Origin of the sequence: Rossellomorea sp. LjRoot5, from assembly GCF_964253455.1 — a bacterium.
GTDB lineage: Bacteria > Bacillota > Bacilli > Bacillales > Bacillaceae_B > Rossellomorea.
Genome location: NZ_CAXUQN020000001.1, coordinates 2870770 through 2928110 on the forward strand (window position 1 = coordinate 2870770; position 57341 = coordinate 2928110).

58 protein-coding genes and 4 riboswitches (2 of these 62 only partly in view) are annotated in these 57341 nt (G+C 41.2%); of the genes, 14 read left to right on the plus strand and 44 right to left on the minus strand.

Annotated features, from left to right (window positions below; all coding sequences use genetic code 11):
• The 4 genes from ACSQ2E_RS14665 to ACSQ2E_RS14680 form a co-directional block, all read right to left on the minus strand.
• On the minus strand, positions 1-372 hold the beginning of the coding sequence (locus ACSQ2E_RS14665) for an EAL-associated domain-containing protein (RefSeq protein WP_435991656.1). The gene continues 852 nt to the left of window position 1, outside the view; the window shows 372 of its 1224 coding nt (coding positions 1-372); its start codon is at positions 370-372; the stop codon falls past the left edge of the window.
• A 161-nt stretch (positions 373-533) separates the two neighbouring features.
• Positions 534-1301, minus strand: coding sequence for a 2,4-dienoyl-CoA reductase (gene fadH, locus ACSQ2E_RS14670; RefSeq protein WP_435991658.1), 768 nt, complete (start codon positions 1299-1301; stop codon positions 534-536).
• A gap of 133 nt (positions 1302-1434) precedes the next feature.
• The gene (locus ACSQ2E_RS14675) at positions 1435-1653 is read right to left on the minus strand and encodes a hypothetical protein (protein ID WP_060670046.1); all 219 of its coding nucleotides are present in this window, start codon (positions 1651-1653) and stop codon (positions 1435-1437) included.
• A gap of 172 nt (positions 1654-1825) precedes the next feature.
• Positions 1826-3919, minus strand: a complete 2094-nt coding sequence (locus ACSQ2E_RS14680; RefSeq protein WP_435991660.1) for a sensor domain-containing protein — start codon at positions 3917-3919, stop codon at positions 1826-1828.
• A gap of 232 nt (positions 3920-4151) precedes the next feature.
• On the opposite strand from ACSQ2E_RS14680, the gene ACSQ2E_RS14685 reads away from it, so the two are divergent.
• Complete coding sequence (locus tag ACSQ2E_RS14685; protein WP_435991662.1) at positions 4152-4439, plus strand: hypothetical protein; 288 nt, start codon at positions 4152-4154, stop codon at positions 4437-4439.
• A gap of 183 nt (positions 4440-4622) precedes the next feature.
• Positions 4623-5090, plus strand: coding sequence for a YkyB family protein (locus ACSQ2E_RS14690; protein WP_435991664.1), 468 nt, complete (start codon positions 4623-4625; stop codon positions 5088-5090).
• Positions 5091-5168: 78 nt separating this feature from the next.
• Here the strand turns inward: ACSQ2E_RS14690 and ACSQ2E_RS14695 are convergent, their stop codons facing one another.
• Positions 5169-6089: a chemotaxis protein gene (locus tag ACSQ2E_RS14695; RefSeq protein ID WP_435991666.1), complete on the minus strand. Its 921-nt coding sequence runs from the start codon at positions 6087-6089 to the stop codon at positions 5169-5171.
• A gap of 334 nt (positions 6090-6423) precedes the next feature.
• Between ACSQ2E_RS14695 and ACSQ2E_RS14700 the strand changes: the two genes are divergently transcribed.
• On the plus strand, positions 6424-6621 hold the full coding sequence (locus ACSQ2E_RS14700) for a hypothetical protein (protein WP_435991668.1): 198 nt from the start codon (positions 6424-6426) through the stop codon (positions 6619-6621).
• A gap of 58 nt (positions 6622-6679) precedes the next feature.
• Here ACSQ2E_RS14700 and queE read toward each other — a convergent pair whose 3' ends face one another.
• From queE to corA, 4 genes are all read right to left on the minus strand, one after another.
• Positions 6680-7402 (minus strand): 7-carboxy-7-deazaguanine synthase QueE, encoded by a 723-nt coding sequence (queE, locus tag ACSQ2E_RS14705; RefSeq protein WP_435991670.1) that lies wholly within the window; start codon positions 7400-7402, stop codon positions 6680-6682.
• Positions 7399-7833, minus strand: a complete 435-nt coding sequence (gene queD, locus ACSQ2E_RS14710) for a 6-carboxytetrahydropterin synthase QueD (protein ID WP_435991672.1) — start codon at positions 7831-7833, stop codon at positions 7399-7401. Before queD ends, queE begins: the two co-directional genes overlap by 4 nt.
• A complete protein-coding gene (gene queC, locus ACSQ2E_RS14715; RefSeq protein ID WP_435991674.1) occupies positions 7830-8495 on the minus strand; it encodes a 7-cyano-7-deazaguanine synthase QueC in 666 nt (221 codons plus the stop codon). The genes queD and queC overlap by 4 nt, the downstream gene beginning before the upstream one ends.
• A 123-nt stretch (positions 8496-8618) precedes the next feature.
• Positions 8619-8663, minus strand: a riboswitch (PreQ1 riboswitch).
• Positions 8664-8792: 129 nt separating this feature from the next.
• Positions 8793-9788, minus strand: a complete 996-nt coding sequence (gene corA, locus ACSQ2E_RS14720) for a magnesium/cobalt transporter CorA (protein WP_435991676.1) — start codon at positions 9786-9788, stop codon at positions 8793-8795.
• A gap of 131 nt (positions 9789-9919) precedes the next feature.
• Here corA and ACSQ2E_RS14725 point away from each other — a divergent pair, with 131 nt between their 5' ends.
• A complete protein-coding gene (locus tag ACSQ2E_RS14725; protein WP_435991678.1) occupies positions 9920-11071 on the plus strand; it encodes an aminotransferase A in 1152 nt (383 codons plus the stop codon).
• Between the two features lie 604 nt (positions 11072-11675).
• On the opposite strand, the gene ptsP is transcribed toward ACSQ2E_RS14725, so the two are convergent.
• The 12 genes from ptsP to ACSQ2E_RS14785 form a co-directional block, all read right to left on the minus strand.
• Positions 11676-13397 (minus strand): phosphoenolpyruvate--protein phosphotransferase, encoded by a 1722-nt coding sequence (gene ptsP, locus ACSQ2E_RS14730; protein WP_435991680.1) that lies wholly within the window; start codon positions 13395-13397, stop codon positions 11676-11678.
• Positions 13397-13663: a phosphocarrier protein HPr gene (locus tag ACSQ2E_RS14735; RefSeq protein WP_034756145.1), complete on the minus strand. Its 267-nt coding sequence runs from the start codon at positions 13661-13663 to the stop codon at positions 13397-13399. Before ACSQ2E_RS14735 ends, ptsP begins: the two co-directional genes overlap by 1 nt.
• Positions 13664-13979: 316 nt before the next feature.
• Positions 13980-14237: a hypothetical protein gene (locus ACSQ2E_RS14740; protein ID WP_435991683.1), complete on the minus strand. Its 258-nt coding sequence runs from the start codon at positions 14235-14237 to the stop codon at positions 13980-13982.
• Positions 14238-14309: 72 nt separating this feature from the next.
• The gene (locus ACSQ2E_RS14745) at positions 14310-15092 is read right to left on the minus strand and encodes an ABC transporter permease (protein ID WP_435991685.1); all 783 of its coding nucleotides are present in this window, start codon (positions 15090-15092) and stop codon (positions 14310-14312) included.
• Positions 15093-15110: 18 nt separating this feature from the next.
• Positions 15111-15725, minus strand: a complete 615-nt coding sequence (locus ACSQ2E_RS14750) for an ABC transporter ATP-binding protein (protein ID WP_435991687.1) — start codon at positions 15723-15725, stop codon at positions 15111-15113.
• Positions 15726-15820: 95 nt separating this feature from the next.
• On the minus strand, positions 15821-17077 hold the full coding sequence (locus ACSQ2E_RS14755) for a hypothetical protein (RefSeq protein ID WP_435991689.1): 1257 nt from the start codon (positions 17075-17077) through the stop codon (positions 15821-15823).
• Positions 17047-18240, minus strand: coding sequence for a DUF58 domain-containing protein (locus ACSQ2E_RS14760; RefSeq protein WP_435991691.1), 1194 nt, complete (start codon positions 18238-18240; stop codon positions 17047-17049). Before ACSQ2E_RS14760 ends, ACSQ2E_RS14755 begins: the two co-directional genes overlap by 31 nt.
• Positions 18240-19178 carry an AAA family ATPase gene (locus ACSQ2E_RS14765; RefSeq protein WP_435991693.1) on the minus strand — a complete coding sequence of 313 codons (939 nt, stop codon included), beginning with the start codon at positions 19176-19178 and terminating at the stop codon, positions 18240-18242. The genes ACSQ2E_RS14760 and ACSQ2E_RS14765 overlap by 1 nt, the downstream gene beginning before the upstream one ends.
• Positions 19179-19324: 146 nt before the next feature.
• On the minus strand, positions 19325-20062 hold the full coding sequence (locus ACSQ2E_RS14770; RefSeq protein WP_435991695.1) for an SDR family NAD(P)-dependent oxidoreductase: 738 nt from the start codon (positions 20060-20062) through the stop codon (positions 19325-19327).
• Positions 20063-20204: 142 nt separating this feature from the next.
• The gene (locus ACSQ2E_RS14775; protein WP_435991697.1) at positions 20205-20384 is read right to left on the minus strand and encodes a Spo0E family sporulation regulatory protein-aspartic acid phosphatase; all 180 of its coding nucleotides are present in this window, start codon (positions 20382-20384) and stop codon (positions 20205-20207) included.
• Positions 20385-20482: 98 nt separating this feature from the next.
• Entirely contained in the window at positions 20483-21073 is a 591-nt protein-coding gene (locus ACSQ2E_RS14780; RefSeq protein ID WP_435991699.1) for a cell wall hydrolase, read from the minus strand.
• 194 nt (positions 21074-21267) lie between these two features.
• A complete protein-coding gene (locus ACSQ2E_RS14785) occupies positions 21268-21462 on the minus strand; it encodes a hypothetical protein (RefSeq protein ID WP_435991701.1) in 195 nt (64 codons plus the stop codon).
• 165 nt (positions 21463-21627) lie between these two features.
• Here ACSQ2E_RS14785 and ACSQ2E_RS14790 point away from each other — a divergent pair, with 165 nt between their 5' ends.
• Both ACSQ2E_RS14790 and ACSQ2E_RS14795 read left to right on the plus strand, forming a co-directional pair.
• A complete protein-coding gene (locus ACSQ2E_RS14790; RefSeq protein WP_435991702.1) occupies positions 21628-21807 on the plus strand; it encodes a YkvS family protein in 180 nt (59 codons plus the stop codon).
• A 135-nt stretch (positions 21808-21942) separates the two neighbouring features.
• Positions 21943-23328 carry a DUF2254 domain-containing protein gene (locus ACSQ2E_RS14795; protein WP_435991704.1) on the plus strand — a complete coding sequence of 462 codons (1386 nt, stop codon included), beginning with the start codon at positions 21943-21945 and terminating at the stop codon, positions 23326-23328.
• Positions 23329-23368: 40 nt separating this feature from the next.
• Here ACSQ2E_RS14795 and ACSQ2E_RS14800 read toward each other — a convergent pair whose 3' ends face one another.
• From ACSQ2E_RS14800 to ACSQ2E_RS14845, 10 genes are all read right to left on the minus strand, one after another.
• Entirely contained in the window at positions 23369-23488 is a 120-nt protein-coding gene (locus ACSQ2E_RS14800) for a DUF6254 family protein (protein ID WP_219169248.1), read from the minus strand.
• A 70-nt stretch (positions 23489-23558) separates the two neighbouring features.
• A complete protein-coding gene (locus ACSQ2E_RS14805; RefSeq protein WP_435991707.1) occupies positions 23559-24590 on the minus strand; it encodes a YkvI family membrane protein in 1032 nt (343 codons plus the stop codon).
• A gap of 124 nt (positions 24591-24714) precedes the next feature.
• Positions 24715-26409 carry a M3 family oligoendopeptidase gene (locus ACSQ2E_RS14810; RefSeq protein WP_435991709.1) on the minus strand — a complete coding sequence of 565 codons (1695 nt, stop codon included), beginning with the start codon at positions 26407-26409 and terminating at the stop codon, positions 24715-24717.
• Between the two features lie 143 nt (positions 26410-26552).
• Complete coding sequence (locus tag ACSQ2E_RS14815; RefSeq protein ID WP_435991711.1) at positions 26553-27011, minus strand: MarR family winged helix-turn-helix transcriptional regulator; 459 nt, start codon at positions 27009-27011, stop codon at positions 26553-26555.
• Positions 27012-27244: 233 nt separating this feature from the next.
• A complete protein-coding gene (locus ACSQ2E_RS14820) occupies positions 27245-27490 on the minus strand; it encodes an aspartyl-phosphate phosphatase Spo0E family protein (protein WP_435991713.1) in 246 nt (81 codons plus the stop codon).
• Positions 27491-27695: 205 nt separating this feature from the next.
• Complete coding sequence (locus ACSQ2E_RS14825; protein ID WP_435991715.1) at positions 27696-28208, minus strand: 1,2-dihydroxy-3-keto-5-methylthiopentene dioxygenase; 513 nt, start codon at positions 28206-28208, stop codon at positions 27696-27698.
• Positions 28205-28852 carry a methylthioribulose 1-phosphate dehydratase gene (locus tag ACSQ2E_RS14830; protein ID WP_435991717.1) on the minus strand — a complete coding sequence of 216 codons (648 nt, stop codon included), beginning with the start codon at positions 28850-28852 and terminating at the stop codon, positions 28205-28207. Before ACSQ2E_RS14830 ends, ACSQ2E_RS14825 begins: the two co-directional genes overlap by 4 nt.
• Positions 28849-29508: a 2-hydroxy-3-keto-5-methylthiopentenyl-1-phosphate phosphatase gene (locus tag ACSQ2E_RS14835; protein ID WP_435991720.1), complete on the minus strand. Its 660-nt coding sequence runs from the start codon at positions 29506-29508 to the stop codon at positions 28849-28851. The genes ACSQ2E_RS14830 and ACSQ2E_RS14835 overlap by 4 nt, the downstream gene beginning before the upstream one ends.
• Positions 29508-30719, minus strand: coding sequence for a 2,3-diketo-5-methylthiopentyl-1-phosphate enolase (locus ACSQ2E_RS14840; RefSeq protein ID WP_435991722.1), 1212 nt, complete (start codon positions 30717-30719; stop codon positions 29508-29510). The genes ACSQ2E_RS14835 and ACSQ2E_RS14840 overlap by 1 nt, the downstream gene beginning before the upstream one ends.
• Positions 30720-30825: 106 nt before the next feature.
• A riboswitch (SAM riboswitch) is annotated at positions 30826-30928 on the minus strand.
• 48 nt (positions 30929-30976) lie between these two features.
• Complete coding sequence (locus tag ACSQ2E_RS14845; RefSeq protein ID WP_435991724.1) at positions 30977-32161, minus strand: pyridoxal phosphate-dependent aminotransferase; 1185 nt, start codon at positions 32159-32161, stop codon at positions 30977-30979.
• A gap of 121 nt (positions 32162-32282) precedes the next feature.
• Between ACSQ2E_RS14845 and ACSQ2E_RS14850 the strand changes: the two genes are divergently transcribed.
• The 4 genes from ACSQ2E_RS14850 to ACSQ2E_RS14865 all read left to right on the plus strand — a co-directional run bounded on the left by ACSQ2E_RS14850 (position 32283) and on the right by ACSQ2E_RS14865 (position 37634).
• Positions 32283-33065, plus strand: a complete 783-nt coding sequence (locus ACSQ2E_RS14850; protein WP_435991726.1) for a carbon-nitrogen family hydrolase — start codon at positions 32283-32285, stop codon at positions 33063-33065.
• 93 nt (positions 33066-33158) lie between these two features.
• Positions 33159-33314: riboswitch (SAM riboswitch) on the plus strand.
• A 117-nt stretch (positions 33315-33431) separates the two neighbouring features.
• On the plus strand, positions 33432-34616 hold the full coding sequence (gene mtnK, locus ACSQ2E_RS14855) for an S-methyl-5-thioribose kinase (RefSeq protein ID WP_435991728.1): 1185 nt from the start codon (positions 33432-33434) through the stop codon (positions 34614-34616).
• Positions 34617-34631: 15 nt separating this feature from the next.
• A complete protein-coding gene (gene mtnA, locus ACSQ2E_RS14860; RefSeq protein WP_435991730.1) occupies positions 34632-35684 on the plus strand; it encodes an S-methyl-5-thioribose-1-phosphate isomerase in 1053 nt (350 codons plus the stop codon).
• 492 nt (positions 35685-36176) lie between these two features.
• Positions 36177-37634 (plus strand): IS1182 family transposase, encoded by a 1458-nt coding sequence (locus tag ACSQ2E_RS14865; protein WP_435991732.1) that lies wholly within the window; start codon positions 36177-36179, stop codon positions 37632-37634.
• Between the two features lie 269 nt (positions 37635-37903).
• Here the strand turns inward: ACSQ2E_RS14865 and ACSQ2E_RS14870 are convergent, their stop codons facing one another.
• The 3 genes from ACSQ2E_RS14870 to ACSQ2E_RS14880 form a co-directional block, all read right to left on the minus strand.
• Positions 37904-38497, minus strand: a complete 594-nt coding sequence (locus tag ACSQ2E_RS14870) for a metalloregulator ArsR/SmtB family transcription factor (RefSeq protein ID WP_435994560.1) — start codon at positions 38495-38497, stop codon at positions 37904-37906.
• Positions 38498-39296: 799 nt separating this feature from the next.
• Positions 39297-39752, minus strand: coding sequence for a methylated-DNA--[protein]-cysteine S-methyltransferase (locus tag ACSQ2E_RS14875; RefSeq protein WP_435991734.1), 456 nt, complete (start codon positions 39750-39752; stop codon positions 39297-39299).
• A gap of 14 nt (positions 39753-39766) precedes the next feature.
• Complete coding sequence (locus tag ACSQ2E_RS14880) at positions 39767-41920, minus strand: PAS domain S-box protein (protein ID WP_435991736.1); 2154 nt, start codon at positions 41918-41920, stop codon at positions 39767-39769.
• A 169-nt stretch (positions 41921-42089) separates the two neighbouring features.
• Here ACSQ2E_RS14880 and ACSQ2E_RS14885 point away from each other — a divergent pair, with 169 nt between their 5' ends.
• A complete protein-coding gene (locus tag ACSQ2E_RS14885) occupies positions 42090-43115 on the plus strand; it encodes an acyltransferase family protein (protein ID WP_435991738.1) in 1026 nt (341 codons plus the stop codon).
• A gap of 347 nt (positions 43116-43462) precedes the next feature.
• A complete protein-coding gene (locus ACSQ2E_RS14890; RefSeq protein ID WP_435991740.1) occupies positions 43463-45190 on the plus strand; it encodes a B12-binding domain-containing radical SAM protein in 1728 nt (575 codons plus the stop codon).
• A 29-nt stretch (positions 45191-45219) separates the two neighbouring features.
• On the opposite strand, the gene ACSQ2E_RS14895 is transcribed toward ACSQ2E_RS14890, so the two are convergent.
• The 3 genes from ACSQ2E_RS14895 to ACSQ2E_RS14905 all read right to left on the minus strand — a co-directional run bounded on the left by ACSQ2E_RS14895 (position 45220) and on the right by ACSQ2E_RS14905 (position 47164).
• Positions 45220-45345: a hypothetical protein gene (locus ACSQ2E_RS14895; protein WP_261751324.1), complete on the minus strand. Its 126-nt coding sequence runs from the start codon at positions 45343-45345 to the stop codon at positions 45220-45222.
• Positions 45345-45503 carry a hypothetical protein gene (locus ACSQ2E_RS14900; protein WP_435991742.1) on the minus strand — a complete coding sequence of 53 codons (159 nt, stop codon included), beginning with the start codon at positions 45501-45503 and terminating at the stop codon, positions 45345-45347. The genes ACSQ2E_RS14895 and ACSQ2E_RS14900 overlap by 1 nt, the downstream gene beginning before the upstream one ends.
• 308 nt (positions 45504-45811) lie before the next feature.
• Positions 45812-47164, minus strand: a complete 1353-nt coding sequence (locus tag ACSQ2E_RS14905) for a TrkH family potassium uptake protein (RefSeq protein WP_435991744.1) — start codon at positions 47162-47164, stop codon at positions 45812-45814.
• A 268-nt stretch (positions 47165-47432) separates the two neighbouring features.
• Between ACSQ2E_RS14905 and ACSQ2E_RS14910 the strand changes: the two genes are divergently transcribed.
• Positions 47433-47633, plus strand: coding sequence for an alpha/beta-type small acid-soluble spore protein (locus ACSQ2E_RS14910; RefSeq protein WP_034763616.1), 201 nt, complete (start codon positions 47433-47435; stop codon positions 47631-47633).
• Positions 47634-47725: 92 nt separating this feature from the next.
• Here ACSQ2E_RS14910 and ACSQ2E_RS14915 read toward each other — a convergent pair whose 3' ends face one another.
• The 6 genes from ACSQ2E_RS14915 to ACSQ2E_RS14940 form a co-directional block, all read right to left on the minus strand.
• A complete protein-coding gene (locus ACSQ2E_RS14915; protein ID WP_435991746.1) occupies positions 47726-48835 on the minus strand; it encodes an anti-sigma factor domain-containing protein in 1110 nt (369 codons plus the stop codon).
• Entirely contained in the window at positions 48832-49587 is a 756-nt protein-coding gene (sigI, locus tag ACSQ2E_RS14920; RefSeq protein ID WP_435991748.1) for an RNA polymerase sigma factor SigI, read from the minus strand. The genes ACSQ2E_RS14915 and sigI overlap by 4 nt, the downstream gene beginning before the upstream one ends.
• Before the next feature lie 309 nt (positions 49588-49896).
• Positions 49897-50682, minus strand: coding sequence for a TerC family protein (locus ACSQ2E_RS14925; RefSeq protein ID WP_435991750.1), 786 nt, complete (start codon positions 50680-50682; stop codon positions 49897-49899).
• 100 nt (positions 50683-50782) lie between these two features.
• Positions 50783-50878, minus strand: a riboswitch (yybP-ykoY riboswitch).
• A 62-nt stretch (positions 50879-50940) separates the two neighbouring features.
• Positions 50941-51402, minus strand: coding sequence for a hypothetical protein (locus ACSQ2E_RS14930; RefSeq protein WP_435991752.1), 462 nt, complete (start codon positions 51400-51402; stop codon positions 50941-50943).
• 203 nt (positions 51403-51605) lie between these two features.
• Positions 51606-52694 (minus strand): SDR family oxidoreductase, encoded by a 1089-nt coding sequence (locus tag ACSQ2E_RS14935; RefSeq protein ID WP_435991754.1) that lies wholly within the window; start codon positions 52692-52694, stop codon positions 51606-51608.
• A gap of 123 nt (positions 52695-52817) precedes the next feature.
• Complete coding sequence (locus tag ACSQ2E_RS14940; protein ID WP_435991756.1) at positions 52818-55907, minus strand: efflux RND transporter permease subunit; 3090 nt, start codon at positions 55905-55907, stop codon at positions 52818-52820.
• A 196-nt stretch (positions 55908-56103) separates the two neighbouring features.
• Here ACSQ2E_RS14940 and ACSQ2E_RS14945 point away from each other — a divergent pair, with 196 nt between their 5' ends.
• Positions 56104-56976 carry a hypothetical protein gene (locus tag ACSQ2E_RS14945; protein ID WP_435991758.1) on the plus strand — a complete coding sequence of 291 codons (873 nt, stop codon included), beginning with the start codon at positions 56104-56106 and terminating at the stop codon, positions 56974-56976.
• A gap of 62 nt (positions 56977-57038) precedes the next feature.
• Here the strand turns inward: ACSQ2E_RS14945 and nhaC are convergent, their stop codons facing one another.
• Positions 57039-57341, minus strand: partial view of a Na+/H+ antiporter NhaC gene (gene nhaC / locus ACSQ2E_RS14950; protein ID WP_435991760.1) — the final stretch only. The gene runs 1107 nt beyond the window's last position; only the last 303 of its 1410 coding nucleotides appear in the window; its start codon lies beyond the right edge, outside the window; it ends in the stop codon at positions 57039-57041.

Consider the following 57341-nt stretch of genomic DNA (forward strand, 5'->3'; position numbering starts at 1 on the left):
TGACAACTCGATTACTGTCCGGTTTAAGACCAAACCCTTCTTTTCATATTCCAGGAGAAGCTCAAGGAAGGACTGACCATGATCCAGCATAAGTAACCTGGCATCCCGGTTCAAGAATATGTACCCCTCTTGTTTCTCTTCTAAAAATTTTCCGAGTGCAAGACGTGTGATACGTTCATCCACTTCGATTTTGTATTCATCAGGTATCTCATCGTCACAGAAGAATGGGCCAAGACTTTCGACCCCTTTATTCCCCAAATCCATTCTTCCAAATACCTCGTAACCAATGATTTTATGTTCATCTGCACTGAAGATCGGTTGAAAGTACGGAATCACTTTTTCTATATTGGATAATATCTCTAATGCGTCCATTCGCATTCCCCCACTATCACTCATATTTTTTTGCATAATTATAACACAACTATTCTGATGAACTAAAAGAGAAAAACCCAAAAAGCTTTCCCTTTCCTGTCAGTTGAACAGGAATGTGGAAAGCTTTTTTTAGTATTAACGCCTTTTATGAACATGTCAGATCAAAATGGAAACGGGTTCAGCCATTGGCCTCCATCCATCGTGATGCATTCTCCATTAATATAGGCAGCTTTTTCAGAGGCGAGGAAAAAGGCAAGGCCTGCAATTTCTTCCGGTGTACCCAAACGTTTTAATGGTACACTGTCGATGGTCCTTTTAGCAGCTTCTTCCGAGATCCACAGCTTCTCTGCTCCTCCGGTACGTTCGATCGGTCCCGGAGCAATCGCATTCGTGCGGATACCATACTTATGTCCCCACTCAACTGCCAGGGTTCTTGTCAACGATAAAACCCCGGCTTTAGCCGCTGCTGAATGAGCGACACCAGCACCCGCATTCCAAGCATATGTTGCAACCATATTGATGATGGATCCCTTTTGATCATTTTCGATCCAATAGTTCCCAACTGCATGTGAACATAGGAAGGTTCCATTCAAAACGATGTCAATGACGGACTTCCACCCATTGGGAGTGAGCTTTTCTACAGGACATATAAAATTCCCGGCTGCATTATTGATTAGAACATCAATTTTGCCGAATTTTTCTGCCGTAAACCCGACCATGGCCTTAACATGTTCCTGCTCCCTTACGTCCATTTGGAATACTTCGATTTTCCCTTTGAGAGAAGAGAATTCCTCCTTCACCGATTGAAGCCTCTCCTCATTCCTTCCCGTGACAACGACGCTGGCACCTGTTTCAGCGAAGTGCTTTGCCATATATTTCCCCATTCCATTCGAACCGCCTGTTACGATGACAACTTGTTCTTCTCCCATATGTAACTCCCCCTAGTAATGAATGAATACTCACTCATATTTTACCATACAACCATACTCTACAACCACGATTACCGTAAAAAAAGACTGATTTTTAAGAAAATATCTTTTTCTTAAAAATCAGTCTTTAGTGCTAACCATCCGGATTATTCACGATGAGCTCATGTAATTGGGCAAGTGCCTTAATAATTGTTTTATTTCGCTTATATCCTTTTGCTTCAACTGAAACATCATTATAAGAAACAACTACCTGACCTAAAGATCGAGGAGATTTAAAGCCGTATACATACACTCTGATCGTTCCTCTTTCGGTAGGGAGAAAGAGGATTTCCATACGTTTTGTCTTTTTCATAATCCCTCTCCTTCATAAAGCATTAGGAACCGTGATTCAATTTTGTAAAGGGATCCTTCCCTTATCCTTCTATGAACCTATTACTCTCCTCACTTTAAAATAAGTCATAGGAATTACTCTGTCAAACATTTAAGGTGATACTCTGTATTACCTGCATATCCTTACCTTGCAATTACATAAGGACGAATTGCTGCTGCTCAATTTCTTTTGGCCCTATCGGTTTACTAAAAAAGTAACCTTGAGCCTTCTGACAATTTGCCTTCTTCAAGAAGTCGACTTGACCCTCGCGCTCCACTCCCTCTGCTATGACTTCAAGACCCAGACTGTGGGCAAGATGGATAATCGTTGTCGTGATGGCTGAGTCTTTATGATTCATCCCGATCTCCTTGACGAACGATTGATCAATCTTTAAGATGTCGATGGGAAATCGTTTTAAATAATGAAGGGAAGAGTAACCCGTACCGAAATCGTCCACAGATATGAACACTCCAAGATTTTTTAGTTTCCTCAGCATTTTCAAGGTTTGCTGAGTATCTTGCATAGCTCCCTCCGTAATTTCAATTTCTATGCAGCAAGCGGGGATCGTATACGTTGATAAATAGAAATCGATTGTTTCCACCAATTGCTCCTGCAGAAATTGCTTCGGGGAAATGTTGATAGCGACCCGCACTGACCTGTATCCCTTGATCCTCCACTTTTGCAACTGAATACAAACCTGCTCCAACACCCATTCACCAATCTGATGAATCAGACCTGTTTCTTCTGCAAGCGGAATGAATTGGGCAGGTGACACGAATCCGAATTTTCGATTATTCCAGCGAATCAAAGCTTCGAAACTGTCGATGGTTCCAGTCGATAAATTGACTTGTGGTTGATAATGAACATACAACTCGCCTTTTTCTATCGCTTTTCTCAAATGAGATTCCATAATGATATAGTTTGGAAAACTCGATTTCATATGGGTTTGGTAAAAACGATAATGTGCCCTTCCTTTTTCTTTCACCTCAAACAGAGCCTGGGCGGCCTTTTGAATGAGGGAATTGGAATCATAGCCGTCTGCAGGATAACGACTGATGCCGATGGAGGGGGATATATAAAATTCCTGATTGTCGATTGTAAAAGGGTCGATAAATAACGCCAGGATCTCTTCTGCTTTTGTCTTTGTAACTTCAAAGCTGCTATTTTTCAAGAGGAAGATAAATTCATCTCCACCTTGCCTGTACAGTAAGCAATCCTCATTGGTGAGAGTGATCAAGCGCTCTGTGATGCTTTTCAGAAAACGGTCGCCACCCTTTAGCCCCAATGTGTCATTCACAAATTTAAACCGGTCCAAATCCAGATATAAAAGGGAAAGTTCTACTCCCCTTTCTTCCATGTTGTGAATGATCAAAGGGATATGATCATCGAGAGCCTTTCTGTTCCATATTCCCGTCAATTGATCATGAAGGGCCATATAATGGATCATTTCACTTTGTTCATGATGCTTGGTGATATCTTTCACGATGATATAACATCCGTCACATTTTTGGTTTACCACGATGGGGACCATTTTCAATTGAGTTATTCTTTCTTTGCCTTTTTCATTCAAAAGAAGACAATAATCAATGGAAGACGGAGCTCCCGATAACGTTTGGAAAAGGGCATCACCCAATGCCTTATGGTTCTGAGCCTTAATTAAATCAAAGATATTCATGTTGACGAGTGCCTCTTTTGAATATCCTGATAGTAAACATCCTGCTCCATTAGAGTCCTTAATGACTCCTTGTGAGTCCAAAATAAAAATTGCATCCAGATTATGTTCTATGATGGACTTGTATCGTTCCTTGGCTTTTTTCAATTTCATTTTTTCTTCTATTGAAGGTGTAATATCCCTAGTAATGGAGACGACATACTCAACTTTTCCACCTTCATTCGTAATTGGTGTCAAAATGGACTCATTCACTACTTGATTTCCATTTATGGCTTCAAAAGCGTCCTGATAGGTAATGCTCTCACCCATCTCCACTAAATCCGTATATCTCTTCTGTAAGTCGACTGCCACATCCAAAGGCATCACATCCTCCAATAGGCGCCCCATATCCTCCTGTTGGATGGAAGTGTACCTCATAGCAGATTCATTGACATAGGCGTACCTGAAAATGTTTCCTTCTTCTACCTTCATAATGAAGATCATATCGTGTATATGGTCTAATATTAATTCTTTCAAGACTGTGTCGAGGCACTTCTGATCTTGACTGATGGTGGTGGTCAGGTCTTTCCATTTCATGGATTCGTCATCCTTTTATGCTTATGTTTTTATCTGTATCATGCATCCTGCTTCCATTTTACTCATTCACCTTTGATTTTCCTACATTCTTGTAAGAATATTCGTTGTATTTCCTGAGAGTCCATTTCTTTATGCCTGCTGCTTCCCCTTCATATGCCCAATATATTCGGGACAGGCGCACAGGTTGATCATAAACCATAGAATAATTAGAGAGAGGAGGTTTTCTTTAATTATGTACCAATATGCATATTACCCGCATCGAAGCTATCTGCCTTACAGGGGGGGCGATCAGCGTTTCTTCCCATTCTTTGGATTACCATTTTTAGCAGGAGGTTTAGCAGGATTGGCCATCAGTCCTTTGCTTTTCAATAGACCTTGCTACGGACCGGCATGCTACCCGCCTTATCCGCCTTATGGAGGGTATCCTTATCCTGCCTATCAACAACCCTATGGTGTCAACAGTTTTCAATCTTCACCGAATAACTTTACTGAGAATATTAATATATATCCCGGACGATAATCGCAAGGCTCTCCTGAAAAATGTACCCTTACATTGTTTAGGTAGAGCCTTTATTGTCCTTCCTCTCAATTCTCCCCATCGCACGGCCTGCGACCTTTACCATTAAACTCCCCTCGGTACCCTTTCCAATCTTAGGGAAAGGGGGTATAATAGAGATGAATACACTAGAAAGGAGCCAATAACTTGAGAAACACTAGTAAATCCACCCCTTCTTCCACATCTGTCATTACCCTCTCTCAAGCTATTTTCACTGTGAATCGTCATGCGAAAACAGCAGGTAACCCAAAATACTTATATTCATTAAAAAAACGAGCCTTAATGAAAATGATCAGGGAAGGCAAGGCCAAAAAAGTGGGACTTCACTTCTCTAAAAACCCAAAGAACAGCCAACAACAATCTGATGTCTTGATTGATTGCGGAGAATATACGTTCCATCTCCCTCCTGCAAAAGAAGATTTCAAAGAGCTTCCACATTTGGGATCACTCGATCAAAGCCTGCGAAACCCGAAATGTAAAATGGGGTTACAACAGGCAAAAGGAATTCTGGAACAGTATACAGGAATGTCAGATCATACCGATCAGATGCGAAAGACGGGAAAAAATCAATATCAAAAGCCTGTATTCAAAAAATTGGGCGATAGCTTCTTTTAATACCCACTGATTTTAGTACAGCAACGCATATATCCTCTAAAGGGTTTTGACAATGGTCAAAACCCTTTTTTAGTGGGATTACAGAATGTATTGATCGATTTTCAAAACAAGCTCAGCGATTTCGGGTTTGCTGATCTGATCTTCCGCCCCTACCTTCTCGCCTTTATGCTTTAAATCATTTGTAATAAGAGATGAAAAGATGATGACCGGAAGTCCATTAAGCTTTGGATGATTTTTGATTCTTTTTGTCAAATGATGCCCATCCATCTGTGGCATTTCAATGTCCGTCAGAACAAGTTGTACGCTTTCTTTCACGTCCTGATCCCCATCCACAATGGATTCTAAATATTGAAAGGCATCGGCTCCGTTTTCAAAGAACTCTACATCCTCATATCCAGCTTCTTTCAGAGTGTCGTTCAGCAGTTTCCGAAGTAATGGGGAATCCTCCGCTGCAATAATTCTCTTGTTCCTTCTCTCTCTTGGACCTAATTTTTTCACTTGATCTACGCGGATTCCTGTTTCAGGATTAATCTCTAGCATGATGCTCTCAAAATCCAAAAGTAGAATCATGGTTTCTTCCCTCTTGATCACCCCGATAATCCCCGAATGGATACCTGAATACATTTCAGAAGGTTTCTCGATTTGATTCCAGGAAATGCGATGGATTTGAGTGACGTTTTGGACATGAAAGATGACCTTCTGCTGATTGAATTCAGCTACAATATATTTTGACTTCGTTGTTTCCTCTTCTTCCGCCCCAAGTACCCTCGCCATATCCACGACCGGCAGTACTTCCCCTCTTAATTGAACTAGTCCCTTCACATGGGGGTGTGAGTGGGGAATCGGTGTCACCGCAGTAGGCTGGATGATTTCCTTCACTTTAATGACATTAATCCCAAATTTATTGTTTTGAACCTCGAATTCAACGATTTCGAGTTCATTTGTACCACTTTCGAGAAGTATTCCGTTTGATTGATTCAATGATTTTCGTCCTTCCATACATTATTGCCCTCCCTACTTATATCGAACAAACCAGGAACTTCTTTACATGCGGGCAAGAAAAAAGTCGGTTCGGGGATAACTGTTAGATGACAGTAGATAAAGATGTTTATAATTTGTTCTATCTAAGATGAGATAATAGTGAATACAAGGACCGTTCCTTTCCGCTCCAGGCACTTGCTTTCCGGCGGGGAGGAGGCTCAACTCACGCCCCGCGGAAAGCGAGCACCTGAAGCGGAAATCAACCAACCAGCACACGCATCGTTATAAGCAGTAAAGGTAAAGAAGACTAGAATTGAATTCCTAATCCATACTAAGGACAGGAGGTGTTGTTATGACGGATCGTAGAGGTTATGAAGGCATGGGCCTGCCTGATTTTGATGATATTAGTGACCATATTCTGCCTGCACAGAATAATCTTCCCTTGATTGCTCTCGGGAAGAATGCAGAGGGCAAGGATGAACCGGATGAACTTTCGTATATTGAAGGACAAAAGCGCAGGAATCAGTCGGATGAAGATACTAGGCCTTGATTGGGTCAAGCCAATAGAAAAAGCGATTGTATGGGAGCCCATCAATCGCTTTTTCATCCTACACCCCCCGCTTGTTCCCCCATACCAATGTATGGAGCTGCGGTAGCACACGAACATTATTTAATTCTTTTCTTTCACACACTTTATCTATGAGTGTTTCATAATCCAACAGTAAATCGGAAACCAGCTTGGCTGTGTCACCTTCTGCAACGGCAGGATTGCCCGTTTGGATATAAAATGGTACACCGGGGTAGCGATGATGGATGCGTGTGGCATATTCTAAATCGGAATCGTCAAACACCACCACTTTTAAACTGAACTGTGAAGAGTTCTCCCCTAATCGATGAACAATTTCATCAAGTTTCTCATAGTCCGTCACCATGCCTGAACTTGGCGGCTTGGGAGATATGGTCAGATCACTGATATCATAAAACCAGTCCTGCCACTTGCTTCCCTGTGTTTCAAGGGCTGAATCTATGCCATTCTTCTTGAAAATGTCAATAAGTTCCTTCAAGCTGGCAAGTAGAGCAGGATTCCCACCTGAAATCGTTACATGAGAAAATTTATCCCCCCCTATTTCCAGCAATCTATGCCAAATATCTTCTGCCGTCATGAGCATGATATCTTCTTTGGCAGACCCGTCCCATGTAAAGGCTGAGTCACACCATGCACAGCTGTAATCACATCCGGCAGTCCTGACAAACATTGTTTTTTGGCCGATGACCATCCCTTCCCCTTGAATGGTTGGACCGAATACTTCCAGTACGGGAATTTTCTTCATGAGCGTTTCCTCTTTGGTCTGTATATACAATAGCTGGTAGGGGTTTCCCTTAAGAACACTTGAAGACACTGTGGCCGGTGGGGAAGCGTGTCTAAATGTTCCTGGATGATTTCCCACATGACTTTCGCCACTACTTCTGTCGTTGGAAATTCCGTCCCTCTCTCTGAAGAAAATCGTTCATCCTCATTGATCATCGTATGATCAAATCGTTTATGGATCAGTTTTTTTATATGTTGGAAATTAATGAGGAATCCTGAATCATCGAGTTGATCTCCTCCAATCGTAATATTGGCAAAGTACGTATGACCATGAACCTCCTGGCAGCTTCCTGCTTCCACATGAGGAATATAATGTGCAGCAGCAAAATGCATATCTTTATTTAATTCAAATTCATATGGATGATCGGGAACAGGGTATATCTGTTGAATCATGATCCCTTTCCTCCTTTCTTGCCACTCATATATTCATCCAATCCCCTTTGTCTCAGTTCACAAGCAGGACATTCCCCACAACCGCTCCCTTTCAAACCGTTATAACATGTAAGGGTATTTTCCTGAATATAATGGAACGCTCCTAAATCGTCGGCCATTTCCCACGTTTGGGCTTTATTGATCCACATAAGGGGGGTATGAATGACAAACTGTTCATCCATAGATAGATTGAGGGATACATTCAATGATTTCACAAAGATATCCCTGCAGTCTGGATACCCGCTGAAATCCGTTTCACATACACCCGTCACAATATGTTTCGCACCGATTTGCTTGGCTAAAATGCCGGCAAATGATAAGAATAATAAATTTCTTCCAGGAACAAATGTGGAAGGTAATTCCCCCTCGTGATGGGTAATTTCTTCATCCGTTCTTGTAAGCGCACTTGGCGCCAGTTGATTTAACAAACTCATATCTAATATATGGTGAGGTACATTCAGATCCTCAGCGATTTCTTTAGCACAGTCAAGCTCTGCAACATGTCTCTGTCCATAGTTGAAAGTCACTGCTTCTACTTCATTAAATGCTTTCTTTGCCCAAAACAAACACGTTGTACTATCTTGACCTCCACTGAATACGACTAACGCTTTCTCTGTGTTCATATAAGGTTCTCCTTTCTCTTCTACAGGCTTTTGCCATAAAAAGAAGAAAGAGATTCTGTCAGACTCTATAATATAGGCTTTCGCTTGCCACTAACAAAAAAATAACGACACCTAAGGATGCCGTTTTCCTTAGTTTTTTATAGAGGGTTGTGCTAGAACCTCTCGGGTATCGTATATATAGACCCAATTCTTCTTCTATTGTCTTCAATGTCCTCAACCAATATAACGTTTTTTCACAAAAAAATCTACATTTCACTAGCATATTTTTCGAAAATAAGTGGAAGATCAGGTGCCTGACTATTTTAAACGAAGGAGCCTTCTCCTCTTCCTTCTCTTTTTCGACCCGAAACGCAGCCAGCCTATTTTCAAAAAGGCCCCAAACATGATCAGTGCTATGAGTCCCATCACTCCCAGGACGATGAAATAACCATTGGGCTCATCGAGTTCAGGCATGTTGACAAAGTTCATCCCATATAAACCTGCAATAAAGGTAAGGGGCATGAAAATCGTCGTGATGACCGTCAATGTCATCATGATGTTATTCATTTTATCTGAATTGATCGATAAATAATTATCACGTATATCCGATGAGAATTCCCGATAAGATTCAAGCATTTCTACAAGCTTTATTAAATGATCATATACGTCATTGAAGTATAGCTGCTCTTCCTTCAGTGCATTCAATCTGCCCGAATTACTGATGCGATACATTAGATCCCTCATCGGCACCAGGGTGCGACGGAGCTTTGACATGTCATGTCGGATATCAAATAACTCATCCATTAGATCACTGTCGGCTTCTTCATTCGTGTTATCTTCAATCCTATTGAGGCGGTCTTCTATCTTATACACAAGGGGAAAATAATCATCCACGAGCCGGTCAACGATTCTATGCATGACTTTAAACGGGCTGAGCTCGCCCCCTTCTTCTTTCATTTCTTCCCATATTTGTTTTAACTGACTGACAGGTTCTTTATGGAACGTAACGATAAATCTTGAATTCACAAACATATTCACCTCATGGGAATCAAGGGTTTTTGAATTGATTCCGTGCATGAGCACAAAGATGTATTGATCATAAAAATCAAGCTTGGGACGTTGACTGAAATCATCCAAACAATCCTCAATCGCAAGTGGATGAAATCGAAAATATAACTTAAGCAATCTGATGTCCTTACTTGAAGGCTCAGAGAAATCCACCCAGTACCATTTTACATCTTTTTCCTTTATTCTTGATAAGGGAACATCACTTTGGATTTCCCCGTTTTCCATGATTATACTTGTTCGAATCATATGGCTCTCCCTAACTATCTTTTTTCATTTTTTATCCTTTCCCTTTTTCTCCTCGATCCAAACAAAACCCCTGCGTAACCGTTCAATTTAATGGTAAAATATGAATCAAACAATCAAAGTAGGTGTACATATTGGAACAGCACATTAACCCAAGGGTCAGGGACATACAAATTTCTGGTATACGACGATTTTTCAACATGGTGTCAGACATCGACGATATGATTTCCCTTACAATCGGTCAACCTGACTTCCCTACCCCTCAACATATTAAAGACGCAGGAAAAGCGGCCATTGATGGAGATTTCACTTCTTATACCCACAATGCGGGATATATCGAATTACGTGAAGCGGCTGCTTCATTCGTAAAAGAAAAATATCATGTAGAATATGACCCTGCAACAGAAGTTATTGTCACAAATGGTGCATCACAGGGAATCGACGTGATTCTGCGGACGATTCTGTGCCAGGGTGACGACTGCCTCCTTCCAGGACCCGTATATCCTGGATATGAACCCATCATCAAACTATGTGGTGCCAATCCGGTCCATATCGATATTACCCAAAATGAGTTTAAATTAGATGCAGCATTGATCGAGGGCAGCCTGACCCCTTCAACCAAATGCATCATTCTTCCTTACCCCTCGAATCCAACAGGGGTAAGCTTATCAAAGGAAGAACTGAAAGAAATTGCTGAATTACTCAAGAGCCGGGACATTTTTGTATTGGCTGATGAAATATATAGTGAACTTACCTTTGATGGTTCTCATCATTCCATTGCAGAGTATTTAAGAGAGCAAACGATCATCGTGAATGGATTATCAAAGTCACATAGCATGACAGGTTGGCGGATTGGCCTGATTTTCGCTCCTGAGGCCATTTCGAAGCACCTTTTGAAGGTACACCAATATAATGTGTCCTGCGCTTCGTCAATCTCCCAAAAAGCAGCTTATGAAGCTCTGACAGCTGGAAAAGACGACGCTTGGGATATGAAGGAAGAGTATAAGAAACGAAGGGACTATGTATACGACAGACTTATTGATATGGGATTTGAGGGAATCGTCAAACCCCACGGTGCCTTTTACTTTTTCGTGAAAATACCGGATAACGTACTGTTAAGCTCATTTGATTTCTCCCTGGCCCTGGCTCAGGAGAAAAAAGTGGCTGTCGTTCCTGGTGATGCCTTTTCCCCACTAGGAGAAGGATATTTCCGACTATCTTACGCCTGTTCCATGGATCAACTCACAGAAGGACTCGACCGGCTTCAATCCTTCATCCAATCCTAATGAGAGGGACGGACCTTGCAACAAGGTCCGTCCCTCTTTGTCATTACCCTTTATTGTTCTTTTGATCCACTTAATTGATCAGCATATACTTATTATTCATCTTAAGTCCTATTTAATGGACAAACAACAAAAAAAAGAACCAACACAGTTACCTGAGTTAGTTCAATAAAAAAAGGAAAAGGGGGTGTTAGTGAGAAATTAATCTCCAATTTCATGCTTAGTAATAGAATACCCGCTTTTAAAGATGATAAACCGTCTTTCTACTTTTTTATAAAAAAATTTTTATTTATTACGAAACCCTCTACACTGAAGAAAATCGTCATCTAATGCAGGTTCAAACACAGCGGGTGTCCAAAAAAGTTATTTTAGTAAAACACTTTAAAAAAGCGCTTTCATACAGTATAATAAACAAGTGAATTCGGGTAATGAACTGAACGTGGTTTGTAAAATGAGAAATTCCCTTTGAAATAGAAAAAGGGATTGAAAGAACCAAGCGTTCCTTCAATCCACAAGAAAGGGGGAAATGAGAATAAAAAGGCCCAAAGGGTGTGTGCCTTATTCTTCTTAGATATATTACCCTCATTTCCACCATTTAAACCTACATTTATTCCATTGATGTCGCTTTTTTCACTGCAGAAATGACCGCATCATTGGTGTCTAATTGTAGTGCCTGTTCAGCCAAATCTTTCATTTCAGCACGGTTCAACTGACGGATCTGAGAACGTGCCTTCAAAATGGACGTTGCACTCATTGAGAACTCATCCAAACCTAATCCAAGCAGGATCGGTACGGCAATCTCATCTCCAGCCATTTCTCCACACATACCTGCCCATTTTCCTTCTTTATGAGCCGCATCGATCACCATTTTTACAAGACGTAAAATGGCAGGGTTATACGGTTGATATAAGTAGGAAACGCGCTCGTTCATGCGGTCGGCAGCCATTGTGTACTGAATCAGATCGTTTGTACCGATCGAGAAGAAATCAACTTCCTTGGCAAATACATCCGCCATGACAGCAGTTGAAGGAATTTCCACCATGATTCCCACTTCAATGTGATCAGCTACCGTTGTCCCATTTTCAAGAAGGGCTTTCTTCTCTTCTTCCAGGATCGCTTTCGCTTCTCTGAACTCTTGAAGATTTGAAATCATCGGGAACATGATTTTCAAGTTTCCGAATGGACTTGCCTTTAATAACGCTCTAAGCTGTGTACGGAAGATATCCTGTTCATCTAAACAAAGACGGATTGCACGATACCCAAGGAAAGGGTTCATTTCTTTCGGCAGATTTAAGTAAGGAAGCTCTTTATCCCCACCGATGTCAAGGGTACGGACCACCACAGGTTTACCTTCCATTCCTTCTAAGACAGCTTTATACGCTTCATATTGCTCATCTTCTGACGGTAATTCGTCACGACCCATGTATAGGAATTCTGTACGATACAGTCCTACACCTTCTCCTCCGTGATTCTTTACCCCTTCAAGATCCTTAGGTGTCCCGATATTGGCAGCAAGTTCAACATGCTCCCCATCTTTGGATACCGTCGGTTCGTTCACGAGCTTCGCCCATTCAGCCTTTTGTTCCTCATAACGGGCATGTTCTTTCTTGTACTCTTCGATGACTTCCGGAGTCGGATTAATATGTACTTCTCCATTTAATCCGTCAACGATGATCATATCACCATTTTCAACAGAGGAAGTAATGGATTTCGTCCCCACTACAGCCGGGATCTCCATTGAACGTGCCATAATGGCCGAGTGTGATGTCCTTCCACCGATATCCGTTGTGAATCCTTTAACGAATTCACGATTTAATTGTGCCGTGTCAGAAGGAGTTAAATCCTCTGCAATCACGATCACTTCTTCTGTTACCATGCTTGGGTTTGCAATCTGCACGCCCAAAAGGTGAGAAAGGACACGTTTCGTCACGTCACGGATATCCGCCGCACGTTCCTTCATATACTCGTTATCCATGGATTCAAACATGGATACGAACATATCCGCTGTTTCTTTAAGGGCGAATTCAGCGTTTACATTTTCTGATTTTACTTTGTCTTCGATAGGTGTCAGTAGTTCTGGATCGCTTAAGACAAGAAGATGCGCTTCAAAGATTTGAGCTTTGTCTTCGCCTAAATCAACTCTCGCTTTATCACGGATCGCTTCAAGCTCTGATTTAGATGTCGAAATGGCATCCTGGAAGCGTGAAACTTCCTGTTCAGCATTGTCTACGCTTTTCTTTTCGAAATTCAGATCAGGTTCGACCAAACGATACGCTTTCGCTATGGCAATACCATTTGATGCCGCAATTCCTTTTAAGAGACTGGACATTACTCAGCTAAACCTTCTTTGTTCAATGTTTCCTGTAAGCTGTTTAACGCTTCTTCCTCGTCACTACCTTCAGTAATGATTGTGATTTCTGCACCTTTACCAACACCTAAAGACATAACACCCATGATTGATTTTAAGTTTACTTTCTTTTCTTTGTATTCTAGATGTACATCGCTGTCGAATTTGCTTGCCGTTTGAACTAGAAGAGTTGCCGGACGAGCATGAATTCCTGTTTCAGCTGTAACTGTAAATGTTTTTTGTGCCATGTGAATCGACTCCTTCAATTATCTTGTTTTTAGTTGCTTCATAAAAGTAAAGGATTATAAAGAAAACGTCAACTATTTCTAGTGATTAATCCAATATTCCTATAAAGCTGTTCAATAAAAAAGAATAGCATGCTATGAGGATATACACAATTGTAAAGCTTGATTTTTTTAGTATTTCATAAATTTGCCACTGTTATGAACCTTATTATGTAAAATTTGATGATTTATTGTAAGCCTCATAGAATTAAACGTTCCGAAGACTCCATATCCATCCGATATGGAGTCTTTAGTATGAGCCAGTCCTTCCGTTGTCATACTATTCTTTTTCAACTGCTTCAGCCTTCATGAGGTTATAGCCGATCTTTGCTTTTATGACCGTTCCTTTCAATGTTATTTCATGATCTTCTGAGATATTTGAGTATACATTGACCAAGTCACAAATACATCGGGAGAATAATTCTGACAGCTGCTTTAGTTCTTGAACGCTATGCTTCCTGTCTTCTTTCATCAATTCTTCCATCACATCGATGGCAAGGCTTTTCACCCGCAGTGCCTGCTCTATTTCGTATTTCAAATGGAACCCTCCCCTTTCTATCATTCTTTCTCTAGCATATGCCGTGGAAACTAGATTAGAACGGGAGAGCTATCAAATATTCAATTGGGCATCCTTTGTAAATAGTCGCTTATACGCCATTATAATAAATAGGACGACAGTCAATGCAACGCTTCCGACAATTCCTAACAGAATGGCAATCTGATATTCAATGGCCACCAGGGGGCTTACTCCTGAAAGGATTTGACCTGTCATCATCCCAGGAAGAAAAATGATGCCCATCCCAAGCATATTATTCAGAGTGGGGAGAATGGCAGAATCAAATGCACTATCCAAATAAGTCTTAGAGGCTGCTTTAGGGGTTGCCCCGAGCATCAAAGCTCCTTCTACTTTTTCTCTCTGATCTATCAATCCTCCGAGGAGGGTATTGATTCCAAGTGTTATGCCCGTCATCGCGTTCCCCACTATCATCCCTGCAATCGGAATGAAATATCTTGGTTCATACCATGGGGAGAAATGGATGACGACCATATTGAAATAAAACAAGCTGATCAGTGTTCCTGCGCTTAATGAGATAGCTGTGATAAATTTCAGCTTTTGATCCATTTCATACTTGACCTGCTTGAATATATTCCTGATAGCAAATAATTCCATTACGACTATGATACTTAAGGTTAGCCAGGGGCTGGGATGATCAAAAATATACGTTAATATGTATCCCGCGATAATCAATTGTATGGTCATCCGGAAAGAAGCGAGTATGATTTGTTTTTCCCTTGAGATACCCCTCCATTTCACGATGAATAACAAGAGGAGGACAAAAAGATACGCTGCAATGAATCTCCATAATTCTATATCGATAATTCCTTTTTCCAATGTCGAACTCTCCTTCTGCTATTTTGAAATCCTAATGATTTCTTCGCCGTACTCGTCAGCTACATTGGTAGAATGGGTAACCATGATGATGGTCCCTCCATGCCCTTTTGCACACGTAATAAAACTCTTCATCACTTCAATCTCTGTTTCTTCGTCAAGAGCCGACGTAGGTTCATCCAATAAATAGACAGCAGGTTTCATTGCTAACACCCTGCCAAGGGATAATCGCTGGCGCTCACCGCCAGACAGCTGTTCTGCAGGAGTCTCCAATGGTTTATCCAGCTTGACAATGGTCAATATCTTCAATAGTTCCTCCCGGTTTGCCAGGGTCTTTTCTGAAAAGACCAGCCCTTTCTGAAGATTTTCTTCCACTGTTTCTCCAAACAGAAGAGGTGTTTGAGAAATCATGACAGCTTCCCTCCTATGCTTCACCGGATCCACCTTTTCCAAGGAATTCCCTTTATAACGGATATGTCCCCTATCTGGTATATTCATTTTATTCAACAATTTCAACAGAGTAGATTTCCCGGCACCACTTTCCCCTACAAGGCAGGTCGTCTGGTGCTCGGAAATGTCCATCCCCTTAATATGTAAAATATCTTTATAATGCACATCTCTTAATTCATACAACATATAACGATTCCTCCTCTTATTTATCATACCCTACCGAACAAAATATAAAGAAGCTAATGCTTACAATGAACGATGCATGTAAGCACTAGCTTCTTCTATTGATCTTTCCGTTCTTTCAATTCACCAATATGATGTTCAATTTGATTTGTGAAGTAATCGACTTCTTGCTGATTTGGAACGGATTGACCGTATCTAACGCGTTCATAAAGAGAGAAAAAACGTTCAGATTCACTGAGGCCGATTCGGTTGAACCATAATTGAACGTTCTCATTCTGGTTTCTTCCTGCCTCCCTCCTGTGAGCTTCCCCCTCGAACTTCTCCATCGATAGCCGGATTACGTCTCTTGCTTTTGAATAAGAAATTCGTCTTATATCAGCATCCTCGTCAGGGGTTACAATTTTTTGAGTCATCATGGTTGGAGAGTTTTGTTCTTCCTTCGACATGTCAAAGGAGGATTTTCGTTTCTTCACCAAATAGATGATGACTGCAATGACCAACAACCCCAGTAGAACCTCATTCACCCAGGAAAATGATAATCCCTGGCTAAGTTCATAATCCGGAGTCTCACCGAAATCCTGTTTTTGAACATCGTTTTCAGTTCCCTTTTCGGCACCATTCGAGCCCGTGAGCATGTTTTGTATATTTATTATCAGATTATAAATTGGATCCACCAAGAAAGAAAATACCCAAAACACCTTTTCTGCTCCCCAATAGATCCCTTTACTAGCCAGCGAGCTGAATACCGCCAGTAAACCGCCTGCCACTGTTACTAAGAACCAAAGTCCCATTGGTTTCAATAGCACTTTTTTATGTCCGTTTTTCACATCGCCAAGCATCCTTTGAATCGGCGTGAGCGTGATGATGATTGAAAGCAAAATAAATAACAGACTGTAGATGATATTCGTATTTTCCAGGTCTCTTATGGAACCTGTCAATAATGAACCCGACGCGATAAATAAAAAGATCAGGACCGACCCGCTGCTCACTTCTATGGATGCATCTTTACTTTTAGTATACGACGTGATCCTCCAATGTAAAAAAACCAATACAGCCAATATCACCCACCATGCGGCAGAGAAGAAGTAGATACTTAATACCAGAGAAATAGCAAGTGCCGCTAAAAATAGTTTAAATATCCATGGTCTCAACGTACTTACTATGAGAAATGTCATGACTATGATAAATACGATACAAAGGGACGGGACGTAGCTGCTAAATAGAACTTCTTTGGAAAAAAGGAATGTGATCATCAATAGGGCGAACAAAATATCGATGCCGACATAGAGCCCCATTTTCACCATGAGCATTTGTTTATGTTTGGTCAAGAAGGAACTTTCAGCGTACGATTCCATAATGTGACGACTCCTTGTTCTTGATCTGATTTCAACTTGTAAACTTGGATTTTCTGTTTCTCTATCTTTGTCAGTAAAGCTTCTTCACGAGCCCCCAGTGCCCCTGCAGCAATAAATACAGAAGGAACCAATTGCCTCATGTGTAAATGCTTCAGAACAATATGGAATGGAATCGTAAACTCATCTGTCGATAGAGTAGAAAGCATTTCCATTCCTCTCTGCCTGTGAACCCTACCTATTCCAGGTGGAAGATAATAGTAAGGAGTTCTCCCCTGGGATCTCACGTTTAAGACAAGGGAGAAAGTGATGTTCTGTTCTACCGCAAGCTTCATCATAAAGGAAGCATACCGGATGATTTCTTCGAGCTGGTTGGTGATGGCATAGCGATCAGATATATTGATGGCTATCATCCACTCTTTTTGAGTAGAAGGCGCATAGATCTTCGTTTGAAGGCTGCCGGTTCTGGCAGTTGCCTTCCAATGAACATCCTGGAAGCGGTCTCCTTGAATGTAATCCCTTGTCCCTACCTGGTGAAAGACATCATGAAATAATGAATGTTGGATGGGGACGTCCCCCTGTTTCCATGTAAGCTGTTGCTCGGCCATCTTCACGGGAGAATCTGCTGGGAATACGATAATGGTGGACGGGACATTATCGAGTAAATCCAACAGCACTTTCCCACTTCCGAATAAATGGGGGATTTCTAACTGCATACTAGTTATCTTGCATAATCCCCTCCTTTTTCCTTTAACGGGAATAGAGATGCTTCCTTCATCGTTTTTACGGATGGAGAAAGGAATGGACACTTCAATCTTGTCCTCCACGCCTGACGAGTAGGGATGCACAGTGGGGATGACGATATCTTTAAATGAGATTTTCAAAGTCGCACCCCAAATAGACATGCCTTTGTTCTGGATTTGAAATTCCCACTTTTGCTCCTCATCGCAATGCAGCCTCAATCTCTTCGTGGTCCTTCCAATGCTGATGCCTTCACCAACTTTCGATAAATACCATTGATGGACTCTGAAATAGAGGATCATCAATAGAAAAATACCTAGTCCTACATAGGAATGTACATAAAAACTTGCTGCCCCGATAATGACAAGCAGGACTAGAGTCAAGGATATATAGGGATCTTCGACAATGTCACGTTTCCACTTCACTAAGCTTGCCTCGCTTCAACAGGAGTAACGGCCATTTCTACAATTTCCTCGATCACTTCTTCGGCTGTTCTGGTTAAGGAAGACTCTATCGTTAATTGGATCCTGTGTTGCAGAACATACGGGGCAACGGCTACGATATCCTGAGGTCTCACAAAATCCCTGCCTTCGAGGAAAGCTTGTGCCTGGGAAGCTTTAAGAAGTGCGAGGCTGGCTCGGGGGCTTGCACCTACCTCTACCCATTCGTGTTCCCTTGTTCCCCTCGTGATTTGAAGAATATACGTTTCAATATCCTCGGATATATGTACTTCTTTAACTTGGCGGGTCAATAATTGTAACTCATCAAGACCTAACACTTTGTTGACTGTATTTAATGGTTCAGCTGATTTAAAGCGATTTAATATTCCTCTTTCTTCTTCAAAATCAGGATACGTAAACGGAATCTTCAATAAAAACCGGTCCAGCTGAGCAGCAGGCAGTGGGAATGTTCCCTGTTGGGATTCAATCGGATTCTGAGTGGCGACCACGATAAACGGTGGCTCTAATGGGACGGTTTCCCCGTCTATGGTGATTTGTTTTTCTTCCATTACTTCCAGTAAACTCGCCTGGGTTCTCGGAGTGGCCCTGTTGATCTCATCTGCGAGGAGGACGTTCGTGACTACGGGTCCTGTCCTTAATTCGAATTCCTGTGTTTTCGGATTAAAAAACTGTATACCTGTCACATCACTCGGTAACACATCCGGTGTGAATTGGATCCTTTTAAATGCACCATCGATACAGTGACTGAATGTTTTGGCGAGCAAAGTCTTTCCTGTACCCGGGACACTTTCCAATAGAACATGTCCTTCTTGAAGTAATGCAATTAGCAACAGGTCGATTTCTTTGTCCTTGCCCACTAGCACTTTATTCATCTCTCTCTTGATTGAATCCAATCGATTCATTCTTTTTCCCCCTCATTCACTATATTGATTAAATTTTCTAAATATATCTTTTTATCATTCTATCATAATTCATTGTTAAATTATCCCTTTTTCAAAAAAACCAACCACTTCGCCTGGATGGTTGAGTGGTTGGTTTTTTATTTCCATTAATGTTCATACATCATCTTCCTTGTCATCCCCCCGTCTATCACGATGTTTTCACCTGTAATGAAATCATTATCGGGGTGGGCAAGGAATAAGCATGCCCTCGCAATATCTTCAGGCTTCCCTACCCTGCCGGAAGGGTGCTGACTGTGATCGATGTCCCTCAAGGAATCATAGTCTTCCGTTTGAATCCATCCTGGACTGATGGAATTGACGCGGATCCCCATATCGCTCAAGGTAATGGCCAGTGAATGAGTGAGGCTTACAATGCCTCCCTTTGTCGCTGAATAGGCTTCAGTATCCGGTTCGGACATAGAAGCCCTTGTGGATGCCATATTTATGATGCATCCTCCGCGACCCTTCATTAATGGGGCCGCTTCCCGGCTGCAATAAAATACGCTGCTTAAGTTTGATGATAGAATGCTGTTCCAGTCGTCAGGTTCCATCTCCCAGAAGGATATGAATCTGGAGACACCTGCATTATTTATCAAAACGTCCAGCACCCCATGATCTTCTTTTATTTTATCGAATACGACCTTCACTTCCTCGGGGACACCCACATCTGCTTCATGGAATCGTGTGGTATATCCTTCTGCATTAAGCCTATTGGAATGTTTTCTTCCCTTTTCCACATCCTTATCCATGAATTCAACCATGGCTCCCTCTCTGGCAAATTCTTCAACCAGGGTCCTCCCTATACCGCTGGCTCCTCCTGTGATACATACAATTTTGCTCTTCATTCTCTTCATCTCCCATGAAATGTTTATATAGAAGGATACCCTTAGCCCTGAAGATTCAATCTACTTTAATAGAAAAGGGTTAACCCGGTTGGAATTCTCTTTATAAAATAAGAGGGAGTTCCAAGGGTTAACCCTTTACTAATTATTGAATCATTTTATTATGAGTTGTTTTTTTAGTATCATTTCGCAGATGAATATTGATCAAGGTATCCAGCTCTTTACTCAGTTGAATGGTAGTGGGACTGTCCAACCCTAAACGAAGGCCTGACTCTATCATTTTCCACCTTACCAACTCAATTCGAGCAACAATTGTTCCATTCATCAACATCACCTCTTTTTCTTTTCTCTATTTTACTATTAATCCCACATAGAGGAAAGAAAAAAGATATCCGAACACTCATATATTGTGCACGATCATTCTTATTTTGCGAAACGGTGTTTTCCGATTGTCAGCAAGGTGTCCCTGCTTGTGATCCAGTCACTTGTAGATGTCACTGGATTATAGAAAAAGAGTGAGCCCTTCCCCTGACCTCTGAACGCCAAGGCTTCCTGGACAGCGTCCCTCGCTTCCTGTGAAGGCTCCTGGTTAATTTGTCCATTTTGTACTGGTGAAAAAGCATAGTGTCCATTTGAAACCTGATAGATTACATTTTTGATAGTGTCAGGGAATTCAGCAGAATCCACTCTGTTTAATACGACGGTTGCAACTGCGACTTTACCTGCATATGGCTCACCTTTCGCTTCTGCATATACAAGCTTAGCAAGCAGCTCCCGATCTTCGGCTGTTACATTATTGTCCGGGATTTCGATTGTTTGACCCGGTTGGATTTCATTGGATTTCAAATTATTTGCTTCTTTTAATTGAATGACGGATACGGATTTCTCTTTACCGATATCCCAAAGGGACTCACCCTTTTCTACAGTGTGTTCTCCCCCTGCAGCAAATGTTTGAGTAGAGAATGTAACAAAAGAAAGTGCTGCAATTCCTAAAATAAAGCTCTTCTTAATCATATTTCAACCTCCTAAATAGCGTTCCCCCATAAGATAACAATGAATGGGGAGAATTTCAGCAGGTAATGGTTACCACCAATCGTTCATGCTTCAATACTACATGAAGAAACCCGTTCATATAATGTTTATACACAGCAAGAACCTGATGCCCTCATGCGAACAAAGAAAGCAGAGGATGACCTCCTTCACTTCGTTTAACTTCTCGGTGTATCAAGATATTGAAAAAGGATATTTCCACCTTGTTTAGCTATCCCACGGAACTGTTTAAAATCATCCTGCTTCACCAGCACAGATCGGAAAGCAAGAAAATCTTCCTTCAATACCATTATTTCTTCTACTTCTCTTGTACGCAATGATTGCAACTGTTCAAGAATTTCTGATTCACTCATATCCAAACCTCCATCTTCACTGTTTCTATTGTAGTTTCAAATGGCTAATGAGCTCAAGTCATAAATTTTATATGGAATTTTTAGAAAACTCTTTACCTTTTCGTGACTTTGCGTCAAAATATTAGTAATTGTTTGTAGAAATTTGCCAAAAAGGAGCGGCTTTTGATGAAAAAAGCGGAAATTGGGAATGTAATTGAATTTAGAGAAGGATTAAAAGGAATCGTGGAGAAAGTGAATGAAAATTCAGTAATCGTCAACTTAACTTATATGAAGAATTACCGCGAACTTGAATTAGAAGAAAAGACGGTGGTGAATCATAAAAATTATAAGATTGTAGAGGCATAATACTAAAAATATTTTTTCTTATAAGGTGGAGGACTTCCTCCTCCTTTTTTGATGTAGCACCAACATAGAAAGGTTTACGATGACGGCTTTGAGGTTATTCTGATAGCATACTGTCTCGTATGGTGGAACCCTGTTATGAACCTGAATATACATATATTGAATAAAGCGCAAAAAAGCTTTTGGTTTGTGCCATTTTTGTTTTCGCTGATTTCTTTACTTCTTTCTCTTGTCACCTTTTATTTTGATTGGTGGTTAAGTCAGCATAACTATCCCATATTTCCAAAGGTTTTGTTCTCTAATTTCAACTTATCCATGACCATCATCAGTACGATTGCATCATCCATCATGACGATGACGACCATTATCTTTTCAACCATCATGGTTGTTCTCACCACATTCCTATCTCAGTATTCACCGAGGACCTTACAGAATTTCATTAATGATCGCCCGACTCAACGGGTGCTTGCCATCTTTGTGTCCGGTGTGGTCTATTGCATAACCCTTCTGGTCCTCCTACAGGATGAATCAGGTCAGGAATTATATATTTCCTCGGCTTTTGCAGGAGTAGTGGCAGTTATTTGTTTATTTGTTTTCGTTTATTTCGTACATCACGTTTCCAATTGGGTGAAGGTGAGTAATTTAATCCATAACATCACCATTAAAACGAATAATAAAATTGATAATAGCTACCTATATAGAAGAAATGCCCTTCAAGAGGAACCATCCACATTCAATGAGTCCTTTTTTAAGGAAACCGAGCCCATAAATGTGTTCAGTGAATCATCCGGATATCTGCAACAGATTGATATTGAGGGGATGATCAAGAAATCCGGGAAGGATAAGAGCATTATACGGATGGTGAAGACACCTGGCGAATACTTACTTGAGGGAACCCCTGTGATGACGGTTTGGACTGAGAAGGAAGAGATTGACGCCGAAGATTACCTCGGCTACCTTGTGCTGGGTCCTGATAAAGAACCTATGGAAGACATTGAACTCGGGATCCGGAAGCTTGTGGAAATAGCCTTAAGGGCCATTTCCCCCGCCATCAACGACCCTAATACAGCCAAGAACTGCATTGAAGAAATCGGGATCATCCTTTCAAAGCTCGCAAAACATAAGATTCCAAGCTCTTATTTGACAGATGACGAGAATCAGTTGCGTATCATTCTGGAGCAGCCGACCTTTGTCGATTATTTATACAAAAGCTTTTATCAATTAAGGCATTACGGTAAACAAGATGTATCCATCATTGCAGAAATCCTGCGTTCCCTGAGAATGATTGGTGAAAATAACAGCAGTGAAACGAAGCGGCTGGTCTGGACATTCAAGAATTATATACTTGAAGGCATCGACTATGACAGCCTGCAGGACCTTGATATGCAGTACATCATGAGACATTTGGACGAACTCGCAACAGCTTGCGGTAAAGACGATTGGGACAAGGATGAAGTACGAAATAAATACTTCCCCGAGCAATACAAAACCGGTGACTCTTATCATCATAATAAAGATTTATAACCAAATTAAAAACGGATGCCCTGTAGCATCCGTTTTCCTTTTATTGCTTTTCTTTCTTTCCTTCTGAGAGCTCCTTGAATGAAGAAACTTTACCGTGAGGATGCTGCTCCTCTTTCCTTACATTCCACTGTCTTTCTTTTTCATGTTTGGACTGTGTCATGTTTGTCACTCCTTTTGATTTACTCTCTATTAACATGAGCAGCAGACACGTTTTTTACTCTTTTTGAACTTCATTTATTCGGCTTCATCCAGAGAAGGATAATGAATAACAAACTCATATAGCCAAATAGAGGGTACAAATAGGATAGGAGTTCACTGTACTCAAAGAAGCTCAAAGAATAAATCATCAGGAAGATTCCGGTAAAAGTCCATAAAGATGAACCTTTCCAATAGTTTCCCAGCTGTTTTTCGAGTCCGAATACGCCACCAATGACGGAAGTGAAAATCTCACCATAAATAATGAGGATATATATAAAGTAGAAGCCTGTTACGAATGACTTCATCACCACGGCCATGGGAATCTGATACTGGGTTACATTCGGGATCATGACCAGCGTGATATGACTGGAGATCAAAATGAGTGTAAGAAAGAAACCGCCAAGATATCCCCCATATTTAATGGTTTCCCGATCTCTCACTTCTCCTGCAACTGGAACGAGAACAGCCTGTGCCATGGCGAGATTGAAGGCAACATATGAAAATGGGGCCACGACCGATTTCCAACCATCTTCCGCATGAGGGATCATGAGGAATGCATCCAAAAAATCCGCATTGCGAACGGAATACACCATCAGGAGCAGATTGAAGACAATCATAAGAGGAACGACAAACGTATTCACAGCAAATAAGCCCTTCATACCTACCATCATCGTTAAAAAACCCAATCCGATGGTCAACAAAATGCCTAACTGTTTGGATAATAGGAGCTGCTCCTGAAAAACGGCCCCTGCTCCTGAAAGCATGACGGCTGAAACTCCGATCAGCATGATCATCATGACGATATTCATGATTTTTGAAAACCATTTGCCGAATAAATATTCATTGAATTCCTCGAAGGATTTTGCTTTAATATCATGGGATTTGAGCATGATCTTGGTTCCCATCGTAATAAATAAGTATCCACTTAGTAATATGGCAATAAACCCGACAAAACCAAATCGAGTGAAAAACTCGACAATTTCTCTTCCCGTTGCAAATCCTGCTCCTATGACAGTTCCTACATATACTGCTGCAATCTGAAACGATCCAGCCATTCTTTTCATCCCATCACCTCTGACACCTTCTACTTCACCTTATGTACAAGCACGGGAAATCAGAAGCAAAAGAACATAATTCTTTAATTAACGAAAAAAAGCAGCCGCATAAAATGCGGCTGTCCTGGTTCATTTATAGGGTTGTATCATCGATTCCATTTAACCATTGCCTGATTGGTTCGATTACTTTCTTGACGGTTCCCTCCTGGAATGGGGAGTCTAGATGGGCCGCTTCCACGAGTGCTGTGAATGAACGGCTTCCACCCAGTTTACAAAGGGAAACATAATCATCCCAAGCCCCTTCCCGATCCTCATTCATTTTCTTCCAAAATTGAAAAGCACAGATTTGAGCTAACGTATAATCAATATAGTAGAATGGTGAATTGTAAATATGGGATTGGCGCTGCCAGAACCCTCCATTTTCCAAATACGAAACTCCATCGTAGTCTTTGTGGGGCAGATACTCTTTCTCGATCTTTCTCCATGCTGCGTTCCGTTCAGAAGGTGTGGCTTCAGGGTTCTCATACACAAAATGCTGGAATTCATCAACCGTTACACCGTATGGGAGAAATTGCAGTGCCTCACTCAAATGAGAGAATTGATACTTATCCGTATCCTCCTTAAAGAAATAATTCATCCATGGCCATGTGAAGAACTCCATGCTCATGGAATGGATCTCACACGCTTCGTACGTTGGCCAAATGTATTCCGGAATATCGAAACCACGGCTTGAATATACTTGGAATGCGTGGCCTGCTTCGTGTGTCAATACATCGATATCGCCAGACGTACCATTGAAATTCGAGAAGATATAGGGTGCTTCATACCCTGCAATATATGTGCAATACCCTCCTCCCGCTTTCCCCTTCTTCGCTTCTAAATCCATGAGATTGCGTTCGATCATGAAATCAAAGAATTCCTTTGTCTCAGGGGATAACTCTTCATACATTTTCTTACCATTGTCAATGATCCACTGAGGGTTTCCTTTAGGGGATGCGTTGCCGGATGTGAATTTAAATCCTTCATCATAAAATTTCATGGAGTCGATTCCTATCCGCTTCCCCTGTCTTTCTTTCAGCTCTGTTGAAAGAGGAACGATATACTCCTTCACCTGACGACGGAAATTCTTTACCATATCAGGTGTATAATCCGTCCTCGTCATGCGATAGTACCCTAACTCAACAAAGTTCTTATATCCTAACGTAGTTGCAATCGTATGACGGACTTTGACTAACTCATCGAATAAACGATCTAATTCTTCCTGATTTTCTTCAAAGAAAGAGACTGTGGAAAAGGCTGCTTCTTTCCTTGTCCCGCGATTTACGGATTGTGTAAAGGGACCCATTTGGGCCAACGTTCTCTCTTCGCCTTCAAACGGAATTTTGGCAGAAGCCACCAGTTTCGTATATTGGGAAGAAAGCTTATTTTCTTTTTGAAGCAGAGTGATAATTTCAGGGGAAAACGTTTTGATTTCACTCTCTGCAAGAGAAAATAACTGCTTTCCCCACTTATCTTCTAATTCCTGACGATATCGGGAATTCACCAGTTCCTGGTAATATTCTGTCACCATGCCCGAAACCTCAGGCATCATATCATCGATATACTCCTGCTCTTCTTTGTAAAAAGCATCATTTGTATCAATGGAATGCCTGATATAGCAAATATTCTGCATGGTGTCGATGGTAAGTCGAATTTCATTGATTTCCTTGATCGCTTCCATCTGTTCTGAAACATCTGAAGCTGCTTTAAATTTCTGGAGCACCTTTTCGAAAGCCGGCTTAATCTCTTCCAGATTTGGTCTTTTATATGTATATTCTTCAAACTTCATACTTTGTTCCTCCTCTTAAATTCATCCCGATTATAGGTATTCGACTTCATAGCCGGAATCTCCTGTTAATATAGGGATCGATTTCATTAAAATCTCCAAAAATAAAAGCCCCGTCTATAATAGACAGGGCAGATTGAAGTGGCCTAGTAGGACAGATCTTTGATGGATAGTCCAAGCTTTTTCAGCATGTGAATGGTTTCTTCTTTTTCGTCTGGAGACAGTGCAGACATCAACTCGTGGATCCGGTTCTCATGGTTAGGGAAAATATCATCGATCAACCCTCTGCCATTTTCAGTAATTTGGGCGTATGTGACCCGACGATCCGTTGGACAGGCAACACGTTTAAGATACCCCTTTTTTTCAAGCTTATCGACTACGTAAGTGATGCTGCCTGAAGCTAACAGGATCTTCCCTCCAATTTGCTGCAGAGGCTGGTCTCCTTTATGATACAGAAGCTCCAGTACGGCAAATTCAGTCGGGTTCAATCCATTTTCTTGTATGTTCTTATTTATCTCTTCGTTTAAAGCTTTAAAAGCTCTGGATAGGACAATGAAAAGTTTCAACGATTGTTTTGTATTTTGTTTTTCGGTCATGGCATTCATTCCTTTAAAGAATATATCTCAGTTTCAAAACATTATACAAATATATCTGATCATTGTCAACTGTCAGAGTCTTTCTGCCGGAGTAAAAAGCATAGGACGGCCCGCTTTAGGCGAACCGTCCTTTACTTTTGAAATAACGACAAATTAGTTTTGTTAATAAGATGTGAATGTGGAAATGAACGGAGATTCTTTTTCTTATTTGTCTGAATGATGAGGGAATTCCTGGTGAGTGGTCAAGAAGCAGTGCGTTTCAATAAACTCTTAATGTATTGTCCTAATTCACTTGATGATTCATAGAGTGGCTGGGATCCACCATTATTTATGCACTTCTCATAGTCGTTCAATAACTGATCCAATTGCTGGCTGCATTTGATTGTCTCCTCAGCACATAATCCCAAGTTCACTCCCATCGATACCATTTCCGAGCGCTTCTGGTTGATTTTCAATAATAGCCACTTCTGTTTTAATAAACGACCCATTTCTACTAAACTCCTTTTTAGCTCCTAGTCTTTTTAAAGTAAAATCATTACTTGAGCATTATCCCAATTATTATCAGAAAAGTAAATAGATTCGCAAAACAAGACAAAATAACTAGTATTTTTGCTGAATTAGACATTTTTCGCCATACGTTCAAAAAAAAGAATAGACAAATGAAATGACTCTTTGTCTATCCTGATATTATGATCAATAGATTGGTACCCAGCCTTCCTGGGTAACGAAAATGCGGACTGCGACTACTTTTTTATCATCGCTTAAGGTGAAATAATGGCGGATGTTTTCAGGCACGGAAATTAAGTCGCCCGGATTGAGGTGTACCTCAAAGAAATCTCCGTCCCTTCCTTGAATGACGAATACCCCATGTCCATTTACAATAAAGCGTACTTCATCATCCGTATGATGGTGTTCCTGTTGAAAATTCTTTAATAGCTCTTCAAGATTTGGTGTTCTGTCGGAAAGGGAGATCACATCCCGGGCCTGATACCCCCTGCGTGCTGAAATATCTTCTATCTCTTTTTTAAAGGTTGAGAGAATTGCCTCTTTATCATCATCGGTTAATGCGTATCTGTCCCTTAGTGATTCATCCAGCTTTTCAATGTTCCAATGTTCGTAAATTACCCCTTGTTCATTTAAATACTTTACTACCTCTTCTTGATGATCAATGATCTGATTTTTCCCCTGAATGTGTATCGTTGTCATAATTTGACTCCTCCCCTGGAAATGGATTTTGTAGTTGTTAATGATAATAGTGTGAGTTGGTATTGGAACAGGAACTCACACGCTTCCAATAGTTTCTTAGCTTCAAATCCTGTACGCCCCCAAACCGTAATTCCATGATTGCGAATGAGCACGGCCCCTTTATCTTCTTGAATGTGTGTGCGGAGGGAATCCGCTAAGGTTGGGATATGCGCATGATTATGAATGATCGGGATTGACAGGGAATCATCTTCACCCCATTTATCCCAGGCTTTAATCAGTTCCTGGCTTCTGAATGTTATGACACCATCATCCCCATACAGTTCACTGATCACATTATTGGCAACAGTATGGACATGCAAGCTGCATCCTGCTGAGCTCCCATTGAATATATGACTATGGAGCAGGGTTTCAGCTGATGGGCGCAGTTGGGTTTGCTCCAATGCCTCACCATGTGCATTCACGAGGAGGAAATCCTCTTTCGTATGCTTTCGCTTATCCTTTCCACTTGCCGTAACCAGGAAAGATACAGGAGTTGATCCCACACGTATCGCCAGGTTCCCACTGGTTCCCATAAACCAGTCCCTGTCTGCCAATTCTCTTTTGATATCAGCGAGCTCTTCCCATTCGGATTGATATGACTTCATATTGTCACTCCTTTTTCTATCACTTTTATGCAATCGTGAAATGTTTCAAAAGGATGATATGGGATTCCCTTTTCATTACATGTACGTGCCAGATAGTCCCTTGCGAGTACTGTATCGCCAAGCTTCGCCATCTCGATGTCTGTAACAGAGTCCCCTATTACAATCACCTCATGATTTTCTAGGGATAATGCCCTCAGGATGGAAGGCTTACAGCATCCACATCCTTTGTTTTCACAGTGCACGTCACATGGATATGGCCAATGAATCGTTATGGTCGAATCGTTAAAGATAGCTTCGTTACAATATACAGCCTTAAAAGGCCCGAATTCTTTCAGTAACGGGTGAACAAAGAAGTCTATTCCCCCACTCACAATATACAGGGGAATCCCATTGACTTTTGTATAGTCCACGAATTCCTTGAAACCTTCACGAATAACCGCTTTTTCCATTAAATACTGGATCATCTCATCTTTCTGTGAAGAAGGAATGAATGAGAACATATTGCTTACACCTTCTTTGATCGAGACCGACTGGTTTAAAATGTCCTCTTTTATAGGTTCCCATTCTGGTGGGGCATAGGCTTTCATCAAAGAAATGATATTATCTGTTTCTGTGATCGTCCCATCGAAATCACAGAATATGACCGGAAGACACATTACACCTTTACCTCCCCTCCCCATAGGGACAGGGCTTTCTGCAGTTCTTCATGGGTTTTGGCTGCCTCCTGGAGTGACGTTCCGTATAAAACAGCATCGATCGCTTGACCGAATGCCCTTCCTCCCCCACTTGCACCGTCAGGGTGACCGTGAATGCCTCCTCCGGCATTAATGACACAATCTGTCCCAAAGTCTTTTACCAATAGGGGTACAATTGCAGGGTGTATGCCTGCTGATGGAACTGGCAATGTTCTCTTCAAATGGTCGTCATCCTTTGTTAATTCATGGCGTATGGACAGGACGTTGCTCCTCTCTAGTGCCACACTTCCGTACGGAGATGGAAACAATGAAAAATCAGCCCCGGCCATTCGCAATAATTTACCCAACCATAAAGAGTAGCTCACTCCATATATTGGAGATGCTGCAACAGCCCCGGCAAAGGCAGGATGAGCCATGATCGGCAATGAAATCTCAGGGTCCTCTCTCAATTCCTGCAGAATATCAAGACCGTATGAAAATACATTGAATAAAAGAGCGTCTGCCCCAAGCTCCCTGGCTTTTCTTGCTTTGTCCCGCAATTGCGAGGTTTTCCCTGACAGATTTACGGCATACAAGGTTCTCTTACCCGTTTCCTCAAATACGTCGTGCAGCACTTTTTTTCCTAATCTCACTCTTTCAAAAAAGGGGGTCAAGGAATTATCAAATAATATTTCATCATCTTTTACGACATTGACTCCGCCGAGGGCCTGAGCTCTTAACTGATTTTCAAGGAACGTGAGATCCCTGCCGATCACCCCTTTAAATATGCTCATTAACAACGGTCGACCATGAACACCTGTTAATTCCCTGATGCCCTCTACCCCAAAACGTGGACCGGGAAATGACTTTTTCAAGTCTTCTGAGAACTCCAGATCCAGTAATTTCACTTCACCATCGAGTGAAAGCTTACCGAATACTGTTGTAAGGATAGCCGGGATATCATTGGAAAAATTATGACTCGGATACCCAATCTTCACCTCACCCCAGGAGCCTTTCTCCTCCCTCTCTTCCACTGAAACGACTTTTCCCTTGTATTTTCTCAATTGTTCCTGCTCCAGTAGCGGCAAGTCCGTCCATGACCCGACCGTGAGTCCCAAAGCAATCCCTTCTGCTTTTTTCTCGAATGAACCACTCTTTCCCTTTAGTTGATATGTTGCAATCACTTCACTCATTCGTATTACCTCCCTATGTAAAAACAATTTTCAACGGTTTGATTTCAGCAAGCTGCAAACAAAAAAAACCTCTTCCAGATAAGAAGAGGTTTATATTCGGCACTCTTTCTTATCTGTCAGCTTTATAGCTGCAAGAATTAGCACCGTGCTTAAATAAGTCGGTTGCCGGGCTTCATCGGGCTGGTCCCTCCGCCTGCTCTTGATAAGAATTTCATTCTATTAATTCAGTTGGATTATTGCACCAATTTCAACATATGTCAATCCCTTTTGTGAAATAATTCTAAACTTTCTATACGGTAAATCGCCTCTTTTATCCGTTCATTTGTAGTTAAAAGACCGACACGCACATACCCTTCTCCGTATTCACCAAAGCCTACACCAGGAGCAACGGCCACTTTGACTTTTTCAAGTAAATAGGTTGAGAACTCAACAGAAGTGAACCCTTCCGGCACCTTAAGCCAGGCAAAAAGGGAACCTTGCGGAGCTTTTACATCCCACCCTATTGCCTGGAGACCCGAGATCAGGAGTTGTCTTCGTTCTTCATATGTTGCAACCAGTTCCGTTACGCAATCCTGAGAACTCAGTATGGCCGTAGTGGCTGCTTCTTGAATCGCTCCGAACAGGCTTACGTAAAGGTGATCCTGGAGGAGGTTGATTGCTTCAATGACACTCTTATTCCCAACGGCAAAGCCGACTCTCCAGCCTGCCATATTATAGGTTTTCGATAATGTATATATCTCAATCCCGACATCCTTTGCACCTTCCGTCTCTAGAAAACTCACAGGCTTCTGTCCATCGAAACCGATCGCCCCATAAGCAAAGTCATGCACCACACAAATATCATGTTTTAACGCAAGTTCCACCGTGTCCTCAAAAAAGGATTTTGTGGCTGTCGCACCTGTTGGATTATTGGGGTAGTTGAGGAACATTAACTTTACCCTTTCCAATTCTTCACGGGAATGCACCCGATAGTCCGGGAGAAACCCATTTTCCTCTCTCAACGGCATCTTGATCATACTTGCTTCTGCCAATGCCACCCCCGATACATAATCCGGATAACCGGGATCAGGGACTAATACTCCGTCGCCGGGGTTCAATAAACATTGAGGGATTTCCACTAAACCCGCTTTTCCTCCGAAGAGAACCGCTACTTCGGTTTCTGGATCCATCTCCACACCGTATTCGCGGAAATAGAAGGCAGCGATTGCCTCTTTAAAGCTCGATAAACCACGAAATGGTGGATATTTGTGATTGGAAGGAGATTGAGCCGCTTCCGTTAATTTTTCCACAATATGTGAAGGCGTCGGCTGATCTGGATTTCCCTGCCCCAAATTAATGACGTCATGCCCCTCATTCACAACAGCATTCACTGTCCCTGCGAGGGAAGCGAAAAATTGTTCCGGTAATAAATCCAAGCGTTTTGCTTTTTCAAAGTGTTTCATCCATTCACCCACTCATTTTTTTGAAAATTAATTACTTTCAAATTCTAGTCACAAATGATATAACGGAACATACAGAATGTAAAGGAATAATTGACAAAAAGTACATAACGAGGTGAAGGTAATGATTCAAAAGGTTGGTCTCGCCCAGATGGATATCGTGTTTGGAAAACCTGCAGAAAACAAAGTTAAAGTGGAACAGTGGGTAAAAAAAGCAAAGGAAGAAGGGTGCGGTACCGTCGTTCTTCCTGAGCTGTGGACGACAGGTTATGATCTTACACGGATAGATGAGATCGCAGATGAAGAAGCCGAAGACTCTTCCTCCTTCCTGACTTCACTTTCAAAAAAATATTCCATTCACATCGTTGGTGGTTCTGTTGCCAATAAATCAAAAGATGGGGTAAGGAATACACTATTGGTGGCGGATGCTAATGGTGTGTTGGTGAAACAGTATTCAAAGCTTCACTTATTCAAACTAATGAATGAACATCATTATTTACTTCCTGGACAGGAAGACGGGGCGTTCTCTCTTGATGATAACAGGATGGCAGGACTTATTTGTTACGATATACGTTTTCCTGAATGGTTCAGGAAACATGTCATGATGGGAGCGAAGATCGTCTTTGTGGTGGCTGAATGGCCGGCGGCAAGAATTGATCACTGGCAGACTCTCTTAAGGGCACGTGCAATTGAAAATCAATGTTTTGTGCTCGCATGCAACCGTGTGGGGAGTGACCCTGGTAACGAATTCGGCGGCACCTCCCTTATCATCGACCCATGGGGTGAAATCCTTGCAAAAGGAACCCAAAGTGAACAGCTGGTCTCTGCTGAAATCAATTTGCAGGAAGTAGAAAAGGTCCGTAAACAAATTCCGATCTTTCAAGATCGGAGACCGGACTTTTATTAGAAATTACTAAAAAACCGTTGACATGGAAAATACTCCAATGGTACCATTCAATTCAAATGAACATTCAGAATTTTAATTTAATAGCACACGCAACTCTTATCAAGAGCTGGCTGAGGGATTTGGCCCTATGAAGCCCAGCAACCGACCGTAATACCGTTGTAAAACGGGGCGCAGTATGCGCCGGATGATCAATCCAGTAAGGCACGGTGCTAATTCCAACAGAAAGATAGTCTTTCTGGGAGATAAGAGGCGAAGAAGATGACTCTTCAAGCCTCTTTCGAACATGGAAAGAGGCTTTTCTTATGCCACGGAAAAGCCTCCCTAACACCCCTACTTTCATAAGGGTGCACTAAAGGAGGAAAGAAAATGGCAATCACTAAACTCAATACGTATCAACCACTGACGGAACAGTCGGCCATCGCTATGGCTGTACATTTAGGAATCTTTGAAGATGGTTCACTTTTAACATGTGAAGAAATCGGGGATGGGAACTTGAATCTGGTTTTTCATGTAGTTGAAAGGGATACAGATAAAGGAATCATCATCAAACAGGCCCTACCCTATGCAAAGGTTGTAGGTGAAAGCTGGCCACTTACGATCGAACGGGCAAGAATTGAAGCGGGTGCCCTACTCCTTCAGCGCTCATTTGTAGGAGACCTCGTCCCGGAAGTGTATCATTCTGATCCCTCCCTCGCCGTCACAGTAATGGAGGATTTAAGCAACCTCACAATCGCTCGTACCGGCTTGATCAATGGGAATAAGTACCCCCGATTATCTGATGACATTGGTACATTTCTTGCAAATACACTGTATTTCACATCTGATTATGCCCTTCATCCATTTAAGAAAAAGGAGTATGTGAAGGAATTTTCCAATCCTGAACTATGCAAAATCACAGAGGACCTGGTATTCACGGATCCATTTTTCAACAGTGAAACGAATGAGTTTGAGGAGGAATTATCCGGGGATGTGCAACAATTATGGGATGATTTCACTTTAAAGCTTGAGGTGGCGAAGCTCAAAAAGAGTTTCTTAACAGAAGGGGAAGCCCTGCTTCATGGAGACCTCCATACGGGCAGTATCTTTGTGGATGACCAACACACAAAAGTCATCGACCCGGAATTTGCTTTTTATGGACCGATCGGTTTCGATATCGGTCAGTTTATTGCAAACCTTATTTTCCAAGTGATCGCGAGTCCAGGTGAAAAGGAACCCGTCCTCCACCATATCGAAAATACTTGGAACGTCTTCTCTGCTACGTTCTCCAGACATTGGAAGGAAAGTGGCGACGCTTACACAAAGGTGAGTGGGTACCTTGAGTATGTATTGGAGAAGAGCTTTCAGGACAGCATCGGTTTTGCAGGATGCGAGTGCATCAGAAGGACGATCGGTCTTGCACACGTGGATGACCTCGAGAGCATCGAAGATAAAGAACAAAGATTAAAGGCCAAACGGGCATGCCTCAACCTTGGAAAAAAACTGATTGTAAATCGGAAACACATTCTTTCCATTGAAGAGCTTTTGACTTTAGTACGGTCACATTCTGAATAATTAAAGGAGATACTCATGACACATACACCAACCATTCCAACTTCACTCGAGTGGCATGAAGATCATTTACTGATTCTTAATCAACAAAAGCTGCCGAACACTGTGGAATATCTAACGCTAACGAACATTACAGACTATTACGAAGCCATCGTTTCACTTAAAGTGAGAGGTGCCCCGGCAATCGGGATCACAGCTGCCTATGGATTGGCTCATGCTGCTTGCCATTATGAAACAGACAATCTGACAGAATTCAATAACCTTTTCAGGAGGGATAAAGAATATCTCGCTGACTCGAGGCCGACGGCAGTCAACCTGGTCTGGGCATTGAATCGGTTGGAACAAGTTCTTGCCCTTGCACAATCCGTTAATGAAGCCAAGACCGACCTGCTTCATACTGCCATCCAGATCCACACTGAGGATGAGGAAGTATGCAGGATGATCGGTGAATACGCATTGGATGTATTAGATGACAAGAGGAAAATTATGACCATCTGTAATGCGGGATCTATTGCAACGAGTAAATATGGAACGGCACTTGCTCCCTTTCACCTAGGCCGGGAAAGGGGAATAGGGTTTCACGTATACGCCTGTGAAACACGCCCGGTCCTTCAGGGCGCACGACTTACTGCATGGGAGCTTCAGCAATCAGGTGTCGAAGTGACCCTCATTACTGACAGCATGGCCGCCCATACTATAAAAGAAAAAGGTGTGGAGGCCGTGATCGTCGGTGCAGACCGGATTTCTGCGAATGGGGATACCGCGAACAAAATCGGTACGTCCATGCTTTCAATCCTATGTCACCATTACAATATTCCATTTTACGTGGCTGCCCCTTCTTCGACTTTCGATCTCACCTCTAGAAACGGCGATGATATCCTGATTGAAGAAAGGGGCCCAGACGAAATCACGACGATGGCTGGCTCAATGATCGCACCCGAACATGTTCCTGTTTATAATCCAGCCTTTGATGTGACTTCTCATGAGTTGATCACAGGCATCATCACAGAAAAGGGCGTGCTGTATCCTCATTTTCAAGAAAGCATCCAACTGACCATGAACCTATCATAATCATGTTGAAAGAGGTTGGGACGAAAGTATTTAGTTGAAAGAAAATCCGAACGATCATTCGAAATTCTTTTTTGAAAATCGAAATCGTTCGGATTTTTCATTGGATGTTACTCTATTAGTGGCAGTGACCTTAACCGTTACTTATACAAATACTCTTTCTAAACAGATGTGAATGATTCATTCTGCTTCGACACACCCCAAATGATCGAAAATGAGAAAACTACAGTCTGTGTACGAATAACACCTATCTTGATGAATGACCCTTTTGTTATCATTGCTAAAGCACATTCAGTATATATAGCAGGATCTAGCTTTTGATTGGAGTGCAAGACGAAGACTCCTACGGGAAAAGCGGAATAGGTGAGACCCCGCAGGAACGACAGTGAGGCCACTGAAAAAGTCTAATTTCAGTCAGACAATCTTCATGAAAATGAGGATTGTCTGACTGTTTTATTTTATAATTAAAGTATTAGTGAATAGGTGGTGTTCTCAATGTTATCAAAACAAGAAGAATTAGTTTTAAGTCCATATTACGAGTTGTACAACCTCGTAGTTCCAAAAGATAACCTACTGCGACAAACGAAAGAACTCGTTGACTTCTCCTTTATACTGGATGAACTTAAAAAAAATTATAGTATTGATAATGGTAGAAACGCCATTCCACCTATTCGAATGTTTAAATACCTCTTACTGAAAGTGTTTTATGACTTATCAGATGTCGATGTTGTCGAACGCTCTCGATACGATTTGTCATTTAAATACTTTCTAGATCTCGCTCCTGAGGAGCCTGTAATTGACCCAAGTTCTCTTACTAAATTTCGAAGACTGCGTATTAAGGATATGAAATTACTTGATTTACTAATCGGAAAGACGGTAGAAATAGCCCTTGAGCACAATCTTTTATTAGGAAAATCCATTATCCTAGACGCCACTCATACTAGTTCTCGATATAACTCAAAATCAGCTACACAATACTTACAAGAATTGTCCAAAAAGCTTCGTAAGACGATTTACCAATATGATGAGAAAATGAAAGAAAGTTTCCCTAGTAAACCAGTTGACGGGGGCTACCAAGAAGAACTTACATACACCGAACAGTTAGTGTCTGTGGTTGAACGATCTCCACAAATTGCAAAAGTCCCATCCGTGAAGGAAAAGCTTAACGTTTTAAAGGAAGCCGTTGAAGATAGTAAGTATAATACCCATTTTTCAACGGATCCTGATGCGAGAGTCGGACACAAATCTGAAGACCATTCTTTTCATGGATATAAGACCCATCTTGCCCTTTCGGATGAAAGAATCATCACAGCGGCTATTATTACTTCCGGAGAAAAATCGGATGGTAACTATCTTCCTGACTTAATTGATAAAACGAAAAAAAATGGAGTTGAAATAGAGGCAGTCATTGGTGACAAAGCTTACTCTCGAAAAGAAAATCTCATTTATGCCAATAAAGAAAAACTTAAGCTCGTTTCTAAGCTGCATCCCCTTATAACAAATGGCAGAAGAAAAGATGACAGTTTCGTATATAACAAAGATGCAGGTCGCTATATGTGTCCCGCGGGACACTTGTCTAAAAACAGTGGACACATAAAAAAAAGAGACAAGAATCGTAACACACGAATAAAATTCTATTGGAACATTGAGAAATGTAAAGAGTGTCCGATTCGAGAAGGATGTTACACAGAAGGGGCGAAGACAAAGAGCTACTCTCTGACCATTAAATCAAAGGAACATTCGGAGCACGAGACATTCCAACATTCCGAAGAGTTCAAAGAACTCTCACGTTCTCGATATAAAATTGAGGCTAAGAATAGTGAACTCAAAAACAGACACGGGTACGATAAAGCCAACGCCGCGGGTCTATTAGGTATGCATATCCAAGGAGCCACCTCCATCTTCGCGGTGAATATCAAGCGAATAATAAAACTAATGAACGAAAAAAAGTAAGAAAGAAAGAAAAATGAGAGTGTATTATGGGAGAAAAACCCCCAAATACACTCTTTTTGTGTTCTTTAAAACTCATTTTTGTTTTACAAATCAAATAATCGGTATATTATCAGTGGCCTCAACGACAGTGACGAGGAGGCTCGCCTTCCGCCCGAGGAAAGCGAAGTCTTGCACGGAAATCAACAGCGGTGTATCAAGTGATCCTAACTAATTTATGATTGTTCGCCTTTAGAAGAAATGGATTTAGTTATGTCCCAGCCTCTTTCTTTTTAATCTGAAAGTTTAGTAGATGCCCACATTTCTTTCGGATTCACCTCATAGATGCCGTTTTCCCGATACATGAACTGGTGGATGATGAACTCTCTCCTCAAGGTGGCGAAATCTTCATGAAATTGGAGAATGTACTCATTCAACTCTTTTTCCTTATACTTTTCACCCACCTTCAGACCTTCCACGAGATGTTCAAGAATGAATAATTTTTTCTTTTGCTGGGCGGGAATACTTTTGATCCGTCCATTTTTCTCCAGAAAATTATTCTTCACTTTCTGTTTTTCTTTCACTAACTTCTCTGACATCGTCCTCTCCCCTTTCTCTTCTTGAGCAAACCTGTGAAGAACATCCCCGTGATGACTTAATACTTTTTTATTCAAATAGTAGTAAACCGTGTTCTTCTCTCTCCGTGAATAAACAAGATTGCACTCTTTCAGTTTCGTTAAATGGTGGGAGATCGTTGGCGCAGTAAGTCCCAGCTTTCCGGCTATGGCTCCCACATGCAAACTCTCTTCTGCCAATAAATAAACAATCTTGATACGGGTCGGGTCCCCCATAGTCTTATGAAACGCTATCTGCTTACTTAATTGCAACATTAATCCCCCTATCTTTTTCGACTTATATCTAATTAGATGATAATCTAAACAGATTGAATTATCAATTATTATTTTCAGAATCCCCCCCATAATTGTGTCACAAAAAATAAAAACGAGGCTGTGACAAAAGTATTTAGGCAAAAGAAAATCCGAACAATCATTCGAAATTCTTTTTTGAAAATCGAAATTGTTCGGATTGATCATTTGACTGTATACGTAATTGTTACTTTTGGATGTAGTAAGTAGTGGTTGATTTCCGCTCCAGGTGCTCGCTTTCCGCGGGGCGTGAGTTGAGCACCTTCCGCTCCAATCAACTTCCAAGCGTAAGGTTTCACTATAACAATGTAATGTCGAAATTGCTTCACCTATTGCATACATCAACTCTTATCTCTTAGTTGCAGTGATCGTAAGCGTTAATTATATAAATTCTCTTTCTAACTTGATGTGAATGACTCATTTTGCTTCGACAGACCCAAAATAATCGAACATTCGAAAACTATAGTCTGTGTACGAATAACAAAAACCTTGATGAATGACCCTTTTATTATTATTGCTAAAGCATTCAGTATATATAGCCGGATCTAGCTTTTGATTGGAGTGCAAGACGAAGACTCCTACGGGAAAAGCGGAATAGGTGAGACCCCGCAGGAACGACAGTGACGAGGAGGCTCGCCTTCCGCCCGAGGAAAGCGAAGTCTTGCACGGAAATCAAAAGCGGTGTAGCTAGTGACCCACGAATTTTTAATTATTCGTCTTTAAAGGAAATGGATTTATTTATGCCCCAGTCTCGTTCCTATTATCGCTCTAATGATAGTAACGTTTCTTTTTTATCAATTTGCTTCCCTGCATAACCGGTGAGCATCTTATTTTTCCCAATGACACGATGGCAAGGGATAATGACGGGAAAACGGTTGGCTTTATTCGCCTGTCCCACAGCTCGAACCGCTTTCGGTCTTTGTATGGCTTGTGCCACATCCTGATACGACCAGGTTTCGCCATAAGGTATTTTCTGCAGGATATTCCATACTTCCTTTTGAAACGCGGTCCCTTCGATTTTCAAAGGAAGATCAAATGCTCTTCTATCACCTTTAAAAAATTCCTGGATCTGTTCCTTTGCTCTAGTCAAAATGGGATGATCCGTTTCGATGTAAGCTTCTTCCTCAACAAACTGCACAGAAAGCAATTGGGTGGGATCGGCAATGAGCTTCAAATTCCCAATGGGACTATCGATTATAATCGCATGAATGGTCATTATACAGGACTCCTTTATGATTTAGGCAGATAGATATGGAAAACGGTTCCCTGTCCAACAATGCTTTCAACCTGAACGCTGCCTTTATGTTCTTTAATAATCTTAAAGCTTACCATAAGTCCAAGTCCAGTCCCTCTTTCTTTTGTTGTATAAAAAGGTTCGCCGAGCTTCTTGATTTTATCCTTTGAGATTCCGCCTCCCTGGTCCTTAATCTCGATATGGATCAACCCGTCCTCTGTCTCACCGATGCTGATGGAAATCACTCCTCCATCCGACATGACTTCAATCGCATTCTTAATGACATTAATGAATACCTGTTTTAACTGATTGGGTTCAGCTACTATGGTAGGAAGGTCTTCCTGATACCTTTCCGCATACTGAACATTATGCATGACAGCCTGTGCACTCAGTAATTCAACCGTATCTTTCATGATCCTGATTAAATTCGTCTCCTGGTATTGGATTGCCTGAGGTTTGGCCAATACGAGAAACTCCGTGATGATTGACTCGATACGCTGGAATTCAGAAGTGATCACATTAAAGTACATCTCGTGATCTTCCCCGACGCTGTTTTCAAGCAATTGAATGAATCCTTTTAGTGCAGTCATCGGGTTTCTGATCTCATGAGCGATCCCTGCAGCAAGCTCACCTACCACACTTAATGTGTCAGATTTTCTTAATTGTTCCTGCATCTCAATTTGATCGGTAATGTCCCGGATGATGGTCAAATTCAAGTTAGAGAGCAAATTATATTTCGAAGATAATTCAACGTATTGAATTCTGTCCCTGGATGATGTCAGCGCTTTTAAAAATGTCGCCTGACCTTCCTCCTTCAATTGATGCAGATAATCGTCATAAGCTTCTTCACCCGGCTCAATATTCAATATTTCCCGTACGTCTTTACCAATAAGTTGATCTTTATCCAACTTAATGATGTTACTCACTTCGGGATTCGCATCAACAACGACATAATTGTGATTGGTCAGAAGCAATCCATCCAATGAACCTTCGAATATCTTCCGGAACCTTTCCTCACTCTCCCGCAGCTCCTTTTCCATTTGATATCGTTCACTTACATTACGGAATATGGTCATATTATAACCATCTACGGAATGAAGCTTCGAGGTGAATTCCAAATGTTTCAGCTGATTGTTCGGCATGAGAAACAACACCTCATCCCTTACAGCCCCGCTTCTGTATAATTGTTCCATGACCAGATCGAACTTCTGGCTTTCCAAAGGATAAACGAAATCCCTGATTTTTTTGGAGAGAAGCTCTGAAAGTGTGCATTCGAATATTTTCAGTGCTGAAGAGTTCGCTTTAAGTACCCTTCCGTCCTGATCCCATAATACAATGGCGTCAATCGCTTCTTCAAACAATCCTTTGAACAATTCTTCATTTCGCTTCAGTTGGATCTCCATCTGCCTTTTTTCCGTTACATCTCTAAGAATGGCCATATGGAGCTTATGATGGACGTACGGACTTGTCGTAAATTCCACGATTGAAATACTTTGTGATTTCTTGATTGGAATTTCACCACGGGCTTTTTTATTTTGAGAAATCAATTCTTTGATTTTATCAACTCTATAATGGGCATTTTTCGGAATGAAGGAGCTGATATTCCTCTTGGTGATTTCATCCTTATCAAGCCCCACTTGCAAACTGAATGCATGATTCACATCATTGATATTCCCCTCAATGTCAAATAACACGATCCCCTCTGAAGCATTCTGGAAAATGTTCGATAGTAAATGTACATTTAAATGATCTTTCCGTTCCTTCTCCTTCAGTTCCGTTACATCCTTAAAGTATAAATAAGCGTTAGGTGAAATGGTCGATTTTTTCAGCAAAAGTTCGACGTGAATGATTTTCTTCTCATTTGCATTCATCAGGGTTTCGTCTTCCATTGTTTTTCCCGTTTCCATTACTTCCTTATAATGGGCCACTATAGGCGCGGGCACTGAAGAGAAAAATGAGCTGAAGAGCTTCCCTACAACATTCTCATTATTTGTTTCCAGGGTTTCATATGCTTCGGGGTTGGCATAAACGATTTTCAACTCTTTATTGATCACAAACATCGGCATAGGTGAAGCTGAGCAAATCTCCCTATCGACAGGATGACATAATTCCTTCTTTTGCTCTTCTTTCACTTTACTACTATTAGTCATTTCCTCATCCCCTTACTAATTTAAAAGACGACCATTGGCTTAAATCCTACAGAATCCGCATAGCTCCCCGCACTTCTGGTGATAATTAACAGTGAAAATCATGTTTTGCTCATTGTATCCTAGGGTAAGAATGAATTAGGATTAAACTTTTCTAAAAGATGGTGAAGATATGAAACAGCGCAACTATTACTTCGACAATGCCAAATTCATTTTGATCTTTTTAGTGGTATTTGGGCATGTCATACGTTCCTATATCGAAAGCGACCCCTTTATCCTTTCGTTGTATAAAACGATTTACACCTTCCACATGCCGGCCTTCATCCTTGTGGCAGGGTTCTTCGCGAAAGGATTCTATAAAAAAGGGTATATCCAGAAACTTGCAAAAAAATTGATACTTCCCTACATTTTGTTTCAATTGATCTATACGGTCTACTATCATTTTCTTTATCAAAAATCAACATTCGAGGTGAATCCACTGAACCCTCACTGGTCACTGTGGTTCCTTATCAGCCTTTTTTGCTGGAACGCACTGCTTTATGTTTTCATTAAGTGGTTTAAATTCAGACCTGGAATCGGCTTGACAGTGGCTTTTTCACTTGGACTGCTTGTAGGATACGCTGATGTAATCTCAAATTTTTTAAGCTTGTCCCGAACATTTGTGTTCTTTCCAATATTCCTGATGGGGTACTACATGGAGAAGGATCACTTCGAATATTTTAAAACGGGTAAAGCCCGTTTAGTGGCAGGTTCATTATTTGTAATCGTATTTTTGGGGATGTATTTTATCCCTGAATTCTCAGACAAATGGTTGCTTGGTTCCAAGCCTTACGGAGATTTTGAATGGAACAACGTAATCAGCATGGGTGTCAGGGCAGCTGTTTACTTATTAAACGTCGTGATGATTTTCAGCTTTTTTACATTTGTTCCTACAAAGAGACAGTTTTTCACCAAATGGGGGGAAAATACTCTCTATGTTTATTTGCTCCACGGTTTTCTCATTCGGTTATTCCGTGAAAGCCATCTAAAGGATACGATTGACCCTAACACCAGTCTGTTACTGTTACTCGGGGTATCTTTTGTACTGACGATGATATTTTCAACTAAATTCTTTACCAGCATCACACAACCTATCATCGAGTTTAGATCAACCAGGTTGCAGAAACTGCTTTCCAAAAGGGAAATGAATACAAGATAAACCTCACTAGAAAGGGCTGACCCCATTGTATTCACGGGTCAGTCCCTTTTTCATGATTAACTATTCGCTTAGGTTGAGCATACGAGCATCCGAATCACCATTCAACGCAATTTTCAAAAAACATATATTACCTTATATTATTCGCACCTTTTCCTAAAATTCCTTCTAATAGTTACAATAAATTTAAATTCATTTCAGACAAACATTGAGCTTTATCGCAAGCTTAGATAAAATGATAGTCAGGTTGGTTTATTATGTTGTACGAACAACTTGCCACAGATAATAATTTGGTTACTGAAAGTTATTTGACTGAGAGTCAAACGGACTTAGAATAAAGGAGATTATGAATGAAGAAAGTCGTCTTAAGTACGTTAAATGCAAAATACATTCACACGAATTTAGCTATTCGCTGTCTAAAGGCCTATGCAGAGCCCGAACATGAAATTGAGCTCTCTGAGTACACGATAAAGGATCCAACGCTTAATATCGTTACCGACTTATTTTCTAAAAAGCCGGACATCATCGGATTCAGCTGCTACATCTGGAATATCGAAGAAACGATCAAAGTCATTCAGATTCTTCGAAAAATCATGCCTGAGGTAACGATCATCCTCGGAGGTCCCGAAGTGACATATGATGTTCCATATTGGCTGGAGCGCCTTGAAGACGTTGACTTTATCGTCATTGGTGAAGGTGAGGAATCCTTCAAACAGTTATTGGATCAGCTTGATGGTGATAAAGATTGGTCGAAGGTACATGGAGTGGCTTATTTAGCTGATGGAAAGCCTGTCATCAAACCGCAGCAAAATAAAATTGATTTAAGGGATGTTCCTTCCCCTTTCCGTTTTCAGGAAGATCTGCAAGAGCTCGGAAAAAGGGTGACCTATATCGAGACAAGCAGGGGCTGTCCATTCCGTTGCCAATTCTGTCTTTCTTCTATTGAAGTTGGTGTACGCTACTTTGATCGTGAAAAGGTTAAGGAAGATATCCGATTCCTGATGAAACATGGAGCGAAGACCATTAAGTTTGTGGATCGAACCTTTAATATAAGCCGAAGCTACGCAATGGAAATGTTCCAATTTCTTATTGACGAGCACGTGCCGGGCACCGTCTTTCAATTTGAAATCACGGCAGACATCATGCGTCCCGAAGTGATTGAATTCCTCAATGAACATGCTCCACGGGGGCTATTCCGTTTTGAGATAGGCATCCAATCAACCAACGATGAAACAAATGATCTGGTCATGAGAAAACAAAACTATAAAAAGCTCACGAGAACCGTCACAATGGTGAAAGAAGGTAAAAAAATCGACCAGCATCTGGATTTGATCGCAGGTCTCCCTGAAGAGGATTACCATTCATTCCGTAAAACGTTCAATGATGTGTTTGAAATGAGACCAGAAGAGTTACAGTTAGGATTTCTTAAGATGCTGCGCGGGACCGGCCTGAGAATTCGCGCAAATGATCATCAATATACGTTTATGGATCATTCTCCTTATGAAATCTTAGGGAATAACGTATTGTCTTTCGAAGATATCGTTCGGATCAAACAAGTGGAAGACGTACTGGAGAAATATTGGAACGATCACCGCATGGATCGAACGATTGAATACCTGGTTACTGAATGCTTTGACACCCCATTTGATTTCTTCCAGCAGTTTGGTTCCTATTGGGAAAATCGGGGATGGTCCCGGATCGGCCATCAGTTAGAAGATCTGTTCAAACGACTGCATGAATTCTTGTCCAATGAAACAAGCTTTCAAATTTCAGTCATTGAAGGTCTCATGAAACTCGACTATTTAGACAATCAAAAGTACAAACCAAGAAAACCGTGGTGGACGCATGAGCTAACGAAAAAAGAGCGATCTGCCATTTATCAAAATCTTTTAGCACAACCAACCATCGCAGGCGAGGCATTTGCCAATCTGAAATTAAATGAAAAAGAGTTGTATAAGCATACACTCCTTGAAACGATCCGTTCAAAAGAAGGTCAGGATCAATACGTCCTTGCCTACTTTGAACCCTCAACTGGTCAATCAACCGTATTCGAGTTTGCCCGTCAACTTGTTCAATGATAAAGAAGAAAAAATGTTAAGCGAATCGCTTAACATTTTTTCTTCTTTTCTTCTGTCTTTGGTTGTTTTTGGGTCACTTCCATTATTTTGGCTGCATTAACATCCCCAAATTCCTGACCGAATTCTTCACGGAAAGATTGTTTTTTATCTTTCATCAGCCTCTCCCTTTTTTACCTTTTGACGAATTTCTATTCTTTCCTTTTGCCGGATCCTCTCCTTGAGAAAATTCAGCAGAAAATTCAGCCTCCTGCTTATTCTTAAGCGGTGTTTGATTATTTTTCTCAGCCGCATCATACTGTGCTTTACGTTTCATTTATGACTCATCTCCTTTGACCTTATTTTCCCCACCTCCCCCTTTTCCATTCTTCTAAAAATAGGCATTCACTCAACTGAATAAGCCAATATTTTCGGAGGACAAAAAAAAGAGGCTGGACATAATTAAATCCATTTCCTCTAAAGATGAGCAATCATAAAATTAGTTAGTATCACTTGTTACACCTCTATTGATTTCCGTGCAAGACTTCGCTTTCCTAGGGCGGAAGGCGAGCCCCCCGGAAAGCGGGCACCTAGAGCGGAAATCAACCACCACTCGCTTTCATTAGCTTCTTTTAAAGGGGCCCATTACCCAATAATGACCCGTTCTTTAGGATAGTGATATTTAGCTGTTTTTTCTTTTCCGCCAATCATGAAGAGGAAGGAAAGGATCCCCACTCGACCAATAAACATTAACACGATGATGACGCATTTTCCGATGGAGGAAAGTTCAGATGTGATTCCCATGGATAATCCTGTCGTTCCGAACGCGGAAGCAACTTCAAAGACAATCTCCATAATGGAATGGTCCTCTGTGAAAGTGAGGATGATGACAGATAGGAAACAGATAAAAATGGCCATCATCGTCACGACAAGGGATTTGATAACATCCTGATGATGAATTTCCCTTTTGAATATCTTAATGGTTTGATTCCCCTTTGCAAAATGGAACAAGAATAAAATATTCAGGGCGAATGTCGTCGTCCTGATCCCTCCACCAACCGAGCTTGGTGAAGCCCCGATGAACATAAGAGCACTCATGACCAATAAGGTGGGAGTAGAAAAATCAGCCACATTCATGGTGGCAAGTCCCCCATTCCTCGTCGTAGCCGATTGGAAAAACGAATAGAAAAATGACTCATGCCACTCCATACCATCAAAAAAGCGGTTATATTCAAAGAGAAAGATGACCAATGTCCCGAATAACATTAATCCAAAGAACGTAACCGTAGTTATCTTTGAATATAAAGAAAAGTGGTGTTTGTTTCTCTTCTTGCTCATTAGATAATCCTTCGTCTCAATCAGTACGGGAAATCCAATTGCTCCGAGTGTCAATAAAATGATGGTGATGAACTGGACAAAGTAGTCATTCGCATAAGGAATGAGTGACTGACCTGTAATATCGAAGCCCGCATTCGTCGTGGCACTGACAGATGCAAATAGTCCATGGATAAAAGCCTGCTGCCACGTGGGATAATACCCTATGAAATAGACACCTAAAATGAAAGCGCCCACGATTTCAATGAAGATGATCAGTAATAAGATCTGTTTTAATAAACTCACGAGTCCAGCCAGGCTTGTCTGGTTTTGATCCGTCATGATGAGGCGGCGCTCTTTCAAGCCGATCTTCTTTCCTACAATCAACCAGAAAAACGTACCGAGTGTCATGATTCCAATCCCACCGAATTGGAGAACAAACATTAAAATGAAGATTCCCGTTGTATTGAATGTGTCGACCGTGCTCACAACGGTAAGCCCTGTGACGCTCACAGCGCTTACCGCTGTAAAGATCGCATCCAGGAAACTCCACTCTGCCCCGGATTTATGAGCAATGGGAAGACTGAGTAGTACGGTCGCAATCGTCACCGCCAGAAGATAATACGTTACGATCACTTGTGCAGGAGTTAATTTATTTAAATTCAATCTAAGCTTATACCACATGTGTGTAATTCCCTTTCAACGTTATTTCCTTTTCTATCTTAAAGAATAAAACCGAAGAATGAAAGGAAAAATGAATAATTTCTTTTTATGTTTATTCTTCCTTTAATATAGGCCTCCTAAACGAACAAGTGTGGTGGTTCATATTATTTCTAAGCAAACAATACAATTTCGGCGAAATATTACCATTCATGTTCATGATGATAATACAAATAATATAGCTACTGAAACATTCATTGTTTCAAGTATCCTGGTAAGGAGGAAAACGACTATGGCTAGAAGTTCAAATAAATTACTTGTTCCTGGTGTTGAACAGTACCTTGATCAAGTGAAATATGAAATCGCCCAGGAGTTTGGCGTGACGCTTGGATCCGATACAGTTGCCCGCTCTAATGGATCAGTTGGTGGAGAAATCACGAAACGTCTTGTGAAACAAGCTCAATCTCAATTAACCGGACAACAAACTAAATAACTTGGCACCGGGGTAGCTGGCATGTACCAGCTACCCTTTTTCGTTCTCAATAACAAAGACCCATTCAGTTGAATGAGCCTTTGCCTATTTTTTTAGTCTTTTTTATTTTCTTTTCTGTTTTCATGATTATGTTTCTTTTCTTCATTTCTATTTTGCTGATCATTATGCTTATCATTGTTTCGATGGTCCCCTTGATCATTACGTGGAGAATGATCATGCCCTCTATTAGGTTTGTCATTACCTCTGTTTCCATTATTACCATTTGAGGAGTTCCCAGGTTGTGATTTCTCAGGTTTTCCCCTCTCCCCTTTTTTTTCGGGTTGAGGCTTTTGCGGATGGTCAGGGTTTTTCTGAGGTCTTTGAGTTTTTTCTGCATTTTGTTTCTTCTCTTTTACTGGTGGATTCACCTTTTGCTTCGCTGCTTTGACTTTTTCATCTATAATAGCTTTCTTTTGCTTCTCTTTTTCTTGAACTTCTTTTTCTTCTTTGTTCAATTCTTTTTCTACAGGCTCAGTTGTTCGGTCGAAGTCCTTTTGCTCTGTTTCACGAATAAGGGAGCCTGCAGTCATCCCTTTTTCTGATGCTTTTTCCCTAAACTCCCGGGATGTTTCTTCCATGATGATATTCGTTGAATGATCAGTGCCGTAATCCTCAACAAACTCATTTAATTCGTCCAGTAATTCGGTTTCCCGTTTAGGATCGGAATCATCAATGAAGGAAGAAGTGATGAAAACCTTTTGAATACCCTTTAAGTACCCGAGTTTTTCACTTAAGAGGAAGATTTTCTCCGTCACTTCTCCAACATTTTCATTTTTCCAGTCACTCAGTTCCTTTAAAAGGACCTTGGCATCACCATTATATGGCTTGATATTCAATACCTGCTGATCTTTATTTAATGTTAGTTCCATACTGGGATTGATATCGACTGAAACATAGGCATAAGCCCTATTGTTCTGTAGCACAGTACTTGAGAACAGGGCAATGATGACGACAAGGACTGTTAACAAGGAAGTCGATACTCTCCAATTCCATTTATAAATCGGCTTGGATTTGGCAGTACTTAAGCTCACTGGAAAGAAAGGAATCTCTTCGCCTATCGCATACTGTTGATCGGGCTGCTTTCTTCCTGTAAGAAATTCTCCTTCCGGTGTCATCAAAACCAGGATATCCTGTTTGATTTCCATAATGATCCCTTTTTTCATATCTCTAACCGCCCTTTTAAATAATCCCGTAAATAGACATAATCCCCTATAAGAATAAGAGAAATGGCTATAATATATTTTCTATTTCTCTCAATTGTTTTTCTGGTGACGTTCACCTGTTTTTCTAATTTTTTTATCGGTAATCGTCTTTTTTCTATAAGATAATCTAATAGTTCTTGGGAACTCACTACCTTTTTGGCGATGTCTATGGCATTCAATCTTGCATCTTCATGCTTGGGAGATTGTTCAACCAGATCGTGAAAAGACAACTTGTATTGAACCAGTTGTTCCTGGAAATAAAGAATTTCTTCACGTCTCTTTCTGGCTTCCTCCTGTTTTCCGAATTCCTCAACAGATACAATCTGATCGATCGTTAAACCAGAAGAATCTTCCCCATCTTCAAAGAGGCTCATATCGAAACTGACATCCTGAAACTTCCCATTTTTTCTGATATAATCAATCACTCTCCGCTTGATGATTACTTCAGAGAAACTGATGACAGAAGAGCCCCGTTGATCATTATACTTTAAAATAGCGTCATGAAAGGCAATCAGACCGATGCTGAATTCATCATCACTTTCATAGATGAATCGTTTGCAGACCGATGATACCGTTTTTTTAATAAATGGCTTATAATCTTCGAGAACTATGTTCAATAATTGCTCATCACCATTTTGTATTTGGATCGCCATCTCTTCAAGCGATTGCTTTTTCTTTTGTTTAGCGAGTAGAAATAGTAGAACATTTAGCATCAGTCTCACCCCATCCTGCACACTATTATACTCATATGGTGTTGAATGTAAAAGTGAAAAGGATAGGGTGGGGTTTTTCATATCACCCCGAAATTTCATATTTTGGCCGATCGATCGCCTTATTAAAGGAGTTACGTTAAAAGAACTCATTTTGAGGGGGTTTTGCAAAATAAAAAATCAAGAAATCTGTTTAAGTGAATACCAGAAGGTGATCAAACACCGGTTACCTCGGTTCCCCCATCAAAACTCCCGTTCATAAACATCAAAAAAGCTAACGGGAAAATTCCACGTTAGCTTTGTATAACGACATTATTCTGCTTTTGCTTTTCTTTCTATTTCTGCTTCTTCCTGTTTTGCTTTTCTTCTTGATAATAAATATCCGCCTACAGATAGCAGGATCAATACGCTCCAAAATACAAGCTTCCACCCTTTTGATTCTGGGAAGTGATGATCCAGGATGGCTACATCAGGATGAGCAAGGGTAAATACGGCAAGTTTCACACCAACCCAGCCAACAATTAAAAAGGCTGCTGATTCCAAGGTAGGGTATTTCTCCAATAATTTCACAAACCAGGTTGCAGCAAACCTCATGATCACCAACCCGATGATGCCGCCTAGGAACATGACAATAAATTGCCCTCCGTCAATACCCCCCACATCAAACCATCCAGTCGGTTGAAGCGTTACGGCCAAAGCAACGGCAGCAAGCATGGAATCAACCGCAAATGCGATATCCGCAAGTTCCACCTTGAGTACAGTAGTCCAGAATCCCGAGCCTTTCGCCGGCTCCTCTTCTACAACCCCGGTGTCTTTCCTTTTCTTCACAAAATGGTGAATGGCCACGTAGAATAAATAAATGGCCCCAATGGCCTGAACCTGCCACACATTGACTAAGAACGAAATGAGAAATAATGCAACGAACCTAAAGACGAAGGCTCCTAAAAGTCCGTAAAAAAGTGCTTTCTTCCTTTGTTCCACAGGTAAATGTTTGACCATTACGGCCATAACCACCGCATTATCAGCAGCTAATATCCCTTCAAGACCTACCAAAATCAGTAGGACCCATCCATATTCCAATAACATCGAAGCATCCATACCTTTAGTCCCTCCCTATTTACATAGTTAGTTTTCCAATAGGCAAGGAATTTTATAAAAATAAAAAGACCCTTGCCTAAATAAGGCAAAGGTCTTGCTTAGCATACGGATATGCCAACAAAGCCGATGGCATACACCATGAATTGACGACTTTGTTTAGGTATGAAACCTATAGCTACTCCCCTTTGACAGGTAGAAAACGTTCATTTGTATAAATGTATTTTATCTCAAAAACACTTATTCGTAAAGAGAAAAATTTCATTGAACCCGTATCAGGATGGCTCGTACCAAGAGTCCCATCAACACTCCGGGAATCACAAACAAAATCGGAAGGAAAATGGGCCCGATAAATTTTCCAAACAGATACACTTTCGGGGAATACATCAAACCAACCGTTACCATATAAGCAGACATTACAAAGGGTAAAAAACTGTAGTTTTTCTTTTGGGCATCGGCAATTTTATACGCATCCCACATGGCAAACATATATAAACACGGATAGAACATGAGCCACTGGTAATCAATTATCTCAGCTGCTTTATGTGTTTCGCCTAAAAAACTGTACATGATCCCCAGATTGAAGTTACTTTGAATATTGATAATGATCTCAAGAAGTACAAACAACGTTCCCTTAAACCATAAACCGACAAGCAATTGAGGAAAACCCGGAAGCGCAATGCTCCACAGGATTCCTTCTAATTTTGTAATGGATGACTTCATATGCACCCCGTAAAAAAGGAGGAGTGTGGAAATAGGGTACTTTTAAAAGGCTTATGGAAAGGACTGTGTTTGTGTCGGTCAAGGTATGATGTAAGGGAAAATGACATCTTGAAATTCCTCCTAATGTTGCTTCTCCCTTTATTTTCACCATATCTCTCCCAATTATTACGATGATTGCTTGTTAGAATGTTTCCATTCCCCTATTAATCGATCTTCACGTGCAATCGCTCATTAGATGCATGTTCAAGATAAAATTCAACCATTTTTTTGATCTGGCTGGAAAGGGAAGGGCATATAATTGCTGTCCCCTTCAGGTCTTTTCGCACATTTTGGCAATTGAATTTACCTTGGTATGTAAAATAGTCCAATGCTTCCCGTTCGACTTTTAAATAACGTCGTATAAAACGGAAACCAAGTGCCCAATTAGAAAGGGTTATCGGAATACTCCCCATTGGTTTCTTTTTTAACATATGCCATAAAATCTGCTCATACACTTCCTTTACCATCAGTGGTGCTGGATCGGTCAGATGATACGTCTTTCCACTCCCCACCTCCTCATGGCCTAGATAAATGGATGCTTCCACTACATATTCAACGGGTACAATATTTATATAAGAGGTACCCTCACCGAGAAATGGAATCCACGGAAGGAAAGATAATCGCTTAAACATATTCATAATAAAATATGGCCCATCGAACTTCACGGTCTCGCCGGTTTCTGAGTTCCCTTTCACGATACCTGGGCGGATAATCGTGATTGGCAGTTTGTCCTTCAATTTATCCACCAGGACCTCTGCTTCATATTTAGTCCTTTCATAGAAGTTATGAAAACGCTCCGGGTGGATCAATTCATCCTCCATTAGTTCACCTTCACGTGATCCCGCTATAAAAGCAGTGGAAAAATACACATATCTTTTTAATCGAGCTAAGGTTTGACAGAAATCATTGACCTGTCGTGTGCCTTCTACATTTATTTTCTGTGCAAGATTCTGAGGGACTGCGAGATCATAGATGGCTGCTAAGTGCCAAACATATTCCACTTCCTCCTTAATCTCGATGATTTTCTCTTCTGCCATATCAAGATCCGTGCGGGTAATGTCCCCTTCCACAAGGATGATCTCTGCATCTGACAAGAATCTGAGTTTTCGTATTCCATCTTCCGCCTGCTTCCTCATTGAATGAAGGTGAAGTAAGTATACCTTCGATACCTTCTCCTGTTTGAGTAATTCTTCTACAATATTATGACTTAAAAAGCCCGGAAACCCCGTGATAAAATAGATACCTTTTTCCATTTGGATCCTCTCCCTCGCTTGTTACCATTATTTTGATAAAAAAAAGAGCTAACCTTACGACTAAGGTACCTCATCATTTTAGGAGGTGACTGCTTAGCATCCGGTTAACTCTCGTTGTGTGTTCTATTCTTTATATACGTATGTTTCTCTTGGTTTCTTCATTCTTCTCGTCTCTTTATCAAAGAAACTGTACACAATCGGTATGACATAAATGGTCAGTAATGTCGAGCTGATCAGTCCGCCAATGACGGCAATACCCATAGGCTGATTGATTTCGGTACCTTCACCCAGCCCCAGTGCCAGGGGCAATAAGCCGAGTATCGTCGTCAGTGCCGTCATGAAGATCGGTCTTGCCCTGTCCTGCACTGCTTCTACGATGCTGTCAAAGCTGCTCATTCCCGCCTCTTTAAGCTGATTGATATAATCAACGATGACAATAGCATTGTTTACGACGATACCTGCCAGTACAATCACTCCAATGATCGCCGATATGCTGATAGGGGTCTGTGTAATGGCCATGGCGATTGCTACACCTATTACCATGAGCGGAACAGTAAACATAATGACAAACGGATATTTAAATGACTCGAATTGCGCAGCCATGACCATATAGACAAGCACGATGGCAAGCCCAAGGGCCAGGACCATGTCATCAATAGAATCCTCAAGGAGCTCCCTGTCCCCACTGAATGAAACCAATGTCTCGTTTGGAAGATCCAGTGATTCGATTTTCTCATCTACCGCCTTCGAAATGGCTCCAAGATTGGTTGATGATGAATAGTTGAGTGTGAATTGAACGGCATGCTGCTGGTCAATTCTTTGAATGCTGACAGGTCCATCTGCAATTGAAAAGTCGACGACGGAGTTTAACTGAATATACTTCCCTTGTCCATTTGGAATGAGAAGTTTCTTTAAAGAATCAAGATTTTCAGTGATGTTCCTGTCATATTGAACGAGAACATTTATGACGTCAGAAGACTCTGTGACCATTTGGGTAGTCAGGACCCCCCGGGTCACATCTTGAACGAGCGTCCCGATTTGAGCAGGAGCTATTCCTTGTTGAAGAGCTTTCTCCCGGTTTACCTTCATTTGGACTTCTTTCACAGTCTCCATCTGATCTGTTGAAACTTCTGTGACATCTTTCATGCCTTTTAAAGAGGAGAATAACGAATCGACGGACTCCTTCAGACGATTCTGATCCGTATCCCTCAGGTTAAACGTCAAGGTTTGAGGACTGGAACCGGATGTTGACTGTAAATTAAAGGAAACTTCAGCAGATTTATTCACTTTTTGTGCAGCTTTTTCCACTTCAGACTTTACTTCATCCGCAAAGCTGAAAATCGACCTCTCCCGCTCATCGAGAGGTACCATTTTCACATAAACTTCTGCAATATTCCCTTTCCCGCTTCCTCTAAATGATTCTTCCTGGGTTGTACCCACCAGACTTACGAAAACATCGACATCTTTTTCTTTTTCCAACCTGCCTTCAATCGCTTTGACGACTTTATTGGTCTCATCGACGGAAGCTCCATTATCCAATTCGACCCTCATGTTGAAAAACCCTTCATCAGTTGGTGGCAAAAACTGTGTCCCTACCGTCGTAAGGCCCAGCCCGCCACCCACTAATGTAATGAGAGTGATGAACAATACGATGAAACGGTGACGTAGCGCCCATTTAACCGACCGGGCAAATGTCTTTCTGCTCTTAGAACGTCTCCGCTTCGCTTCGATATTTCCTTTTGGTTTCTTCAGCAGTCTGCTTGCGAGCATCGGTATAACCGTCAATGCCACCACAAGTGAGGCCAATAAACTAAAAGAAATCGTCAAGGCGAACTCGGTAAACAATTCTCCCAGTAAACCGGATATAAAAACAACCGGCAGAAATACAGCTACAGTAGTCAAGGTGGAAGCGGTGATGGCTCCCCCCACTTCTTTTGCCCCGATACTTGCAGCTTCCCTCGGATTTTTCCCCAGGGATAAATGACGATAAATATTCTCAATGACTACGATCGCATTATCAACCAACATCCCAATTCCAAGAGCCAGGGCTCCCAATGTCATGATGTTCAATGCGAAATCGGCAAAAAACATAAGAACAAACGTAACAATGACTGAATAAGGAATGGCTACCCCGATGATAAGGGGACTTTTTACATTTTTTAAAAATAAGAAGAGCACGAGCATGGCAAAAGCTCCCCCTATCAGGAGGGAATTGGCGATATTCCCGATGGCTTGAGCGATGTAATCCCCCTGATCGAACAGGATATCAGCTTTGATTGATTTATATTGATCCTGTTTTAAGAGGCGGTCCAGCTCCTTTTGAAACGCTTTCGATACGGAGGCAGTATTAGCATCTGATTGTTGCAGCACACTGAACAGGATGGCAGATTCTTCGTTTGCGCGTGTGATTGTGTTTGTATCCTGTTTTCTCTGTTCAACTTTCGCTACATCAGAAAGCTTAAGCTTCTTTTCGGTTTGAGGATTCACTTGAAGGACCAATCCCTTTAATTCCTCCACCGACTGGAGCTTGCTTACTACTCTCGTGGTCAATGTTTGTCCATCTGTCTCGATCGTATCTCCGGGAGCGGTCACATTGTTAGCGCGGATTGTATTGACCACATCGCCTTGACTTAGACGATTATCTTTCAACGCTTTTTGATTCAATTCAATGACCACTTCGTCCGTTAATGAACCTGAAACATTTACATTTGCTACACCCTCCACTCTTGTCAGTTCCTGTTTCAAATTCTCGGATAGTGTCTTGAGATTGGAATCGTTCCCTTCTTCCCGTAAAGAAAATTGAATGATCGGGAACTGGGCAGGGTCAAATTTGAGAAACCTTGGATTCTCTGCCCCATCCGGAAGTGGAGTCTGGTCGAGGCGTTGCAGGACATCATTTTCAATCTCATCGATGGAAGTGGACCATGAAAATTCAAGGAGAATAAAGTTCGAACCCTCCCTTGAAGTCGATTGAAGGTTCTTCATGCCCGGTAAGGTGGATAGGCTTTCTTCAAGTGGTTTTGTTACCTTCTCCACCACCTCCTCTGGACCCGCTCCAGGATAATTGGTCACCACGACACCTACTGGTGGATTGAGGTCCGGAATGAGTTTCAACGGGATCCTGAGGAGGGAGACTCCTCCAAGAATAAGGATCAGCAGCATAGTGACAATGGTGAACACCGGTCGTCGTATGGAAAAATCACTAATTTTCAATGAAGTGCTCCCCTTTCTTTATGTATAGCGTTCATTACGTTTTGGAAGGAGTTACTGTTAACTATAGTCTCTTCAGGAAGATCCTTCAATATTAAAACGTCTGTGTATGATAAATATCGATTATTTTTCTATAAAATAAATAATTCCACCTTATCGGTATACACTATTTTTATACTGTAACGTAAGGAGCATTAGAATGGCGAACTGGGTTCCCTTTGTATTCCTTAGCCTTTTCAGCATTTTCGCATTATCTTTGATTGTGATGAAGAATCGTCAAATTTCTGGCCGGATCATCCTATTTTGGCTTTTCATTTCCGGGTTGGCCTATGTATTTGAATATGTCATATTTGTATTATTTAACAGCTATACGTATCATCCCCATATTTTATCGAATAATTACAATGACAGCGTCCTGGGATCGATCAGTTCACAGGCATTGTCGGTTCCGGTTGCGATAACGTACATTGTATTGTACCGTTTGCCGGCATGGAGGATTGCGGTCATCATCGGTATCTTCTACCTTATAGAAACGTGGTTCACACACACGAATTTATACGAACATCATTGGTGGGAATCGTATTATACAACATTTTTCCTTATCATTTCTGTTATATTAGCCAAGACGTGGTGGAGATTTCTGGAGGAATCTAACAATCATTATGTTCATTTCATCACTTTGTTCTTTGCACTTTCCACCATCTCTCTATCATTTGCCTGGATTCTCTCTTCCCTTCTCAAGTTATATATCATTCCCCTGAATCATTTTTCGAATCCGGTCAAGGATTTGATCGCAGGGAATGCCATGTACATTTGGTTCACGACGTACTTTTATAGTTTAGTTATTTTTTTCAGGAACGGCGATTGGAAATATACATTATGGAGCATCCTTTTTCTCTTGACTGTTGAGGTATTTATGACACAAGAAGGTGTATTATTACTTAACAATCCAGCGATGATCGGCGTACTCCCCCTATTTCATTTATTCATGATTTCTGCAGGAAGCCATTATTACCAGCGTTATTTTGACACATATAGTGAAATGCAACAAAAAGGACTGTCCTCTAAATGAATCATCCTCACACTAAGAGAGTGAATCATACAGATGGACAGTCCTTTTTCATTAGGTGATTGTTATGAATTCGAAATAACAGGGTTGTTCTCCGTTTGCTCTTTCTCGATGGTCCACCCTGTGAAACCATACAGGATGGTGATGACCGGGGAGATCAGACAGAAGACCGCAAATGGTAGATATTCCATGGTTGAAACCCCTAGTACATCTGTGAGGAATATACCGCACACACTCCATGGAACTAGAGGATTCACCACTGTTCCTGCATCTTCCAATGTCCGGGATAAGGTTTTAGGGTGAAGACCCAATTTCTTGTATTGAGATTGAAATGCTTCCCCGGTCAATAGAATGGATAAGTACTGCTC

What these genes read in the sequence shown, in the direction of transcription:
- fadH (WP_435991658.1), bottom strand. Translation starts at nt 1,301, where the DNA reads ATGGGAGAAGAACAAGTTGTCATCGTAACAGGCGGTTCGAATGGAATG.
- ACSQ2E_RS14675 (WP_060670046.1), bottom strand. Translation starts at nt 1,653, where the DNA reads ATGAAAAAGACAAAACGTATGGAAATCCTCTTTCTCCCTACCGAAAGA.
- ACSQ2E_RS14680 (WP_435991660.1), bottom strand. Translation starts at nt 3,919, where the DNA reads ATGAAATGGAAAGACCTGACCACCACCATCAGTCAAGATCAGAAGTGC.
- ACSQ2E_RS14685 (WP_435991662.1), top strand. Translation starts at nt 4,152, where the DNA reads ATGTACCAATATGCATATTACCCGCATCGAAGCTATCTGCCTTACAGG.
- ACSQ2E_RS14695 (WP_435991666.1), bottom strand. Translation starts at nt 6,089, where the DNA reads ATGGAAGGACGAAAATCATTGAATCAATCAAACGGAATACTTCTCGAA.
- ACSQ2E_RS14700 (WP_435991668.1), top strand. Translation starts at nt 6,424, where the DNA reads ATGACGGATCGTAGAGGTTATGAAGGCATGGGCCTGCCTGATTTTGAT.
- queE (WP_435991670.1), bottom strand. Translation starts at nt 7,402, where the DNA reads ATGAAGAAAATTCCCGTACTGGAAGTATTCGGTCCAACCATTCAAGGG.
- queD (WP_435991672.1), bottom strand. Translation starts at nt 7,833, where the DNA reads ATGATTCAACAGATATACCCTGTTCCCGATCATCCATATGAATTTGAA.
- queC (WP_435991674.1), bottom strand. Translation starts at nt 8,495, where the DNA reads ATGAACACAGAGAAAGCGTTAGTCGTATTCAGTGGAGGTCAAGATAGT.
- corA (WP_435991676.1), bottom strand. Translation starts at nt 9,788, where the DNA reads ATGATTCGAACAAGTATAATCATGGAAAACGGGGAAATCCAAAGTGAT.
- ptsP (WP_435991680.1), bottom strand. Translation starts at nt 13,397, where the DNA reads ATGTCCAGTCTCTTAAAAGGAATTGCGGCATCAAATGGTATTGCCATA.
- ACSQ2E_RS14735 (WP_034756145.1), bottom strand. Translation starts at nt 13,663, where the DNA reads ATGGCACAAAAAACATTTACAGTTACAGCTGAAACAGGAATTCATGCT.
- ACSQ2E_RS14750 (WP_435991687.1), bottom strand. Translation starts at nt 15,725, where the DNA reads ATGTTGTATGAATTAAGAGATGTGCATTATAAAGATATTTTACATATT.
- ACSQ2E_RS14755 (WP_435991689.1), bottom strand. Translation starts at nt 17,077, where the DNA reads ATGGAATCGTACGCTGAAAGTTCCTTCTTGACCAAACATAAACAAATG.
- ACSQ2E_RS14765 (WP_435991693.1), bottom strand. Translation starts at nt 19,178, where the DNA reads ATGAATCGATTGGATTCAATCAAGAGAGAGATGAATAAAGTGCTAGTG.
- ACSQ2E_RS14770 (WP_435991695.1), bottom strand. Translation starts at nt 20,062, where the DNA reads ATGAAGAGCAAAATTGTATGTATCACAGGAGGAGCCAGCGGTATAGGG.
- ACSQ2E_RS14775 (WP_435991697.1), bottom strand. Translation starts at nt 20,384, where the DNA reads ATGAATGGAACAATTGTTGCTCGAATTGAGTTGGTAAGGTGGAAAATG.
- ACSQ2E_RS14780 (WP_435991699.1), bottom strand. Translation starts at nt 21,073, where the DNA reads ATGATTAAGAAGAGCTTTATTTTAGGAATTGCAGCACTTTCTTTTGTT.
- ACSQ2E_RS14785 (WP_435991701.1), bottom strand. Translation starts at nt 21,462, where the DNA reads ATGAGTGAATCAGAAATTCTTGAACAGTTGCAATCATTGCGTACAAGA.
- ACSQ2E_RS14790 (WP_435991702.1), top strand. Translation starts at nt 21,628, where the DNA reads ATGAAAAAAGCGGAAATTGGGAATGTAATTGAATTTAGAGAAGGATTA.
- ACSQ2E_RS14795 (WP_435991704.1), top strand. Translation starts at nt 21,943, where the DNA reads ATGAACCTGAATATACATATATTGAATAAAGCGCAAAAAAGCTTTTGG.
- ACSQ2E_RS14800 (WP_219169248.1), bottom strand. Translation starts at nt 23,488, where the DNA reads ATGACACAGTCCAAACATGAAAAAGAAAGACAGTGGAATGTAAGGAAA.
- ACSQ2E_RS14805 (WP_435991707.1), bottom strand. Translation starts at nt 24,590, where the DNA reads ATGAAAAGAATGGCTGGATCGTTTCAGATTGCAGCAGTATATGTAGGA.
- ACSQ2E_RS14810 (WP_435991709.1), bottom strand. Translation starts at nt 26,409, where the DNA reads ATGAAGTTTGAAGAATATACATATAAAAGACCAAATCTGGAAGAGATT.
- ACSQ2E_RS14815 (WP_435991711.1), bottom strand. Translation starts at nt 27,011, where the DNA reads ATGAATGCCATGACCGAAAAACAAAATACAAAACAATCGTTGAAACTT.
- ACSQ2E_RS14820 (WP_435991713.1), bottom strand. Translation starts at nt 27,490, where the DNA reads ATGGGTCGTTTATTAAAACAGAAGTGGCTATTATTGAAAATCAACCAG.
- ACSQ2E_RS14825 (WP_435991715.1), bottom strand. Translation starts at nt 28,208, where the DNA reads ATGACAACGATACACATTCAGGGGAAAAATCAGATCATTGATCATCAA.
- ACSQ2E_RS14830 (WP_435991717.1), bottom strand. Translation starts at nt 28,852, where the DNA reads ATGAAGTCATATCAATCCGAATGGGAAGAGCTCGCTGATATCAAAAGA.
- ACSQ2E_RS14835 (WP_435991720.1), bottom strand. Translation starts at nt 29,508, where the DNA reads ATGTGTCTTCCGGTCATATTCTGTGATTTCGATGGGACGATCACAGAA.
- ACSQ2E_RS14840 (WP_435991722.1), bottom strand. Translation starts at nt 30,719, where the DNA reads ATGAGTGAAGTGATTGCAACATATCAACTAAAGGGAAAGAGTGGTTCA.
- ACSQ2E_RS14845 (WP_435991724.1), bottom strand. Translation starts at nt 32,161, where the DNA reads ATGAAACACTTTGAAAAAGCAAAACGCTTGGATTTATTACCGGAACAA.
- ACSQ2E_RS14850 (WP_435991726.1), top strand. Translation starts at nt 32,283, where the DNA reads ATGATTCAAAAGGTTGGTCTCGCCCAGATGGATATCGTGTTTGGAAAA.
- mtnK (WP_435991728.1), top strand. Translation starts at nt 33,432, where the DNA reads ATGGCAATCACTAAACTCAATACGTATCAACCACTGACGGAACAGTCG.
- mtnA (WP_435991730.1), top strand. Translation starts at nt 34,632, where the DNA reads ATGACACATACACCAACCATTCCAACTTCACTCGAGTGGCATGAAGAT.
- ACSQ2E_RS14865 (WP_435991732.1), top strand. Translation starts at nt 36,177, where the DNA reads ATGTTATCAAAACAAGAAGAATTAGTTTTAAGTCCATATTACGAGTTG.
- ACSQ2E_RS14875 (WP_435991734.1), bottom strand. Translation starts at nt 39,752, where the DNA reads ATGACCATTCATGCGATTATAATCGATAGTCCCATTGGGAATTTGAAG.
- ACSQ2E_RS14880 (WP_435991736.1), bottom strand. Translation starts at nt 41,920, where the DNA reads ATGACTAATAGTAGTAAAGTGAAAGAAGAGCAAAAGAAGGAATTATGT.
- ACSQ2E_RS14885 (WP_435991738.1), top strand. Translation starts at nt 42,090, where the DNA reads ATGAAACAGCGCAACTATTACTTCGACAATGCCAAATTCATTTTGATC.
- ACSQ2E_RS14890 (WP_435991740.1), top strand. Translation starts at nt 43,463, where the DNA reads ATGAAGAAAGTCGTCTTAAGTACGTTAAATGCAAAATACATTCACACG.
- ACSQ2E_RS14895 (WP_261751324.1), bottom strand. Translation starts at nt 45,345, where the DNA reads ATGAAAGATAAAAAACAATCTTTCCGTGAAGAATTCGGTCAGGAATTT.
- ACSQ2E_RS14900 (WP_435991742.1), bottom strand. Translation starts at nt 45,503, where the DNA reads ATGAAACGTAAAGCACAGTATGATGCGGCTGAGAAAAATAATCAAACA.
- ACSQ2E_RS14905 (WP_435991744.1), bottom strand. Translation starts at nt 47,164, where the DNA reads ATGTGGTATAAGCTTAGATTGAATTTAAATAAATTAACTCCTGCACAA.
- ACSQ2E_RS14910 (WP_034763616.1), top strand. Translation starts at nt 47,433, where the DNA reads ATGGCTAGAAGTTCAAATAAATTACTTGTTCCTGGTGTTGAACAGTAC.
- ACSQ2E_RS14915 (WP_435991746.1), bottom strand. Translation starts at nt 48,835, where the DNA reads ATGAAAAAAGGGATCATTATGGAAATCAAACAGGATATCCTGGTTTTG.
- sigI (WP_435991748.1), bottom strand. Translation starts at nt 49,587, where the DNA reads ATGCTAAATGTTCTACTATTTCTACTCGCTAAACAAAAGAAAAAGCAA.
- ACSQ2E_RS14925 (WP_435991750.1), bottom strand. Translation starts at nt 50,682, where the DNA reads ATGGATGCTTCGATGTTATTGGAATATGGATGGGTCCTACTGATTTTG.
- ACSQ2E_RS14930 (WP_435991752.1), bottom strand. Translation starts at nt 51,402, where the DNA reads ATGAAGTCATCCATTACAAAATTAGAAGGAATCCTGTGGAGCATTGCG.
- ACSQ2E_RS14935 (WP_435991754.1), bottom strand. Translation starts at nt 52,694, where the DNA reads ATGGAAAAAGGTATCTATTTTATCACGGGGTTTCCGGGCTTTTTAAGT.
- ACSQ2E_RS14945 (WP_435991758.1), top strand. Translation starts at nt 56,104, where the DNA reads ATGGCGAACTGGGTTCCCTTTGTATTCCTTAGCCTTTTCAGCATTTTC.